Here is a 56,285-nt window from a genome sequence, read left to right on the forward strand (position 1 = left end):
CTGCCTCCCTACGACCTCCTCGACGAGGTGCTCGACGCCTACATCGAGCACGCCGAGGGCCGCGCCGAGCTGCTCGCGCGCGGGTTCGACCCGGAGGTCGTGGACAAGGTCGTCACGCTCGTCGACCGCGCCGAGTGGAAGCGGCGCCAGTACCCGCCGGGCCCCAAGGTCACCGCCCTCGCGTTCGGCCGCGACCGTCGTCTGCCCATCACCAACCGCTGGCGCGAACCGCTCGACTGACGGCCCCGGTCACCCCGCGCGCCGTCCGCCCCGTACCCGCACCCAGGAAAGGCCGTCATGTCTGCTCACACCGCCCCCGAGCCCGCCGCCACCGGCGGCACGGGACCGCGCCGCGTCCGCGTGCACCACCTCGCCGAGGCGAAGGCGCGCGGCGAGAAGATCACGATGCTCACGGCGTACGACGCGGTGACCGCGCGCATCTTCGACGGCGCCGGGATCGACATGCTGCTGGTCGGCGACTCGATCGGGAACACGATGCACGGGCACGCGACGACGCTGCCCGTCACGGTCGACGACCTGATCCCCCCGGCCCGCGCGGTCGCACGCGCCGCTCGGCGAGCGTTCACGGTCGTCGACCTGCCGTTCGGGTCCTACGAGGCCGGCCCGGAACAGGCGCTCGCCACGGGCGTGCGCTTCCTCAAGGAGACCGGCGTCAACGCGGTCAAGCTCGAGGGCGGGCGCCGCGTCGCCGCGCAGATCCGCGCGCTCACCGACGCCGGCATCCCCGTCGTCGGCCACCTGGGCTTCACGCCGCAGTCCGAGAACGCGCTCGGCGGGCCGCGCGTCCAGGGTCGGGGCGACGACGCCGCCGAGCGGCTCAGCGAGGACGCCCTCGCCGTGGCCGAGGCGGGCGCCGTCGCCGTCGTGCTCGAGATGGTCCCGGTCGAGGTCGCCGCGCGGATCACCGAGATCCTGCGCATCCCCACGATCGGCATCGGCGCGGGCGCCGCGTGCGACGGCCAGGTGCTCGTCTGGACGGACATGGCGGGCATGACCGACTGGTCGCCGCGCTTCGCCAAGCGGTACGCGGAGATCGGCGCCGCGCTCGGCCAGGCCGCCGCCGACTACGCCGCGGACGTCCGGGGGGGCACGTTCCCCGACGACGAGCACAGCTTCGCGCGCTGACCTCGCGGGCTGCCGGGCGCCGAGGCGGCGGCGGTCAGCCGGCGTCCGCGCCGACGTCGGCCACCCAGGCCGTGAGCCCCGCGGCGAGGGCGTCCGCGTAGCGCTGGCGGCCCTCCTCGGACTCCATGACCGCGGCCTCCTCGGGGTTGCGCATCTCCCCCAGCTCCAGCATGACCGCGGGGCGCTCGGCGTGGTTGAGCGTCGCGAGGTCGGCGCGCCGCTGGATCGGGCCGTCGTCCGCGGCGACCGAGGACGACGGCGCGAACCCCGCCGTGGTCAGCGCCGCCACGAGCTCGTGGGCGAGCGCGACGCTGGGCTCGCCCTGGGCCTCGACGACGGGCGGGTCGGAGACGATCGCGAAGAACCCGTGCGCGCTCCGGTCCTCCGTGCCGTTGGCATGGATCGAGACGAGGACGTCCGCGTCGTTCTCCTGGGGGAAGCGACCCCGCGCGTCGACGCACGGCCCCACGCCCGCGTCGTCGGGGCGCGTGAGCACGACGACCGCACCGAGCTCGGTGAGCCCTTGCGCGAGGCGGCTGCTCACGTCCCACGCGAAAGCGTGCTCCGGGTAGCCCGCGTCCGTCGACGCCCCCACCGTGTTGCACGCCTTGGTGTCGCCCCGCCCGTCGGGGACGGGCGCGTTGACCGTGAGCGGGTTCGCCCCGTTGCCGCCGTTGTGACCGGGGTCGACGGCGACCGTGAGGCCCGCGAGCGGGGCCGGTGGGCTGGTCTTCGTGACCGTCGGGTCCGGGGACGCGGTCGTCGGCCCGGGTGCGGGGGCCGACGCGACGGCGTCGCTGGACGGGGCGAGCGTCGTCGGGTCTCCCCCGGACCCGGCGCGGACCTGCAGTGCGACGAGGAACGTCAGCGCGCCGACGGCCAGCCCCGCGAGGAGCAGGCCGAGGCGCCCCGACCATGCGCGCCGCGGACCGGGTGGTGGGCCGTGGGTCACTCGCCGCGCTCGCGGCGCTCTTCCTCGTCCCAGGCGTCGGACCGCTCACGGGCGGTCTCGAGGGCCTTCTCCGCAGCCTCGCGCGTCGGGTACGGCCCCATGCGGTGCGTCCACGAGCCGCTCGGTCCGCGGTGCACCTCACCCGTGCGGGTGTCGAAGTAGAACTGGTCCTCGGTCGCGGGCTCGCCGTCGTCGGTGAAGCGTGATCCGGTGCTCATGGTCCGATCCTCCCCCATCCCAGGCCGCCTGTCCGTCCGCGCCCCGCGCGCCTTCGTAGACTGGCCGCCATGAGCCCCACCCCGTCCCCCACCTCGCCCGACGCCGTCGCGCCCCCCGGTCCGGACCGGCGCGGACCGCTCGTCCCGGGCGTCGTCGGACCGCTGCGCGCGGTGCCCGCCTCGATCGAACGGCCCGAGTACGTCGGGCGGCCGGGACCGCGGCCGTTCACGGGCAGCGAGGTCAACGACCCCGAGACGGTCGACCGCATCCGCGTGGCGTCGCGGATCGCCGCCCAGGCTCTCGTCGAGGTGGGACGCCATGTCGCCCCGGGCGTGACGACCGACGAGCTCGACCGCGTCGGGCACGAGTTCGTCCTGGACCACGGCGCCTACCCGTCGACCCTGGGGTACCGCGGGTTCCCCAAGTCGCTGTGCACGTCGCTCAACGAGGTCGTGTGCCACGGCATCCCCGACTCGACGGAGCTCGTCGAGGGCGACATCGTCAACGTCGACATCACCGCGTACGTCGGCGGCGTGCACGGCGACACGAACGCGACCTTCACCGTCGGCGCGGTCGACGAGGACTCTGCGCTGCTCGTCGAGCGCACGCGCGAGGCGCTGGCCCGCGGCATCAAGGCCGTCGCACCGGGACGCCAGATCAACGTGGTCGGGCGCGTCATCGAGCGGTACGCGGCCCGGTTCGGGTACGGGGTCGTGCGCGAGTACACGGGGCACGGGGTCGGGCGCGCGTTCCACTCGGGCCTCGTCGTGCCGCACTACGACGCCGCGCCGGACCACGCGACCGTCATCGAGCCCGGGATGGTCTTCACGATCGAGCCGATGCTCACGCTCGGGACGTCCGAGTGGCGGATGTGGGACGACGGGTGGACGGTAGTCACCGCGGACGCCTCGCGGACCGCGCAGTTCGAGCACACGCTGCTGGTGACCGACGACGGAGCGGAGATCCTCACACTGCCATGAACGCCCACCAGGACTCTCACGCCGCGCCTCCGGCGCAGACCGACCGCCCCCGTACCGCGTTCGGCATCGACGTCGGCGGCAGCGGCATCAAGGGCGCGCCGGTCGACCTCACCACCGGCGAGTTCGCGCAGGAGCGCCACCGCATCCCGACGCCGCAGCCTTCGACCCCGCAGGCCGTCGCCGAGGTGATCGCCGAGCTCGTCGGCGAGTACGACCTCCCGCAGGACGTGCCGATCGGCGTCGCGTTCCCTGCGCCGCTGCAGCACGGCGTCGTGCGCTTCATCGCGAACCTCGACCAGTCGTGGACCGGCGTCGACCTGCCCGCGCTCGTCGCACGCGAGACCGGGCGCCACGTCGTCGCGGTCAACGACGCCGACGCCGCCGGGGTCGGCGAGGTCCGGTACGGCGCCGCGCGCGAGGCGGACGGGGTCGTGCTCGTCGCGACGCTCGGCACCGGGATCGGCAGCGCGATCGTCGTCGACGGCCACCTGCTCCCGAACACCGAGCTCGGGCATCTCGAGATCGACGGGTACGACGCCGAGACACGCGCGTCCGACGCCGCCCGGGACCGCGAGGACCTGGACTGGGCACAGTGGGCCGAGCGCCTGCAGCGCTACTTCGGCGTCGTGGAGGACCTGTTCTCGCCCGACCTCATCGTCGTCGGCGGCGGCGTGAGCAAGAAGCACGAGCATTTCCTGCCGCTGCTGCACCTGCGGGCCCCGATCGTGCCGGCCCGACTTCGCAACGCGGCCGGCATCGTGGGCGCGGCGTCGCTCGCTGCGGACGCCCGCTGACGGGCGCGGGCGTGCCTGGTGGCCGCCCCGCCGTCGGACCTCGACCGGAGGTCAGCTCGTGGTGACCTCGTGCCGCTCGGTGCCGAAGATGTCGATGACGCCGAGCATCTCGAGGACGTCGGTGACGACCGTGGGCGGGTTGCGCAGCGTGACGGACAGCCCCTCCTCGGAGCCGATCGTGTAGAACTGCACGAGGAACGCGATGCCCGTGGAGTCCATGAACGTCACCTTGGACGTGTCGATCACCACGGGGACGTCCCGTTCGAGCGCGTTCGCGAGCGCGGCGCTCGCCTCGCTGCGGAGGGCGACGTCGATCTCGCCCCACATGTCCACGACGCTCGCCTCGGGCTCCTCGAGCAGCCGGATGCCGCCCGTTCCCGCCTCGACGTCGCTCCGCTCCAGCTCCTGCACCAACACTGCCCCGCCCTTCGTCCTGCCCCTGCCTCGCCCACCCCGACGAGTACGCGCCACCTGCCTGACGCTGTCGATCGGTCGATGCCTGCTGTCGTACGTCATCGGGCGACGAGAAGGCTCCGGCGTGATCGGACGTCGCCAGCGTACCCCACGGATGCCGCTGGCTGGTAGGCCTCTGGCGAAGACTTTACCCAGAGCCGTTTCGACATCGTTCCCCGGAGCAATCGTTGAGGATTCATTCAACAGTTGGACGGGTGTCCAGACGACGACGGCCGCCACGGACCCGGTGCGGGGTCGACGTGGCGGCCGTCGTGACGGGGACGCGGGGCGTCAGCCCGTGTTCTGCAGGCCGGCTGCGACGCCGTTCACGGTGAGCAGCAGGAGGTGCTGGAGCTCGTCCTTGACCGGACCCTCCGCGCCGGAGCGCAGGCCGCGCAGGGCGCGGACCTGGAGCAGCGAGAGCGCGTCGACGTACGGGCTGCGGAGCTGGACCGCGCGACCCAGGACGCGGCGCCCGGCGAGGGGCCACGCGTTCTCCGTGACGGCGAGGACCTGCTCGCGCGTGAGCCGCAGCTCGTCGAGGATCGCCTGCGCGAGGTCGTCGCGCTCGCCGAGCGCGAGGTACCGCTCCGCGATGCGCTCGTCCGTCTTGGCGAGCGACATCTCGACGTTGTCGAGGAGCGTCGCAAAGAGCGGCCACTCGCGGTGCGCCTCGCGCAGCAGCTCGAGGTCACCGAACTCCTTGAGCGCCGTCCCGAGCCCGTACCACCCGGCGAGGTTGATGCGGGCCTGCGACCACGAGAACACCCACGGGATGGCCCGCAGGTCGTCGAGCGAGGAGACGGACAGGCCGCGGCGTGCCGGACGCGAGCCGATGGGCAGCAGGCCCACCTCCTCGAGCGGCGTCACCTCGGCGAACCACTGCGGGAAGCCGTCCGCGCGCACGAGCTCGTGGAACCGGCGGCGCGACGACACGTCGAGCGCCGCGGCCAGGTCGCGGTACCGCTCGGTCGCCTCGGCGTTGCGCTTCTCCGTCGACGGCGCCGACGCCAGCAGGGTCGCCGCGGCGACCTGCTCGATGTGGCGCGACGCGATGGTCGGGTCGCCGTAGCGCGCGAGGATGACCTCGCCCTGCTCCGTGAGCTTGAACCGGCCGTCGACCGAGCCCGGCGGCTGGGCGAGCACCGCACGGTTCGCCGGGCCGCCTCCGCGACCGAGCGCACCGCCACGGCCGTGGAACAGCGTGAGCGTGATGTCGTGCCGCTCGGCCCACTGCGCGATGCGGCTCTGCGCGTCGTGCAGCGCGAGCGTCGCCGAGACCGGACCGACGTCCTTCGACGAGTCCGAGTAGCCGAGCATGACCTCGACGCGGCGCCCGTTCTCGGCGAGCCGGCGCTGCACCTGGGGCAGCGTGAGCATCGACTCGAGGATGTCGACGCTCGCCCGGAGGTCCGCGAAGGTCTCGAACAGCGGGATCGCGTCGACGACCGGCACCTCGTCGGCGCCCTCGAACGCGAGCTCCGCGAGCTGGTACACCGCCGCGAGGTGCTCGGGCTTCTGCGTGAAGGACACGATGTAGCGGCGCGCGGCGCGGACGCCGTAGCGCTCCTGGACCGCGCCGAGCGCGCGGAAGGTGTCGAGCACCTCGCGCGTGCGGTCGGACAGGTCGCCGCGCAGGCCCTTCTCCGCGATCTCCGCGAGCGCCGCCTCGTGGACCTGCGAGTGCTGACGCACCTCGAGCTCCGCGAGGTGGAAGCCGAACGTCTCCACCTGCCAGACGAGCTGCTGCAGGTCACCGTAGGCCGCGCGGGGCGCGCCCGCCGCGACGAGCGACTCCTGGACGACGCGCAGGTCGGACTCGAGCTGCTCCGCGGTCGCGTACGCGAGGTCCGCGTTGCGGGCGCGCGTCGCGGCGATCCGGTCCGCCACGACGAGCAGGACCGCACGGTGCGGCTCGCCCGGGGACGCCGCCGACGCGGCGGCCGTCACGGCCTCCGAGAGGCGGCGCTGCCGCTCCCAGAGCGCCCGCAGCCCGTCCGACGGCGGCGTGCCGTCCTGGTCGAGCGTGAGCTTGCGCCCGACGAGGCGCGTCTGCTGCTCGAGCGCGGCGAACGCGTGGTCCGCCGCGATCGCCGCCGCCTGGCGCGTGACCTCGGCCGTGACGTTCGGGTTGCCGTCACGGTCGCCGCCGATCCACGTGCCGAGGCTGACGAACGGCCGCACGAGCGGCTCCTCGCGCCCCGCCTCGTCGCCGAGGAGCCAGTCGTCCAGGCGCCGGTAGACCGTGGGGAACGTGTCGAACATCGTCGCGTCGAACACGCCGAGCGCCGTCTTCACCTCGTCGAGGACGGACGGCTTGTGCTCGCGGATCGGCGCGGTGCGCCACATCGTGTCGATCTCGGCGAGCAGACGGCGCTCGTTCTCCGCGAGCGACGTGCCGCCGAGGCGCTGCGCGTCCCGCTCGTCGAGAAGGGTCGCGATGCGGCGCACCGCGCCGGACACCGCGCGACGGCGGGCCTCGGTCGGGTGCGCCGTGAGCACCGGGCGGAACTCGAGGCGACGCAGCCGGCGCAGCGCCTCCTCACGGCCCACCTCGCCGACGAGCTGCTCGAACGCCTCCGGGAGGGAGTCGTCGGGCGTCGTCGCGCGGGTCGCGAACTCGGCCTCGCGCTCGCGCAGGACGCGCACGCGGTGGTACTCCTCCGCGAGGTTCGCGAGGTGGAAGTAGCACGTGAAGGCCCGGGCGACCTGCTCGGCGCGCGCCATGGAGAGGCCCTCGACGAGGGTCTCCGCCTCGGCGAGCACCGTGCCGGACGGGTCGTCGTACGCGCGGATGGACAGCTCGCGCAGGCGCTCGACGTCGTCGAGCAGGTCCTGGCCGCCCGTCTCGCGGAGCACGGTGCCGAGCAGACCGCCGAGCAGGCGGACGTCGTCGCGCAGCGGGGCGGGCACGTCGTGGCGGGCGAGGCCGCGCCCTGCGTGCCCGGTGTCGTCGGAGACGTCGGCGGCGGCCCGGTCAGGGCCGTCGGCAGCACCCGGCGACGGGGACAGTTCCGAAGGGGAGAGGTCGTTCACGGTGACGAGAGTATTCCTTGACCGTCAGGGGACGTGAAGGCGTCCGAGGGGTGATCGTCGGTCGAGCACCGGTCGACAGGGGGTCGCAGCCCGCGACCCTCGGACCGGTCGCCGTCAGCGGCGCGCGCCGACGCGCACCGCGTCGAACGGCGCGTTCGACGCCACGCGGTCCTCGATCGAGGCGGTGACGACGTCCTTGGCGACGCGCGCGGCGTCGAGCACCGAGGCGCCCTTGGCCAGCTCCGCGGTGATCGCGGCGGCGAACGTGCAGCCCGCCCCGCTCACGCGCTCCTCGCCGATCTTCGGGGTGCGCAGCACGTGCACCTCGTCGCCGTCCACCAGCACGTCGACCGCGTCGGGCCCGGGCAGCTCGACGCCGCCCTTCGCGACGACGGCCCGCGGGCCGAGCGCCTGGACCGTGCGCGCCGCCTCGACGAGCTCCTCGACGGTCTCGATCGACTCGACGCCCGCGAGCGTGCGCGTCTCGAAGAGGTTGGGCGTCACGACGGTCGCGAGCGGGAGGACCTGCGCGCGCAGCGCGGTGTCCGTGTCGAGGGCGGCGCCCGGCTCCTGGCCCTTGCAGATGAGCACCGGGTCGAGCACGACGTGCTCCCACGCGCGCGAGCGCAGCGACTCGGCGACGACGTCGATCGTCGCGGGCGTGCCGAGCATGCCGATCTTCACGACCGACGGCTCGTGCGTGACCGTCGCCGCCTCGAACTGGTCGGCGATCACCTGGGGGTCGACCGGGACGAACCGGTGGCCCCAGTCGTTCCTCGGGTCGAACGAGACGATGCACGTCAGCGTGCCGACGCCGTACGCGCCCAGCTCCTGGAACGTCTTGAGGTCGGCCTGGATGCCGGCGCCACCGGTCGCCTCCGACCCGGCGATGACGTAGGCGAGCGGGGGCGTGTGCGCGTCGTGGTGGGACATGGTGCTCCTCGGCACGAGTAGGACGAAGTGCCGTCGTCCCGGTCGTGCCGGGAGGCGGGCGGACGAGCCGGTCTGTACGCCGGGTTCTGTTCCCGCGCGAGGTCACCCTCGCGCGGGCGACGGTCATCCATCTAGGCCCTGCGTCGCCGCAGGGCTCGAGCGGTCTACCCGACTGTGCTTCTCCGTGGAGAATCGGGCGGGCAGCCCTCAGACACAGTCTGTCTGACCTTGCTCCAGGTGGGGTTTACCGAGCCGGGCCGGTCACCCGGCCCGCTGGTGGTCTCTTACACCACCGTTTCACCCTTACCGCGCCGGGCGGAGCCGGAGCCCTGCCTGACGTGGCGGTCTGTTCTCTGTGGCACTGTCCCGCGGGTCACCCCGGGTGGGCGTTACCCACCACCTTGCCCTTCGGAGCCCGGACGTTCCTCGGCGAGGAGCACGAGGCCCCTCGACGCGACCGTCCGACCGACTCGTCCGCACCGGCAAGATTACCGGTCCCGGGAGGATCGTCGAACCAGCGACCGGCCCACCTGAGGGGGCGGCGGCCCCGTAGGATGGCCCGCCCCCCTCACACCCGGATCCCGGAGGTCTGACGTGCCCGCCCCCGCCGTACCGTCCGGCCCCGACGCACCGACCGGCGCACCTGCCGGGGACGCGTCGGGCGAGCTCGCGCGGGAGCAGGAGTTCCTGGCCGCCGCCCGCAGGCAGCTCGCCCGCATGCGCGAGCAGGCCGGGTCGCTCCACGCCCTCGCCGGGGACCGGGTCAGCGCCGAGTACCTCGAGGCGGCGCTCGCCCGCCGGCTCGCCCAGCTCGCCGACGACCCGGAGGTCCCGCTCTTCTTCGGACGCATCGACCTCGACGCCGTGGACCACGAGCCCGCCGAGGTCTTCCACATCGGGCGTCGTCACGTCTCCGACCCCGAGGGCGACCCGCTCGTCGTCGACTGGCGCGCCCCGGTGAGCACGCCCTTCTACCGCGCCACCCGCACCGAGCCGATGGGTGTCGCCGCCCGCCGCCGCTACGGCTTCCAGCGCGGTGCCCTCACCGGCTTCGAGGACGAGTCGCTCACCGCCCCGGGTCCCGGTGCGGAGTCCTCCGCGATCCTCGAGGCCGAGATCGAGCGGCCTCGTACCGGGCCGATGCGCGACATCGTCGCCACCATCCAGCCCGAGCAGGACGTCATCGTGCGCGGCGGGCTCGACCGGACCGTCGTCGTGCAGGGCGCGCCCGGCACCGGCAAGACCGCCGTCGGGCTGCACCGCGCCGCGTACCTGCTGTACTCCCACCGGGAGCGGGTGAGCCGTGCCGGCATGACCGTCGTGGGGCCCAACGCGAGCTTCCTGCGGTACATCCGCGACGTCCTGCCCGCCCTCGGCGAGGTCGACGCGACCCAGACCACCGTCGAGGAGATCGTCACGGCGCACGGTCGCCTGCGCGGGACGGAGCCCGCGGACATCGCCAGGCTCAAGGGCGACGGCCGCATGGCCGAGGTGCTCCGACGCGCCGTGTGGTCGCACCTCGTCGAGCCGTCCGAGGCCCTGGTGCTGCCGCGCGGTGCGCGCCGCTGGCGCGTCGCCGCGCACGAGGCACGGGAGTCCATGGCGCAGGTGGTCGGCCGGGAGCCGCGCTTCGACGCCGGCCGCGACCACCTGCGCCACGCACTCGCGCACCGGATCCTCGTGCAGATCGAGGAGTCCGGCGAGGCGCTCGACGAGCGGGCCTGGGACGCGCTCGCACGCACCCGCCCGGTCCGGGACTACACCGCCGCGGTGTGGCCGAAGGTCACGCCGCCGGCGCTGCTGCACCGGCTCCTCGTCGACCCCGCGTTCCTCGCCGCGAGCGCCGACGGCGTCCTCACCGCCGCCGAGCAGGAGCTGCTGCGCCCGGAGCGACCCGCCCGGACGCCGGGCACGGCCCGCTGGACGCTGGCCGACCTCGTGCTGCTCGACGAGGTCGCGGACCTGCTGGCCCGCGGCGCGTCGGTCGCGCACGTCGTGGTGGACGAGGCGCAGGACCTGTCGCCCATGATGCTGCGTGCTCTGGGGCGCCGGGCTCGCACGGGCTCGCTGACGGTGCTGGGCGACCTGGCCCAGGCGACGACGCCGTGGGGAGTCTCCTCGTGGCCCGACGCGCTGACGCACCTCGGCAAGCCCGACGGCCACGTGGAGCAGCTCACCGCCGGCTTCCGCGTCCCCGGCGACGTCATCGAGTACGCGGCCCGCCTGCTGCCCTCGATCGCGCCGGACCTCGACCCGCCGGTCGCCGTCCGTCGCGCCCGGGGCGAGCTGGTCCTCACCACGGACCCGCTCGTGGGCCTGGTCCGCACGGCGCTCGGCCGGGAAGGGTCGGTCGGGCTCATCGTGCCCGACGGCGGCGCGGAGGCCGCGCGCAGGGCGCTCACCCAGGCCGGCCTCCCCTTCGCGGTCGTCGGCGAGGCGTCGGACGACGCGGGCACGGTCGAGTTCGACGCGCGCCTCGACCTCGTGCCCGCGTCGCTCGCGAAGGGGCTGGAGTTCGACCACGTCGTGCTGGACGACCCGGAGGGCGTCGTCCGGGGCGAGCCCGACCGGGTCACGGGCCTGCGGCGGCTGTACGTCTGCCTGACCCGCGCGGTGACGTCGCTCGCCGTCCGCCACCGGGACGACCTGCCCGCCGAGCTCCGCCGTCCCTGACGGGCGCCCCGGCGCGCGGGACGCGGTCGCGCCGGGACCGTCGTGTCGGTCCTCGTCGGTAGGGTGCCCTGGTGGCCACAGCGACTGCGACCGACCCCGCGCTCGACGTGCTCCGGCGGGTCTTCGGGTACGACGCGTTCCGGGGCGAGCAGGCCGCCATCATCGACACCGTCGTCGGCGGCGGCGACGCCCTGGTCCTCATGCCGACCGGCGGGGGCAAGTCGCTGTGCTACCAGATCCCGGCCCTGGTCCGCGCGGGGACCGGCGTCGTGGTGTCACCGCTCATCGCCCTCATGCAGGACCAGGTGGACGCCCTCGCGGCGCTCGGCGTCCGCGCGGCGTTCCTCAACTCCACGTTGTCCGTCGAGGACCGCCGCGCCGTGGAGCGCGCGCTCGTGGCGGGTGAGCTCGACCTGCTCTACGTGGCACCGGAGGGCCTCCGGAGCCGCGCCACCCTCGACCTGCTCGACAGGACGCAGATCGCGCTCTTCGCGATCGACGAGGCGCACTGCGTGTCCCAGTGGGGCCACGACTTCCGGCCGGACTACCTCGAGCTGTCGGTGCTGCACCAGCGCTGGCCGTCCGTCCCGCGCATCGCGCTGACGGCGACGGCGACGGCCGCGACGCGGACCGAGATCGCCCAGCGCCTCGACCTGGAGGGCGCGCGGCACTTCGTCTCCAGCTTCGACCGGCCCAACATCACCTACCGGATCGTGCCCAAGGACCGGCCGGAGAAGCAGCTGCTCGACCTGCTGCGCACCGAGCACGCCGGCGAGGCGGGGATCGTCTACTGCCTCTCGCGCGCGTCGGTGGAGAAGACCGCCGCGACGCTCGTCGAGAACGGGATCCAGGCGCTGCCCTACCACGCGGGGCTCCCCGCGTCGGTGCGCGCCGCGAACCAGTCCCGGTTCCTGCGCGAGGACGGCCTGGTCATGGTGGCGACGATCGCCTTCGGCATGGGCATCGACAAGCCCGACGTCCGGTTCGTCGCACACCTCGACCTGCCCAAGTCCGTCGAGGGGTACTACCAGGAGACGGGGCGCGCCGGGCGTGACGGGCTGCCGTCCACCGCCTGGCTGGCCTACGGCCTCGCCGACGTCGTGCAGCAGCGCAAGCTGATCGCGACGTCCGACGGTGATGCCGCGCACCGGCGCAACCTGGGCCAGCACCTGAACGCGATGCTCGCCCTCTGCGAGACCGTCGAGTGCCGCCGCGCCCAGCTCCTCGCCTACTTCGGCCAGGACCACCCCGGGGGCTGCGGGTCGTGCGACACGTGTCAGGCCCCGCCCGAGGCCTGGGACGGGACGGTCGCCGCGCAGAAGGTGCTCTCGACGGTGTTCCGTCTGGACCGCGAGCGCGGGCAGAGCTTCGGCGTCGGGCAGGTCGTCGACATCCTCCTCGGCCGGGACACGGAGAAGGTCCGACGGTTCCGGCACGAGGAGCTGTCGGTGTTCGGGGTCGGGAAGGACCTGTCCGAGCACGAGTGGCGGGCCGTGGTGCGTCAGCTGCTCGCCCAGGGGCTGCTCACGGTCGAGGGCGTGCACGGGACGCTCGTGCTCACCGCGGGGAGCGGGGAGGTCCTGGCCCAGCGGCGCGAGGTCCGGATGCGGCACGAGCCGGCGCGTCCGGTGCGCGCGGCGAAGGCACGGAAGGCGGCCGGCGGCGCCGAGCTCGCCGAGGCCGACGTCCCGCTCTTCGAGGCGCTGCGCGCCTGGCGGGCGGGCGAGGCGAAGACCCAGGGCGTGCCCGCGTACATCGTGTTCGGGGACGCGACGCTCCGCGGGATCGCGACCGCTCGGCCCGCCTCGCTCGACGGGCTCGCGCTGGTGAGCGGCGTCGGCGAGAACAAGCTGGCCCGGTACGGCGACGCGGTGCTGGCGGTCGTCGCCGAGGCGGGATGAGCCGGCGCACACCGGGCTCGGGGCCGTCCCCCGTCGCCTGCGGCGGGGGAAGACCCGGGATCGGCGTCAGACGTCGACGCGGTACGACAGCGCGAGCTCGTCGCCGCTGACCCCGCGGATGCCCCAGTTCTCGCGCGGGCTCTCCAGGATCACGAGCTCCACGTCGTCCGAGGTCAGGCCGAGGGCGGGCACGACGTCGTCGTACAGCGCCGCGATCAGCGCGCGCTTGGCCTCGCGCGTGCGGCCCGTGAAGCACACGACCTCGACGACGAGGTACGCGTCCGAGCGGGGGGCGACCAGGTCGTCGTCGTCCAGGAGCAGGAAGCGGTGGAACCGCTTGTCCGGCGGGAGCTGCCACGTGCGCACGAGCGCGTCGTGCAGTGCGTCGGACACCTCCGCCCGCCGCTCGCCCCACACGCTGCGCCGTCCGTAGATCTTCACCTGGGCCACCGGGAGAGCGTAGCCGTGACGCACCCCACGCCGTCGTCCCTGGTCACCCGCCGCGACGACGCGGCGTCCGCTCGTAGAGTGGCCGCGTGCTCGTGCTGCTCCCCCCGTCCGAGGGCAAGACCCCCGCGCCCGACGGCGCCGCGCCGGTCGACCTCGGCGCGCTCACCTCTCCCGCCCTCACCGCGCACCGCGCGCAGGTCCTCGACGCGCTCGCCGCGGCGAGCGCGCGCCCGGACGCGCACGAGGTCCTGGGCACGACGCCGGGGCTGTCCGACGAGGTGCGACGCAACACGGTCCTGCGGACGGCGCCGGCGGGTACCGCCGCCGACGTCTACACGGGCGTGCTCTACGGCGCGGCCGACCTCGCGGGCGCCCTCGCGTCGGGCGGTGAGGCGTCGCGCCGTGCCCGTGAGGACGTCCGCGTCGTGTCGGCGCTGTGGGGCGCCCTCTCCCCCGCCGACCGGGTCCCCGCCTACCGGCTCTCCATGGCGGTCGACCTGCCCGGCGTCGGGAAGCTCGCGACCGCGTGGCGCCCGCACCTCGCCCCGGTGCTCGACGAGCGCGCGGCCGGGGACGTCGTCGTCGACGGCCGGTCGGCGACGTACGTCGGCGCGTGGAAGCCCGCCGTGACGGGGTCGCGCGCGGCCGACTGGGTCGCCGTACGCGTGGTGCGCGAGCACGCGGGGAAGCGCACCGTCGTCTCGCACAACGCGAAGCACACGCGTGGCGTGCTCGCCGGCCACCTGCTGCGCCGGGAGGCAGCGCCGCCGTCGTCGGCCGCCGGGCTGCTGGACGCCGCAGGCGAGCTCGTCGACACGGTGATCGGCACCGAGGTCGGCACCGGGCTCAGCTACCGGCTGATCGAGGCCACGCTGCACGACGCCACGACCCGCAGCGGCCCGCGCACGCTCGAGCTCGTCATCGCCTGAGCGATCCGCCGGCGCCTGGCAGCGTGGTGGTGGCGGCACAGCGGCTGCGGTGCCGCGGGACACGGTCCACAGTGGACCCATGGTCTACAGCGAGGATCTCGCGGAGCGGATCCGCGCCGCCCTGGGGCCGCGCGCCGCGTTCGACGAGCGGAAGATGTTCGGCGGCATCGCGTTCCTCGTCAACACGCACATGGCGCTCGGCGTCACCCGCGACGACCTCATGGTGCGGGTCGGCAAGGACGGCACGGGTGCCGCGCTCGAACGTGGCGGCGCGGTTACGGAGATGGGTGGTCGCACGATGACGGGGATGATCCTCGTCGACGGCGCGCGGGTCGCCGACCCGGACGAGCTCGACGCGTGGGTCGCGACGGCCGTCGAGCACGCCCTCACGGAGCCCGCCAAGGCGAAGAAGCCCCGGAAAGTGTGAACCGACCCGAGCGACTTCGGACTCCGACGGCGAGGTAGAACCCGCTGCCTCGAGGTAGAACGCACGGCGCTCTACCTCGCGACCGGAGGTTCTGTCTCGCGGAGGACGGACGTCAGAGGTCGCTCGGGACGCCCTGGGCGGTGAGCTCGCTCGTGCCGTCGGCCCACAGGCGCAGGATGCTCACCGACGCCGGGGGCACGCGCACGCGCGACCACTGCGACGGCGGCGCGCCGAGCGCGGTGCCGATCGCGGCGCGCACCTGCACCGCGTGGCCCACCACGACCGCCGTCCGGCCCGCCGGTCCCGCACCCGGCAGGAGCGTGTCGACGAGGTCCTGGAGCCCGTGCCAGACGCGCGCGCCGACGTCGGCGTAGGACTCGCCGCCCGGGGCCGCGGTCGTGCCGGTCGTGTGCCAGGCGTGCAGGCGGCCCGGCCACGCGGCGTCGACCTCCGCGGCGGTGAGCCCCTCCCACTCCCCGAAGTCGACCTCGGCGAACCGGTCGTCCGTCGTGACGTGGACGCCGAGCCGGCGGCCGACCGCCCGCGCGGTCTCCTGCGCGCGCACCAGGGGCGAGGCGACGATCGCGGACGGTCGCGGCAGGTCGGGCCACGCCTGGCGGCCGATCCGGAACACCAGGTCGGCCGCCTGCGCGGCCTGCGTGCGGCCGCGCGCCGTGAGCGACGGGCCGGGGACCGACGACCCGCTGAACGCACCCGCGACCGTGAGCGGCGTCTGCCCGTGGCGCACCAGCACGACCGTGAGCGCGGGCGCGTCGTCGAACCGGACCGCGGCGCCGGAGGGGCGGGCGGGGGTGTCGAACGCGGCCGACTCCCCCGGGACCTCGGCGGGCGGGTCGTCCGTGGCGGGGTCGGGTTCGTCGTCGCCGGAACCCGGCGCGGGGCCGTCGGGCGGGTAGTCGCGCGCGATCGTCCCCGCCGTGTCCATCGCCTCGTTCGCGAGGGCGTCCGCGGCGGAGTTCTGCGCGCGCGGCACCCACTCGTATGCGACCTGGCCCGCCGGCAGCACCGCGGCGGCCTCGGCGGCGAGGCGGCGCATGTCGTCGTGCTTGATCTGCCACCGCCCGGACATCTGCTCGACGACGAGCCGCGAGTCCATCCGCACGGTCACCCGCGCGTCCGGGTCGATCTCCGCGGCGGCGCGCAGCCCCGCGACGAGGCCGGAGTACTCGGCGACGTTGTTCGTCGTCGTCCCGAGGAACGCAGCGCGCTCGGCGAGGACGTGCCCGCTCGCGCCGTCGCGCACGAGCGCGCCGAAGCCCGCGGGCCCGGGGTTCCCCCGGGACCCGCCGTCGGCCTCGACGACGAGGTGCCGTCGACCGTCCGCGCTCACGCGCCGGCGCCCTCCGGCCGCACGACGATGTGGCCGTAGTCCTCGAGGCGCACCACCTGGTCGGGCGCGGCGGACGTGATCGCCGCGAGCTCGGCCGGGCTCAGGGAGACGTTGAGCCCGGCGACGTGCTGGCCGCGCAGGGCGACGACGCCCCGGCCGCCGTTCTGGTCGCGCACGCGCTCGTAGAGGGCGAGGAGCCCGGCGTCGAGGCCCGCGACGGCGTCGGTGCGCTTGCCCGCGACCTGGCCGGCCTCGGCGTCGAGCTCGGCGTAGCGCGCGTCCCGCGCGGCCACGACCTCGGCCTTCGCGGCCTCCAGCTCGGCGTTCGCGGACTCCAACTTGGCGAGCGCCTCCTCGTGCGCCTCGAGCCGCTCCATGACGTCCAGCTCGACCTCCTCCAGCACGCCCTGGCGCCGCGCGAGCGACTCGAGCTCCGCGACGAGCGCCTGCGCGTCCTTGGCCCCGACCTGCCCCGAGTCGAGCCGCGACTGGTCGCGCGTCGCGCGCGAGCGCACCTGCTCGACGTCGGTCTCGGCCTTGGTGAGCTCGCGCTTGAGGTCGCTCACCGCGGTGCGCGACTCGACGAGTTTGCCCCGCAGGTCCGCCATCTGGGCGTCGAGCTCGGCGATGCGCGCGTGCTCGGGCAGGTTCTTGCGCTGGTGCGCGAGCTGCTGCGCCCGCGTGTCGAGCTCCTGGACGTCGAGCAGGCGGAGCTGGTCGGCGGGCGGTGCGGTGGCCACAGGTGGTTCCTTTCGTGGGCCCCGTGCGGGGCCGGCGTGCGGGGTCGGGGAGTCAGGCGTGCGGATCGGCGGGCGGGTCGGCCGGCACGGACGCGATCCGTGCGGTCCACGGGTCCGTGACGAGCGTGCTCACGCGCGTCTCGACGACCGTCCCGGGCTGCGTGCGCGCGAGGACGCGAGCCAGGTCCTCGGCAGCGTAACGGAGCCACGGCCACTCGGAGGCGTAGTGCGGCACGTCGACGAGGAACGGCGTCCCCGCCTCGCCGTCGCCCTCGAGCCGCGCGCGCTCGCGCAGCTCGGAGACCGGGTGGTGCCGCAGGTCCGACGTGAGGTAGACGTCGGCGCCGCTCGCACGGACGGCGTCGAACAGCGAGTCGCCCGACCCGCCGACGACGGCGACGGACTCCACGGGGGCGTCGAGGTCGCCCGCGACGCGCACGCCCTGGACCGTGGGCGGGAGCACCTCGGCGACGCGCTGCGCGAAGCCGCGCAGCGTCGTCGGCTCCGCGAGGCGCCCGACCCGGCCCGTCCCGGTCGACGCCGCCTCGTGCGGCGACGGCGCCGGGTGCGCGACGAGGGGCACGCGGTGCAGCAGGTCGAGGGCGTCCGCGAGCGCGTCGGCGACACCGCGCTCCGCCGCGTCGGCGTTGGTGTGCGCGACGTACAGGCCGCAGCCGCCCCGGATGAGCCGGTGCACGAGCGAGCCCTTGAACGTCGTCGCGGCGACCGAGTGCACGGGCCGCAGGAACAGGGGGTGGTGCGTGACCAGCAGGTCCGCGCCCCAGGCGAGCGCCTCGTCCGCGACCTCCTCGACCGGGTCGACGGCGAACAGCACCTTGCGCACGGGCGCGCCCGGGTCCCCGGCCACGAGCCCGACGGCGTCCCACGCCTCGGCCGTCGACGGCGGGTACAGCCCGTCCAGCGTCCGCACGACGCGGCCGAGCGTCGGGTGCGCGGCGTCGCCGGCCGCGGGGGCGGCGGACGAGGGGTCGGCGCTCGTCGTCGCGGTGCTCGTCTCGGTGCTCGGGTCGGGCGCGACGGTCATGGCGGCAGGCTATCCCGCGCGGGGCGACGGGGTGCCGCCGGACATGGTTTGATGGATTGCGCAATCCATCATTCCGTTGCCCCGGAGGACCCGTGCCCCGCACACCTCGCCCCGACCGACCCGACGACGGCGCCCGCGGCGACGGCGTCCGCGGCACCGACGAGGCCGCTCCCCTCTACCGCATCAAGGCCGAGCTCTTCCGGTGCCTCGCGCACCCCACCCGCATCCAGGTGCTCGAGGTCCTCGCGGCCGACGCCGACCACACGGCACCCGTGTCCGACCTGCTGGACGTCACCGGGTGCGAGCCGTCCCAGCTCTCGCAGCATCTCGCCGTGCTGCGCCGGGCCGGGGTCGTCACCTCGACCCGCAGCGGCAACGCGGTCGAGTACCGCCTCGCCGAGCCCCTCGTCGCCGAGCTCCTCGTCGTCGCGCGCGCGTTCCTCCTCTCGAGCCTCGCGGGCGCGTCCGACCAGCTCGAGGCGGCGCGACGACTCCCCGCCCTGCCGGGCGCGTCGGCGCGGGCCGTGCTCGACGCGACCACGTCGACCGCCTCCGCATGAGCCGCCTCGCCGCCGTCCGTGACCTGCTCCCACGGCGCTCCGACTACGACCTGCGCCCCCGGACCCTGCGCGCCGACCTGCTCGCGGGCGTCACCGTGGGGGTCGTCGCCCTCCCGCTCGCGCTCGCGTTCGGCGTCAGCTCCGGCGTCGGGGCGGCGGCCGGGCTCGTCACCGCGGTGATCGCGGGGATCGTCGCCGCCGTGCTCGGCGGGTCGAACCACCAGGTCTCCGGACCGACCGGGGCCATGGCCGTCGTGCTCGCGCCGATCGTCGTCACCCACGGCCTGGGCTCGGTCGCGCTCGTCACCGTCCTCGGCGGGCTCGTCGTCCTCGTCGCGGGCCTCGCCCGGCTCGGGCGGGTCGTCACGTTCATCCCCTGGCCGGTCGTCGAGGGCTTCACGCTCGGGATCGCGTGCATCATCTTCCTCCAGCAGGTCCCGGCCGCGGTCGGGGTGGACGCGGCCCCCGGTCACAACACGTTCGTGACCGCCGTCGGGGCCGTGGGCGCCGCCGTGACCGACGTCCCGCCCGCCCCGGTCCTGTGGACGCTCGGGTGCGTCGCACTCGTCGCCGCGACCATGCTGCTGCTCCCGCGCCTTCACGCGGCGATCCCCGCGTCGCTCGTCGCGGTCGTGCTGGCCACCGTCCTCGTCGAGGTGCTCGGCGCCCCCGTCCCCCGCATCGGCGCCCTGCCGTCGTCCCTGCCCGCGCCCGTCCTGCCGACGTTCACGCCCGGCGCGCTGCGCGACCTCGGCGGGGCCGCGCTCGTCATCGCCGCGCTCGCGGCCATCGAGTCGCTGCTGTCCGCCCGCGTCGCCGCCTCCATGGTGCAGACCGGGTCGCCCGGGGGCTCCGTCTACCAGCCCGACCGCGAGCTCGTCGGGCAGGGCCTCGCGTCCGTGGCCAGCGGCCTCTTCGGCGGCATGCCCGCCACGGGGGCCATCGCCCGCACCGCCGTCAACGTGCGCTCCGGTGCCCGCACGCGGCTCGCGGCCGTCGTGCACGCCGTCGTGATCCTCGCCGTCATCTACCTCGCCACCGGCCCGGTCTCCCGGATCCCGCTCGCCGCGCTCGCCGGCGTCCTCATGGTGACGAGCTTCCGGATGATCGGCGCCCGGACGATCCGCTCGGTGGTCGGCGCCGGGCGATCCAGCGCAGTGACCTTCGTCGTCACCGCCGTCGTGACCGTCGCGTTCGACCTCGTGCAGGCCATCGAGATCGGCATCCTCGTCGCCGCGTTCTTCGCGCTGCGGACCGTCGCGCGCGCCTCGGCCGTGCACCGCGACCCCCTCCCCGGGCCCGCCCAGCCGGGCGACGAGCACGTCGCGCTCTTCCGTCTCGAGGGCTCCATGTTCTTCGGCGCCGCGGACCGCGTGCTCACCGAGGTGACCGACGCCTCGACGCACGACGACGTCGCGGTCGTGGTCCTGCGGCTCTCCCAGCTCCGCATGGTCGACGCGACCGGTGCCAGGGCGCTCGGCGAGCTCGTCGAAGGGCTCGAGGCGCGCGGCGTGACCGTGCTCGTCAAGGGCGTCCAGGAACGGCACCGTTCGCTCCTCACGAACGTCGGGGCGCTCGCGGAGCTCCGCCACGAGAACCACCTTTTCGACACGCTCGACGACGCGATCGAGCACGCGCGCTCCCACGTGCGTCGCGCCGCCCGGGGCACGGACGTCCCCCAGGTACGCGGGCTGCGCCCGTCGACCTGACCCGCTCGGTACGATGCGCCGATGCAGCGCAGGGTGGGCCGTCGTGCCGGGTTCGCCGGTGCGGCCGTCGGACTGGTCCTCCTGGTCGGGTGGCTGGTCGGTCCCGTCCTCTGGGTCGAGCTCGACGAGGCGGGCACACCCCCGGTCCCGACGTTCCCGGACGGCGCCCAGGTCGTCGACGAGGGGATGGGCTGCGGCTCGGGCGGCTGCTGGCGCGAGCTGACGCTCTCGTGGCCCGGGCACGACCGCGACGCCGTCCGTGCACGGGTCGGCCTCGACGACACGGGGCGGCGGTGCGACGCGATGTCGGTCCTCGACCGGAGGGTCCGGTGCGTGTGGGAGGTCGACGGCGAGGCGTCCGGCACCACGCTCCGCGTCGACGTCGGGTGGAGGCGTCCGCTCGGGCTGTGAGCAGTGCCCGCGCCGTCTAGCGTGGTCGGATGCACGAGTTCGTGCGAGCCCCCTCCGACGTGCTGCCTCCCGGCGTCGTGTCGATGGTCGGCTACCGGCTCCGGACCCCGCCCACCGAGGGCGCGCCGTCCGTCCACCGTGGGCTGCCCTCGCCGTGGCTCACGCTCGTCGTGAGCACCGCAGGCGTCGTCCCGACGTCGCCCGGGCCGGACGCCGTTCCGGTGCGCTACGAGTCGCTCGTCGGCGGTCTGCACACCCGCCCGGCACTGATCCACCAGCCGCAGGAGCAGGCGGGCGTGCAGCTCGCGCTCGACCCGCTGGCCTGCCGGGGGCTGCTGGGCGTACGTGCGGGCGACCTCGGCCTCGTCGAGGACGGCGACGCCGTCCTCGGCCCCGCCGCCGCCCGCCTGCGCGAGCAGGCCGCCGAGGCGGGCTCGTGGGCCGCCGCGTTCGAGGCCGTGCGCGCTGCCTTCGCCGCCCCGGGAGACCCGCCTGGCAGCCCCGGAGCCGTGCCCGTCCGCGCAGAGGTGCGCGTCGAGGTCGCGGAAGCCTGGCGCATGCTCGTCCGGACCCGGGGCCGGGCGCGGGTGCGTGACGTCGCGCGTCACGTGGCCCTCGGCGAGCGTCAGCTCGAGACGCTGTTCCGGGCCGAGCTCGGCGTCACGCCCCGGGCCGCGCGCGGCCTCGTGCGGTTCGACGCCGCGCGCCACCAGGTGCAGCGACTCGCCCTCGGCCGGGGCGCCCGGACGCTGGCCGACGTCGCCGCGCAGACCGGGTACGCCGACCACTCCCACCTGGTGCGCGACTTCCGCCGGTTCGCCGGCACGAGCCCGACCGCCTGGGTGCGCGAAGAGCTCGGGAACATCCAAGCCGGGGGCCACACCGACGGGCCAGGGTGGGGGCATGAGCATCCACGAGAGCACCCGCACCCCGCCTGACAACTCCGGCACCACCGCGTCGCCGCCCCCGGTGCCCGACGCGCCGCCGACACCGTGGGTCTGGCCCACCCTCCAGGCGCACGACGCCCGCGGCCTCGTCGCGTTCCTCACCGACGTCGTCGGGTTCGTCGCGACGGCCGTGATGGCGGGCGACGACCGCGACGTCGCCCACGCCCAGCTCGACTGGCCGCACGGCGGCGGGGTCATGCTCGGCAGCCACTCCCCCGAGCGGGAGTGGTCGCGCGAGCCCGGGACCTGCGGCACGTACGTCGTCGTCCCCGACGAGGAGATCGAGGCGCTCGACACGCGCCTCCGCGAGCGAGCGCCGGGAGCCGGGGGGCGCGTCGTCGTCCCGCTCCGGGACACCGACTACGGGAGCCGCGAGCTCGTGCTCCAGGACCCCGAGGGCAACCTGTGGTCGTTCGGCACCTACCGCGGCGAGCCGCGGCGCTGACGCCGCCGGGCGACGGCACTACCGGGCAACAGGTCCGCCGCGGCCCGCCGCTCGTCCCTCACTTCGCCTCGGCGTAGTGGTCGACGACGGCGACGGTGAGCGGGAAGTCGACCGGGAACTCCCCGAACAGGAGGCGTCCCGCCTCCGCCGCGGCCGCGCGCACCTCGTCGGCGACCGCCTCGGCGAGCTCGGCCGGCGCGTGCACGACGACCTCGTCGTGGAGGAAGAACACGAGGTGCGCGCGGTCGGCGAACGGCGGGGGCGCGGCCCCCGGGGTCGCGGCGAGGGGCAGCTCCCACAGCCGCCGCCGGATCGAGGCGAGCCAGCACAGCGCCCACTCGGCGGCCGTGCCCTGCACGACGAAGTTCCGGGTGAAGCGACCCCACGCGCGGGTGTACGACCGGGCGCGGGCCTGCGCGTCCGCGCCCGTCCGGCCGCCCTCGACGTCGTCCGCGCCGTCCTCGACCGCGTACGCGCCCTCCTGGGCGGCCTGCCACGACTCGCCGGGGCGCGGCGAGCTCCGCCCGAGGAGGGTCGACACGACCTCGCCGCGCTCGCCCGCCTGCGCGGCGCGCTCCACGAGGCCGATCGCGTCGGGGAACGCCTTCGCGAGCCGCGGCAGGACGAGCGCGCTGTCGCCGGTCGTGCCCCCGTACATCGCCCCGAGCATCCCGACCTTCGCGTGGTCGCGCGTCGCGACCGCCCCCGACGCGACGATGCCCGCGTACATGTCGCCCCCGCGCCCGGCCGCCGCCATGCGCTCGTCGTGCGCGAGACCGGCCAGCACGCGCGGCTCGAGCTGCGCGGCGTCCGCGACGACGAGCCTCCAGCCCGGGTCGGCGACGACCGCGCGCCGCACCTGCTGGGGGAGCTGCAGCGCCCCGCCGCCGCTGGACGCCCACCGGCCCGTGACGACGCCGCCCACGACGTACTCGGTGCGGAACCGCCCGTCGTGGACCCACGTGTCGAGCCAGGACCAGCCGTTCGCGGTGAAGAGGCGTGAGAGCTTCTTGTACTCGAGCAGCGGCTCGACGACCGGGTGGTCGGCGCGCTCGAGCTCCCACTTGCGCAGCGACCGCACGCCGACGCCCGCGTACTGCAGGGCCTTGAGCAGGTCCGGGTGCGAGTCCGGGTTGAGGGTCGGTGGTGCGTCGAGGGCGACGCGGATGCGCGCGACGAGGTCCTCCATGAGGGCGGGCCGCTCGCCCGGTCGCGGACGCGGGCCCAGCGCGTCCGTGAGGATCGCGTCGTGCACGTCGGCGCGCCACGGGACGCCCGCGTGGTGCATCTCCGCGGCGACCAGCGCACCCGCCGACTCGGCGGCGAGCAGCATCCGCAGGCGCCCCGGTCCGCCCGGGCCGTCGGCGCCCGCGACCGCGGCGAGCTGGTCGCGCAGCTCCGCCACCGTGTCGAGCTCGACGCGCGGTGCGTCCTGCGGCCCGAGCTCGAACAGGCCGACGGGACGCGGCACCGCCGTCGGCTCGCGGCCTGCGGGCACCGCGGCGAGCGCGTCCCACCGCCCCGGGTCGCGCCGCGCGAGCACCGACCCCGCCGCGAGCTGTGAACGACGCAGCAGGACGTGGGACAGGCGCAGGTCGTGCGAGCGCTCCACGCGCCGGCCCTCCGCGAGAAGCCGCGGGTACCACCGGTTCGTGTCGTCCCACGTCTCGCGGACCGGGTCCGCCGGGCCGTCGACGACGTGCTCGACCCGGGCCCGGTCCGGCGGCCCCATGTGGACGGCGTAGGTGCTCATGCCCGCGCCGCCCGGTCGGCCGTGCCACTCGGGGAAGTCACGGCGCGCGCGAGGGCGCGACCGCGCGACGCGACGAGCGCCGCGCGCAGGAGCCGCGCGGCGTCGGGCTCGCGGGCGACGAGCGCGACCGCGCCAGAGAGCGTCGGCGCTCCCACGTCGTCCGCGGTCCGCGCCGCGCGCGCGAGCGCGGCCTCCTGCTGGGGGCTCAGGTGCCGCCGGCCGGTCGCGGCGAGCGCCACGGCGGCGTCGAGCACGGTGGCGCAGACGTCCTCGACGGGGGCCGGTGCCGTGACCTCGCGCACCTGGGTCGTGGCGCGCCCGCGCAGCGCCCGGACGCGTGCGCGCAGCCGGGTCCACGTGCTCGACCAGGCGCGATGGTCGTAGGCGGGCGTGAGCGTGGGCACGACGAGCCCGAGCCCGCCGCCGGGTCGCTCGACGAACAGGCCGACGGCCTCGACCCCGCCGGAGTCGAGGTCGTGCTCGACCGCGACGGCGACGAGGCGACGGTTCCCCGCCGCGACCCCGAGCAGGGTGTCGCAGGCCGCCTCGTCCGCGGCGTCGACGCGCACGACGGTCGGGGTGCCGTCCGCGGCCACGAGGTGCCATGTGAGCTCTTGCGCGACCTCGTCGACGCCGATGCGGCCCGCGTCCCGGACCATGACGACGCGGACCACAGCAGGTCTCCGCCCGAACCCGACCTCGGCCCGCGCGTCGAGCGACGCCGTCCGCTCCGCCACGTCCCGCAGCGCGTCGGCGTCGAGCGTCCCCAGCGGCTCGACGCCGGGCCCCTCGCCCGCGCGCAGCGTCCCCGCGCGCTCGGTCGCGCCGCGCAGGGCGAACGGGCCGCGGCACAGCGACTCCACCGAGCGGCCCCACACGAGCGGGAGGTCCCAGGAGCGGCGGAACGTGGGGTCGGCGCCGGGTGGCCGACCGGTGGTGACCGCCCTCGTCCGGCCCTCGACGACGTCCCACAGGTGCACGGTCACCCCGCGCGCCCCCGAGGCCGCGACCCACCAGCGCGCCCCGAGCGGGAGCAGGTGCGGGAGGTCCGTCACGCGCTCGTCCGGTGCCGCGGCGTCCGGCGCGGGCTCGGCCCGCACGAACGCCCAGAGCTCGGCCAGCGCGAGCAGGCACCCCTCCTCGTCGACGGCGTCCCGGCGGTCCGCGAGCGCCTCGAGCCGCCCGACCGCCGACGTGACGAGCCGTTGCACCGCGGGCCGGCGCCCCAGCCGCGCGAGCACACCGGCGCCGCGCAGCTCCTCCAGGTCGTCGCGGCCGAGGTGCGAGAGACCGACGTCGAGCACCCGCTCGACGGCGCGCCCGACCTCGTCCGCGACCGTGCGGGCGTCGGGGACCCCCGTCGCGCGCGGCGCGGCGGCGGCCGCCTCCTCCGGCCACGGCCACACGCGGTCGTGCGCGCCCCAGACCCGCGCCAGTGCCTCGAGCCGCCACCGACGGTCGTCCGCCCTGGCCGCCGAGGGCGAAGCGCCGGGACGTTCGCGCTCCACGAGCATCCCCGCGAACCCGGCGCCCGCGACGTAGGTGACGCGCGGGGCGCCGGGCCAGGCGATCATCACGCGGGGACCGTCCACGGTCACGTCCGTCGAGCCGCGCGTCGGCGTGTCCGCGCGTTCCCGCAGCTCCTGGGCGACCACGCGCACCACGACGGCCCCGGCCGCCCGGTGCACCGCCCGTGGGTCGAGCGCGAGGATCTCGCCCAGCGGGTCGGCCCCCGACGCGGCACGAGGACCGGCGTCTGGCTCCGGGGGCGCGTCTGCCTCGATGCGCTGCGCCGTCGGACCCGCCGAACCGGCGTCGGCTCGACCGAGACGCGCGCGGACGGCTGCGGGATCGGGGCGGGCATCGGGGCGGGCATCGGGGCCGGCGTCCGCGTCGGCATCGGGGTCGGCGCCGGCATCGGCATCGGCATCGGCATCGGCGGGAGCGTCGGCCGTCGGCCGCACCACCGCCGCGTCGTCACGGGCCGCCGCGACGGGCTCCAGGTGCTCGGTCGCCGCATCGGCCACCGGCTCGGCGGCTGCGTCGCGCGCCCACAGGCACGCGGCCACGACGTGCTGGCACGCGCCCGGCGTCGGGCACGCGCACCGCGCACCCGCGGGACCGCGCGCGTCGAGCTCGACGCGCGCGCCCCCGACCGACAGCGCGGCCCCGTCCCCGCGCAGCTCGAGCACCTCCACCTTCCCCGCGGCGACGTCCTTGCGGGCGCGGCGCACCAGGCCCGCGTTGGCGAGGGTGGCGAGCGCGGCGTCGTCGTACCCGGCGTACACCGCCGCCCACGGGACGGGACCGGTGGTGCCGCTCACGGGAGCACCTCGCCCAGCCACTCGGCGAACCGCTCCGGGGTGAGCGCCGCGATCTCCATGCCCTGCTCCGCGAGCCGCCGGGCGACGCCGCGGTCGTACGCGGGGTTCGCCTGGCCGTCGAGCGCGGCCAGGCCGAGCAGCCGCACGCCGGACGCGTGCAGCCGCCCGACGCTCGCCACGAGCTGCGACACGGAGCCGCCCTCCTCGAAGTCGGTGACGAGCGCCACCACGGTCCGGCGAGCGTCGCGCACGTGCTGCTCCGCGTAGCGCACCGCGCGCGCGATGTCCGTACCGCCGCCGAGCTGCGCCGTGAGGAGCACCGTCACCGGGTCGTGCGCGAGGTGCGACATGTCGACGACGGACGTGTCGAACAGCACGAGCCGCACCGTGATGCCGGGCAGCCCGGCGAGGATGCCCGCGCTCACCGCGCTGTACAGCACGGACGCGGCCATCGAGCCGGACTGGTCGACGAGCAGCACCACGTCGTACGACAGCGCGCGACGGCGCCGCGCCGAGAAGCGCAGGTCCGTGACGAGCAGGCGTCGCCGCTCCGGGTCCCAGCGCCCGAGGTTCGCGCGCACGGTCGCCACCGCGTCGAACGTGCGGCTCGACCGCACGAACGAGCGGCGCGAGCGGTCGCGCCGACCGTCCACCGCGGTCTCGAAGCGCGGCCGCAGGCGCTGCACGACGTCCTCCACCACGCGCGCGACGAGCCGCTTCAGTCCGTCCTGCACCCCGGGCCCGAGCCGTCCCCGGGCGCGCAGCAACGCGGACGCGAGCTCCGTGCTGGGCTCCACCGCGTCGACGGCGCGCGGGTCGGCGAGCAGCTCTGTCATCCCGTACCGGCCCACGGCCTCGACCTGCATGCGCTCGAACGTCTCGCGCGGGAACAGCTCGCGCGCGGACTCGAGCCAGTCCAGCCCCGCGACGACGGAGCCGCCACGCCCGCCCGCGCCCCGCCCGTCGCCTCGCCTGTCACCGGGCCCGTCGCCGCTGCCGTGCCGGTGCCCGCGGGCCGTGTACTCGCGGTCGTACAGGTGGCCGAGCGTCCGGTCGAGGCCCTGGTCCGCCGCCGGGACGGACAGCACGTCGCCCGCGTACCGGCCCAGCACGAGCCGCCACCGGCGCGCGGCCTCGTGGTCGTCCGAGCGGCCCTCGGCGCGCCCTCCCGCCACGGGACCGGGGCCGTCCGGCGAGGTCCCGGTCGACGTCGCCCCGGGCACGTCCGCCGTGCCCGGACCCGCGGCCGTCACTGCGCACCCCCGGCGACCCAGGCGGCGAGGCCGTCGCGCTCCAGGACCGCGACGAGCTCGCGCTCGACGAGCAGCCCCGCGCGCAGGTCGTCCTCCGTCACGTCGACGTGCCGGTCCAGCGCGGCGGCGCTCGTCCCGGTCCGCGCCGCGACGCGCTCCGCGAGTCGGTGCGTCTCGGTGGGCCGCAGCCAGGTGAACGCACGGCGCAGGTCCGGCAGCACCGCCCGGAACGCGTCCTCGTCGAGGCCGCGCAGCCCCTCGTCGACCGCGTCGAACATCTCCGGCGTGTGGAGCAGGAGGTCGGGAGCGGCGCGCATCACGCCGCCGAGGAACGCCGTCGCCGCCACCGGGTCCGCGCCGGGCGCGAGCTGCGCCCGGACACGCGTGACGAGGCCGTCGCCGCCCGGCCCGTCGTCCAGCTCGTCGTCGACGGCAGCGAACGCCGTGAGCGCACCGCGCACCGCGGGCGACGCGTCGTCGTCCTCGCGCACGTGCACGAGGGCTCGCGCCACGGACTCCGCCGCCGAGCCCGTGCCGTCGCGGCCGGCGTCGCGCAGGTCCCGGACCAGGGAACGCAGCGCGACGAGGTTCGTCAGCGCGTCGTCCTGCGTCGCCTCGTCCGCGGCCGCGAGGTCCGGGACGAGGTAGGCGGCCGTGGCGAGCCCCTGCTCCGCGAGGTCGAGCAGCGCCTCGGCGTGCTCGCCGAGCTCCAGCTCCGTGCGCGCGCGCCACAGCCCCACGAGGCGCCGCATGCCGGCCACCACCGAGGCGAGGGCCGGGTCGACGTCGAGCGTGGAGCGGACGAGCGCCACGAGCGGAGGCAGCCGTTCCGGCAGGCCCACCACGACGCACTGCGCGACGAGCCTCGCCACCGCGTCGCTCGACCGCTCCTCGCGGGCTCGGTCGCGTGCGTCGTCAAGCAGCGCCACGGCGACGGCCTCGAGCGTCGACCCGCGGTGGGAGAGCTCGACGAGCCGCGCCTCCACGAGCGGCGTCCACGCGTACTCCCACTCCTCGAGCACGAGGCCGAGGCCTCGCCCGGCGACGTGGTCGGGGCCGGAGACGCGGCGGGCGAAACCCAGGTCGAGGAACGCGCACAGCGCGAGGAACCGGCGCCGGTCGCGGTGCGCGGCCTTCCGTCGCGCGTCGAGCCGCACGGTGCGCGGCACGGAGTCGGACACGTCCAGGCGCAGCGCCTGCGCGCGCGAGCGCGCCTCCTCCACGAGCGGCGGCGACGCGCCCCCGGGCGGCACGTCGCCGAGCGCGCGCCCGGCGAACACCTCCGCGACAGCGAGCCCGAGCGGTCGGTCGCCCGCGGCGTCGAGGTCGTCGGCGTCCTTGACGTAGCAGGACGTGATCGCGTCGAGCAGGTCGGTGCGGCACGGCCACGGCCGCTCGCGCAGCGCGGCGAGCCGGTGCGCGTGCTCGACGGCGGCCTGGGACTGCGCGACGCTCACGAGCGCGCCGCGCGCGCTCGCCCCGCGCCCGACGTCGACGAGGACGCCGTTCGCCGCGCCAGCGGGACCGCCAGCGTCGTGGTGCGCGGCCCAGAGCCGGTCGTAGTACCCGGGCGTCGGCATGCCGGCGCCGTACCCGCGCAGAGCGTCGAGCCGCTCGTCGTCGTACCGCACGAGCCACGCGGGCGCGTCGGCCAGGTCGCCGTACCCGCCCGCCGGGCGGCGCGCGACGACGGCCTCGCCGTGCGTGCTCCCCGACAGCGCCTCGACGAGGGCGAGCGTGTGGAACGCACCCGTCACGACGACGACCGGTCCGTCCGCTCGCGCCGCGTGCTCGGCGACGCGCGCCGACATCCGCGCCTCCCGGCCGAGCGACCCGTCGGCCACGAGTGCCTCGTCCTCGTAGTCGAGGCGCGCGAGGGCCGCCCAGGCGAACACGTCGTCGGCGAGCTCGCGCCAGTCGCGCAGCCGCGCGGTGTCGCGCGCCTCGAACAGGTGGTCCCAGAGCTCGTCGTGGTCGCGGCACCCGAGGCGCTCCGCGAGCCGCGCGACGGTGCGCGAGTGCGCGAGGTGCCGCTCCGCGAGGACGGTGCGGGCCGACGGGCCCTCGTCGTCGTCCTCCGCCTGCCGTGCACCCCACGGGGAGTCGACGAACGCGAGCCGCGCGTCGAGGGCGTGCCCCGCCCGGAGCGCGACCCACTCGGGCGAGTACCGTGCGAGCGGGTAGAACCCCGCGCCGCGCGCGCCGCCTTCCGCCGCGCCCGCAGGGTCGCCGGCGAGGCTGAGGACCGCGACGGGCGGGACCGTCCGCTCGTCGAGCAGCGCGGGCAGGAGCCGCGTGTACTCCTCCGGGCCCTCGACGAGCACGACCGACGGGCGCACCTCCTCGACCAGCGCGGCGACGGCGACCGCGCACGCCGGGCTGTGATGCCGCACGCCGAACAGGTGCACGCCGTCGCGCTCGCGCAGCGTCGTCAGGTCGTGGGCCGCCTGCCGCAGCCGGGTCGGCGCGGCGTCCCACGCCGCGCGCAGGGCTACCGCCACAGGTCGCCCGCCGCGGTGAGGAAGTCCTTCCAGCGCGCGTCGGACCGCGCGCGCTCGCGCACCACGTTGTCGACGTAGTGCCGCAGGCGGCGCGCGTCCTCCTCGTCGCCCTTGAGCGCGACGCCGCCCACCTGGCGCGCGACCTGGGCCGCGGTCACCGTGCCGTCACCGAGGTACCGGGCCTCGAGCGACGCCGCGATCGCGACGTTCACGGCCTCGGCCGTCGACATCACGGTCTCGGGCCGCTTCACCGGGGCGCCGCTCGCCGTCGTGCCCGTGCGCAGGTCCTGGAAGACCGTGACGAGCACCTCGAGCACGTCGCGGTCGAGCCGCGGGCGCTCGGGAGCCGGGCCGAGCTCGGCCGTGAGCCGGCTCTCGACGAGCTCCATCTCGAACGCGCGGTCCCGGATGGGCGCGACTGTCTCGAAGTTGAAGCGCCGCTTGAGCGCCGCGGACATCTCGTGGACGCCGCGGTCGCGCAGGTTCGCCGTCGCGAGGACGTTGAAGCCGGGACGCGCCGCGACGCGCGCGTCGGCGCCGAGCTCGGGGACCATGAGCTGCTTCTCCGAGAGCACGGACACGAGCGTGTCCTGGATCTCGGGGGCGCAGCGGGTGATCTCCTCGAAGCGCGCGACGCGACCGCTCTCCATCGCCCGGAAGACCGGCGACGGGACGAGCGAGCGCTCGCTCGGTCCCTCCGCGATGAGCAGGGCGTAGTTCCACGAGTAGCGCACGTGGTCCTCGCTGGTTCCCGCCGTGCCCTGGACCGTGAGCGTCGACGTGCCGCTCGCGGCGGCGGCCAGCAGCTCGGACAGGAGCGACTTCGCGGTGCCCGGCTCGCCGACGAGCATGAGCCCCTGGCGGCCCAGCAGCGACACGACCGCGCGGTCGACGAGCGGGTCGTCGCCGAAGAACTTGCGACTCACGCCGAGCTCCGCGTCGCCCACGACGAACGCGCGTACCGCGCGGGGGCTCAGCCGCCACCCGGGCGGGACGTCGGCGCCGCGCCGCGCGTCCGCCTCGGCGAGCGCCGCGAGCTCGTCGGCGTACCGCACCTCGGCGGGCGGCCGCAGCTCGCCCGGTCCTCCGGCCGCGACCTGCGCGTCACCGGTCGTCGTGCTCGTCACCCGGGCTCCTCCTTCGTCGGGTCGCGGGCGCCGTGCCCGTGGTCCTGCAGGTCAGCGTAGGAGCCGCGTCCCACACGCCGGGCGGTGCGGCGCCGGGTCCCAGCACCGCACCGCTCCCGTGCCGCTCCGTGCCGGTCGGTCCTCGTGCGGACCGACGGGCACGGTCAGTACTGGCTCTTGCGCTCCCAGTCGGGGTCGAACGCGCCTGCCTCGGCGACGGCGACGTAGTCCCGGTACGCCTCGGCGACGAGCACGGGAGGCAGGTCCGCGATGCGCGCGGTCCCCCGGCCCGACACTCGACCTGTGCGCTCGAACGTCAGCGCCGTCACCGCGGCCGCGATGTTCTCCTCCGGGACGAACGACCCCGTGAACTCGATCTGCACCACGACCCCCGCACTCGCGAACGACTTGGTGTACGCGCTGAACCACCCGGCGTCCTCGGCCTGCGAGCGCGTGTAGCCGCGCTTGGTCGCGCGCCCGCGGATGGAGAAGCTGTCGGAGAACCAGCCCTTGTGGTCGTCGATCGCCGTCGCGCCGGCAGCGACGTCGGGCGTCGTGACGTCGAGCTGCGCGAAGAGCGGCGTGACCTCGTAGTCCGCGAGGTGCGCCGACCACGCGGCCGTGACGTCCGGGCCGAGCAGCACAGCGTGCGCGAGCGCGACCGTCGACTCCTCGCCGAGCTCGACGTCCTCGTCGTCCGCGTCGAGGAGCGCACCGCCGTCGGGACGGAACGGGCGGGCGTCGTCCGTCCCGGGGTTCTCGACCCAGACGAGCCGCTCGACGAGCCGGGACATCACGGGGTGGCCGAGCAGGTACTCCTGCCACTCCTGCGCCGTCCAGGTGCGGCCCACGCACATCGCCTCGTAGAGCCGCTGCGTCTGGAGCGCGACGACGGCCTTGAGCTCCTTGCGGCTCGCCGTGAGCTGCTTCTTCGCGGCCGAGACGAGCTCCGGGTCGTCCTGCGCCCGCGCGGCCGGGAGCGCCTTGACGACCTTGCCCGCGTCGCTCGTGAGCTCGAGCGTGAACGCGGGCGTGATGCGCCCGACGTACTCGCGCGACCCGAGGTCGAGGTGGAGCAGGCCGTCGTCCTCGAAGCCCGCCGTCTGGACCGTCCGGTCCGCGAGCTGGTCTGCCGTCCAGCCGCGCCGGTCCGCGAGCTCGGCGGCGAGCCGCTGCGCGGTCTCCTGCACGGTCGCCTGCCGGAAGCGTCGCGAGACCGCGAGCAGCTCCTGGATCGCGGCCGACTGACCGTTCGCCGCGAGCGCCTGGACGAGCGCCTCGGTCTGCGCCCGGCGGCCGATGTGCGCCTTGGCGTAGCGCTGGAACGTCGCGGCGAGCTCGCCGCCCGGCATCGCGACCGTGAGCGCAAGCATCCCCTTGTCCTTGACCGCCGAGCCGAGGTAGGTCGACTGGTGCTCGCGGTACAGGTCGCGGTGGTGATCCTCGACCGACTTGGACGCCTCGACCGAGTAGTACTCGGGCGAGCGCTTGGCCCACGCCTGGTACTGGTCGTACCGCTGCTGCGCGCCCGCCGTCGCGTGCGCGTCGCTCTCCTGCGCCGACGGGTTGCGCGTGTCCTGCGCGACCCACGCGGCCAGCACGTGGCTGCCGAGACGCGCACGGTCCTCCTCCCGGAGGAGGGAGAGGTAGCGGTCGAGCAGCCCCGCGCCGCTCGGGTCCTTGAGCTTGACCGCGAGCACGACCCACCAGCGCAGGATCGTCGGGTCCACCGGCGAGCCGTCTGCCGCCCAGCGCGCGGCCGGCAGGGCACCCAGGTCGAACCAGGCCATGCTCACCGGGGCCTTGGCGCGCAGGCCCTTGGTCGCCTCGGCAAGCAGCGCCGCAGGAGCGAGGTCGACCGAGATGTCCTCGCCGAGGCTCTCGAGCGACGTGAGGAGCGCCGCACGGACGACCTCGTTGCGCTCCTTCGCGAGCGCGGCCCGCAGGGCAGGCACCGCGTCGGCGTCGCCGAGCCGGGCCAGCCACTCCGCGGCGGTGCGGCGCACCTCGGACCGGCCGTTGCCGAGCCCCTGCTCGGCCAGGCCCCGCACGCCCGGGTGCGTGCTCAGTGCCGCCTGCGCCGTCGCGCGGTAGGTGCGGCCCTCGCCGAGCGCGAGCTCGGTCAGCCGCGGCAGGAACCGGCGCGGTACGTGCGGGAGCTGCGCGAGCACCGCGAGCGCCCGTGCGGGCTTCGTCGTGCCGTAGGTGCGCTCGCGGTCGTCGAGCGCCGCGGCGAGCCGGTCGAGCCGCCCCGCGTAGTACGGCCACGCGTTCTCGGGCGTCACCGTGTCCATGGCCCACCACGTGGAGAAGTACAGCTCGTCGATCAGCGCCTCGGCGTCGTCGCGATCGATGCGCCGCAACGCCTCGTCGAGGACACGCAGGTCGACGTCGAGCATGTCGCCGTCGTTCAGCCGGTACCAGCCGAACCGCTCGCTGTGGCCGCGCGCCTCGTTGGCCTGCAGCCGCAGCCGGTGCAGGAGGGAGATGCCGGGCAGACGCGAGAAGAGCCCGGGTGCGGACAGCCGGCGCATCGCGACGCCGCCGGGACGGCGCGTGCTCGTCCCGGACAGGAACGCGGCGAAGACCCGGAGGTCCTCGTCGGAGATGCCCGGCAGCTCCTTGAGGTCCTGCTCGACAGCCTGGCGACGCCACCGCGGCCACCCGTCGTCGTCCTTCTTGCCGGGGTGCGCCGCCAGCTCCGCGCGGGCGCGCTCGAGGGCGGTGTCGATCGCGGCCCGCGCGGCCTGCACGAACTCGTCGCCGAGCACCGTCTCCGGCAACGGCTCGAACGGCGGGACGTCGATCTCGGGCTCGTCGTCCCGCGCGGCGTCGAGCACGCGCGCACGCTCGACGGTGTCGCGCAGGAGCGTCGCGCGCGCCCCGGTCGACTGCTCGGCGGCCTGCTCGAGGTCGGCCAGCCCGCCGTCGACCTGCGCGAGGCGCGCCACGACCGTCCCGAGCCGGGACGGCGCGAGGGTTGTGAGGAGCGGGGTGAGGATCTCGCGCTGGCGCTCCCCCGAGAGCTGCGCGACGGCGGCCACCGCCGCCTCGCGCACGCCCTTGCTCGTGTCCGCCGCGAGCCGAGCCAGGAGCGGGGCGAGCGCGGCCGTCGCCGCAGCGTCGGACGCCACGAGCTCGACCAGCTCCGTCCGGCCGGCCGCGCTCACGCCCGGCAGCGCCTCGGTCGCGACGTCGACGTGCGCGACCACGAAGTCGCGCGCCGGGGAGCCGAGGAGCGCCGGGCCGAGGTGCCGCGAGGCCCAGCCTGACGACGTCGGACGCTCGAAGAGCTCGCGCAGCACGACCGCCGTCGCGTCGGCCTCCGGCACGCCACCCTCGACCGCGAGCGCCACCAGCAGGTCCGGCGTCCAGCGGTCGGGCGTCTGCTTGCCGTTCTTGCCCTTGCGGCGCTCGTTCGCGCGCCGCGACATGTCGTTGACCAGCACCGTGAGCCAGCGCGGGTCGGTGGGGCGCTCGCGGTCGACCTCCGACGACACCGCGCTGAGCACCCGGCCGAGCCGCACGAGCTCGGGGATCGTCACCGAGTCGCTCAGCGTGTAGAGGTTGGACCGGGCAGTGACGGCCTTCGCGGAGGTCCAGCCCGGCACGGCGGCCTTCAGCCGGTCGTCCTGCGCAGGCGTCGTCCACGAGTAGATCCCCGACTGGCCCGGCCGCCCCAGCAGCACCTCCACGTCACCGCCTCGCAGCGCCTCGAGCTCCAGCAGCACCTCGGGGCCCTCGCCCCGGTGCACGTACGCGACCGCGCGGTCCGCGAGCCCCGACGACTCGACCGCGAGAACCTTCAGCGCGTCGACGAGCCGAGCGCTCGGACGGCCACCTCCCGCCGGCTCCTCGTCGCGCCGGAACAGACCCTTGACCTTCTCGAGCACCCTCTACCTCACCGTCACGTCGTCGCTGCTGGTGCGGCCGATGCTAGAGGCGGGCGCCGACACGGGGCCGGGCCGGCGCGAGGCCCGACACCGAGGGGTCGCCGACCGGCGTCGGGAGGAAGCCTTGGCATCGGGGAACGCCGGGCTGCGCGGGTCGGCGATACGGGCCGTCGAAGAACACCGCGAAGGGTCAGGACAGCTTCACGCGCCAGAATTCCGAGCCGGTGCTAGCGTCACCTGAGGGGGGTGGTATCCATGGAACTGGTGTACCAGACCGACGGAAAGCGCGTCGTCGTCAATCCCGATCTTCTCGTGATCGCCTGCGATCCACGCGGTCTCGAGCCGGTCATGGACTTTACCCCTCAGGAGAAGCCGCTGCTGGACGCGCTCCGCAACTTTACTTTCTACACGACGTGCCTCCGTGTCTACCCGCGCACGACGCAAGACCGGGTCGTCATCCTCGCTCCCGACGTCGTCGAGTCGCAGTCGGGCCTCGTGCAGGGGTACCGCAACGAAACGGCGAAGCAGTGGGGCCTTCCGGCCGCGAACAGCGCCACGACCAACATCGTCACGACGTATCAGATGGTCGGGATCAACGGCACATCGGATCCTGGGGCGCTCGCCGCACAGCGCAGCGCATTCCTGGACGATCCGCCGTCGTGGTGGCCGTTCCAGCCTGGCCGGTACGAGATCGTGCAGGTCGAGGAGCATCAGGACGGCGCAGTCCACCCGGCCGTGAACCCGTTGTTCACGCCCTACTTCAACCAGTTCCCCGCCGCCGCGCTCGGCGCCGGGGCACCATGGCGATGGCTCAGCATCCAGGGCATGAACGACACCGTGTACGTCCACGCGTCGACGTGCTTCGAGTCGGTCCTGCACTGCTGGTCCTACCTGAACATGCTGCTCGCAGCGAGGCCCCAGCTGCTCGCGGCCCCCAAGGACAGCACCATCGTGGTCATCGGCGCGGGTGTGAGCGGTCTTCTCTTCGCGCAGCGTTTCATCGACGAGGGTTTCACCGACGTCTCGCTGCTGGAGTCCACGAACCGCTTCGCAGGCAAGACGCACTCGCTGCAGGTGCCGGACCAGGGCGGCACGTCCATCGCGGAGCTCGGCACGTGCTATCTGTCACCGGCGTACGACGAGATGGCACAAGCGCTCTCGGAGTTCACTGTCGGCAACGCGCGCGTACCCGTAGCCCATGGGTCCGAACGCGGCATCGTCGTCGGCGCGCCGCCGAACGAGAAGGTCATGGCTTTCAGCGACTACGGGCTCATGGTCGCTTGTCAGTCGCTGGGGTTCGGGTGGCCGTGCAGCACGGCGAAGCAAGATGCCGCGTACCTCAAGCTCCTCGAAGCCGCCTTGTTCTACGTGGGCCTGCGCCTCGAGATCTTCGGCACGATCGACGGTGTCATGCCGACCTCGAGGCCGGCCGGCGACCCCTACGGAGTCTTCTCGAAGACCTTTGCGCAGTTCCTCGACGACAACGGCATGGGCGTGCTGAAGGGGTATCTGATGTACGCCTACCAGGTGCAGGGATATGGCGATCTCGACAAGATCCCCGCGTACTACGGTCTCGTGTGGATCACGCCGGACATCGCACAACCGTTCGGCTGCACGAGCGGCGTCACGGCCTGGCAGAACGGCTGGGAGGACGTCTGGGACCAGATGGTCACGAAGCGCGCCATGAACATCACCCTGAACACTCGCGTGATGAGCATCCGCCGCTGACCACGGCGCGGTGGCCGACAGCCCCGTCCGTCTCACAAGCGACGTCAACGGTTCCGCTCCATGGCCGAGTACGTTCGACATCGAAGGCGCTGTCGCTCGCGAGGACCGTGGCGTGACGCGCACACCTCACGAGCGTCGATGTCGGACCGTCCCGGACGCCGACGGCCACGAGCATGCGGCCAGGCGCGACTCCTGGTGGTGGGCCCGGAGGGACTCGAACCCCCGACATCCACGGTGTAAGCGTGGCGCTCTAACCAACTGAGCTACAGGCCCCGGAACAGCGGAGCACAGCCTACCGGGTGCGCACCCCACCACCGGCCACGCCGGGTCGTGACGGCGCACGCGAAGACCGCCGTCGGCCACTCCGCCTCGGTCATCGCAGCGGCGCACCGCGTCAGAGCTGTTCCAGCGCTCGCCGGTAGCCGTCGAGGTCGCGACGCTGCCCGCGCGGGTTGACGACGGACCAGCGCACGATCCCGTCGGCGTCGAGCAGGAACGAGCCGCGCAGCGCGAGGCCGTTCTCCTCGTCCAGCACGCCGTAGGCCCGGGCGACGTCGCCGTGGGGCCAGAAGTCGGAGAGGAGGTCGAACTCGAAGCCCTCTTGGGCCGCCCACGCCTTCTGCGTGAAGACCGAGTCGCACGAGATGCCCAGCAGCGTGACGCCGGCGGCCTCGAAGTCCTCGAGGTTGTCGCGCAGCTCGCAGAGCTCGCCCGTGCAGATCCCGGAGAACGCGAACGGGTAGAACACGAGGAGCACCGGCCCGCCGCGCAGGTCGGCGAGGTGGACGGGGGTGCCGTGCGTGTCGGGCAGCGTGAAGTCGGGTGCGGGGTCGCCCGGCCCGGGCGGCGCGGCCCGGACTGCCGTCACACCCTCGTCAGCGACCGCGGCCACGGGTCCCGAGCTTCGTCGCGGACCAGTCGGGCGCGATGGCGAACGTGCTCGTCGCGTGCAGCCCGGCCGTGGTCGCGGCCTCCTGGATGTCGTTGTGGCCCACGTGCCCCGACCGGCCCGGCTTGGGCGTGAGCACCCAGATGAGGCCGCCGTCGTCGAGCACGGTCTGGACGTCCACGAGCAGGTCGGTGAGGTCGCCGTCGTCCTCGCGGTACCAGACGATCACGCCGTCGGTGACGTCGTCGTAGTCCTCGTCCACGAGCTCGCCGCCGACGAGCTGCTCGAGCTCACCGCGCAGGTCGTCGTCGACGTCCTCCGACCAGCCGAACTCCTGCACCACGTTGCCGGGCGCGAACCCCAGGCGGTCCGCCCCGATGGGTCCTGCGGTCTCGGTCACTGTCGTGTCGTTCCTTTCCTCGTCCTGTGCGTCCGTGCGGCGGGCCCTGCGCACGGGCGGACGCCCACGCGCACGACGACCTGCCGTGTCTGGCAAAGGTAGCCCACCGGAGGATCCGTTGCTTGGCAAGGTCCCGCCACGGACGCCCGGTCCGGTACGTGGCACCCGGCCCGTCGTCGGGCACCGTACCCGCACGACGCCGGGAAGCCTCCCTGCGAGGCCGTGTCGCCGAAATCACGCCCTCTTGACCACCCGATGGTGTGACTTACGCGCGCGTTGTGAACACAATGGGTAGACCACCCTGGTCTCGTGAAGAGGCGCGGTCGCCACCAGCGGCCGCGGCCGCGTGCCCGGAGTGGCCCCAAGACGGGTGTCGGCCGTGTACCGCGCGGCCGTGCGCCCGGCATCCGACGAGATATGAGGTTGCTGGTGGCTTCGTACGACGAGACCGGACCGCTGATCAACGGTCTGCTCAGCCAGGTTCCGGACTTCGACCCCGCCGAGACCGGCGAGTGGGTCGAGGCCCTCGACGGCCTGATCGACGACCGCGGGGGCCCGCGCGCCCGCTACGTCCTGCTGAACCTGCTCAAGAGGGCCCGGGAGCGCAACGTCGCCGTCCCGACCTCCTTCACCACGCCCTACGTGAACACGATCGGTGTGCACGAGGAGCCCTACTTCCCCGGCGACGAGGCGCTCGAGCGCCGCTACCGCTCGTGGATCCGCTGGAACGCGGCCGTCATGGTGACGCGCGCGCAGCGCCCCGGCATCGGCGTCGGCGGCCACATCTCCTCCTACGCGTCGGTGGCGACGCTGTACGAGGTGGGCCTCAACCACTTCTTCCGCGGCAAGGACCACCCCGGCGGCGGCGACCAGGTCTACTTCCAGGGCCACGCCTCCCCCGGCGTGTACGCGCGCGCGTTCCTCGAGGGCCGCCTCTCGGCGGACCAGCTCGACGGGTTCCGCCAGGAGAAGTCGCACGCGGGCGGCGGCCTGCCGTCGTACCCGCACCCGCGCCTCATGCCCGACTTCTGGGAGTACCCCACGGTCTCCATGGGCCTCGGCCCGGCGAGCGCGATCTACCAGGCGTGGACAGACAAGTACCTGCACAACCGCGGGATCCGTGACACGGAGCAGCAGGACGTGTGGGCGTTCCTCGGCGACGGCGAGATGGACGAGCCCGAGTCGCGCGGCATGCTCCAGCTCGCGGCGCAGCAGCAGCTCGACAACCTGACGTTCGTCGTGAACTGCAACCTGCAGCGCCTCGACGGCCCGGTGCGCGGCAACGGCAAGATCATCCAGGAGCTCGAGGCGCAGTTCCGGGGTGCGGGCTGGAACGTCATCAAGGTCATCTGGGGCCGTGAGTGGGACGTCCTGCTCAACGCGGACAAGGACCGCGCCCTGGTCAACCTCATGAACGTCACGCCCGACGGCGACTACCAGACGTACCGTGCGGAGTCCGGCGCGTTCATCCGCGAGCACTTCTTCGGCCGCGACCCGCGGACCAAGCAGCTCGTCGAGAACATGACCGACGACGACATCTGGAACCTCAAGCGCGGCGGCCACGACTACCGCAAGATCTACGCGGCGTACGCGGCGGCACGCGCCCACACGGGCCAGCCGACCGTGATCCTCGCGCACACGGTCAAGGGCTACGGCCTCGGCTCGACGTTCGCCGGGCGCAACGCGACCCACCAGATGAAGAAGGTCGGCCTCGCCGACCTCAAGACGCTGCGCGACTCGCTGCGCATCCCGATCACGGACGAGGAGCTCGACGCCAACCCGTACGAGCCCCCGTACTACCACCCGGGCCCCGACGCGCCGGAGATCCAGTACCTCCTCGGCCGTCGTCAGCAGCTCGGCGGGTTCGTCCCCGAGCGCCGCTCGTCGCCCAAGCCGATCACGCTGCCGGGCGACAAGTCCTACGAGATCCTCAAGAAGGGCTCGGGCCAGCAGGAGATCGCCACCACGATGGCGTTCGTCCGGCTCCTCAAGGACCTCATCAAGGACAAGGAGTTCGGCAAGCGCATCGTGCCGATCATCCCCGACGAGGCGCGCACGTTCGGCCTGGACTCGATCTTCCCGTCGGCGAAGATCTTCAACACCCAGGGCCAGCACTACCTCGCCGTGGACCGCGAGCTCATGCTGAGCTACAAGGAGTCCGAGGCCGGCCAGATCATGCACACCGGCATCAACGAGGCCGGTTCCGCGTCCGCGTTCCAGGCGGTCGGCACGTCCTACGCCACGCAGGGCGAGATCATGGTGCCGTTCTACATCTTCTACTCGATGTTCGGCTTCCAGCGCACGGGCGACCAGTTCTGGGCGGCGGGCGACCAGCTCACCCGCGGGTTCATCGTCGGGGCGACCGCGGGCCGCACGACGCTGACCGGCGAGGGCCTGCAGCACGCCGACGGCCACTCGCCGCTCATCGCGGGCACGAACACGGCCATGGTCCAGTACGACCCGGCCTACGGGTACGAGATCCGCCACATCGTGCGCGACGGCATCGAGCGCATGTTCGGCCCCGGCGAGCACGGCGTCGGCGCGGACGGGCGCGACCAGAACGTCATGTACTACCTCACGGTGTACAACGAGCCGATGGTCCAGCCGGCCGAGCCGGACGACGTGGACGTCGAGGGCATCCTCAAGGGCATCCACCGCATCTCCGTCGGCGAGGGCGACGGGCCGCGCGCCCAGATCCTCGCCTCGGGCGTGGGCGTGCCGTGGGCGCTGGAGGCGCAGCAGCTCCTCCACGACGACTGGGGCGTGGCGGCCGACGTGTGGAGCGTGACGAGCTGGAACGAGCTGCGCCGCGACGGCCTCGCCGCCGACCAGGCCGCGTTCCTCGACCCGGCCGCCGAGCCGCGCGTCGCGTACGTGACCGAGAAGCTGTCCGGGGCCGAGGGCCCGTTCGTCGCGACGAGCGACTACGACCACCTCGTCCCCGACCAGATCCGCAAGTGGGTCCCGGGCGACTACGAGGTGCTCGGCGCCGACGGCTTCGGGTTCTCGGACACGCGCGCGGCGGCCCGCCGGCACTTCAAGATCGACGGCCCGTCCGTCGTCGTGCGCACGCTGCAGGCGCTCGCCAAGCAGGGCAAGGTCCCCGCGGACGCGTCCGCCCAGGCGATCGAGAAGTACCGCCTCATGGACGTCACCGCCGGCACGTCCGGCAACGCCGGCGGCGAGGCCTGACGGCCCCCGCTCGGTAGCACGACGACGGCCGGTCACCCCGCGGGGTGGCCGGCCGTCGTCGTACGGGAAGGTGGGCGGCCCGGCGGCGGGCGGCGGTCGCGCCCCCGTCCCCGCCCGGGCGTCGGTCAGGTCCCGGCGCGGTGCTGCTCGGCCTGCGCGACGGTGCGCTCGAGGTCCGCGCGCAAGGACGCCACGCCCTGGGGGTCGCCGTACTCGACGAGCGACTCGAGATGGTGCCGCGCCTCGAGGGGACGGTCGGCGTCGATCGCCGCGAGGACGAGCTGGCGCCCGACCTCGGGCTCGTGCTCGCGCGCGCGCCAGTGCCCGACGCCCAGGCCCAGCGCCTCGACCGGCAGGCCCGCCGTGCGCAGCACCTCCATCGACTGCGCGAGCGCACGCCCCGACGGGTCGCGCTCGGCGGCCGTCGCGAACCGGCGCAGCGCGGCCTCCTGGTCGTCCTCGAGGGACAGGCGCCCGAGCTCGACCAGGGGGTACCACCCCTTGGGGTGCCCGGCGAGCTCCTCCGCGAGCGCCCAGACCGCGAGGTCGGCGGCGCGCTGCTTCTCCGTGTCGTCCACGGGCGCGGCGAGCGGGTCGTCGGTGGCCGGGCCCTCGGCGGCGCGGCGCCGGACCAGCTCGGCGAGCGCCCGGAACGCGCGCTCGTCGTTGGGGTCGTCGACGAGCATCGCCCGCAGCGCGTCCTCGTGGACCGTGTCCCCGCGCTTCTCCCCGGACCGCGGGCGGCGCGTGCCGACGGTCGACGCGGACGTCGGCCGACGCATGAGCTGTCGGAGTCGGGGCATGAGGGCCATGTCCCGACCCTAGCGGGTCGTCCGGACGCTCACCCAGCGGCCCGGGTCGGGCGCCGTCGGGCCTCGTGCGCACGAGCGCATTTGTGGACTGTCCACAAGCACGGACCGTATGCTCGGCGCGTGACGGCCACCCCCAGGACGCCCGCGAGCGCGTCCGCCCCGAGCGGCCCGACGGGCAACGCGGACAACCTCCAGCGCCTGCGCGACGGGAGCGGCCTGCTCATGTCGGCCGCGCTGCGACGCCTGGACGACGAGATCCCGTGGTACCGCGAGCTGCCGGCCGAGGACCGCTCGTACGTGGGGCTCGTGGCGCAGTCCGGCATCACGGCGTTCGTCACCTGGTACGCGGACCCGCTGGCGCCGCCGCACGGCGTGAGCGACATCTTCGCGGCGGCGCCGCCGGAGCTGACGCGCTCGATCTCGCTGCAGAACACGCTCCAGCTCGTCCGCATCGTCGTCGAGGTCGTGGAGGCGTACTCCGACCAGCTCGCGGCCCCCGGGGGCGAGCGCGACCTGCGGGAGGCGGTCCTGCGCTACTCGCGCGAGGTCGCGTTCTCCGCCGCCGAGGTCTACGCGCGCGCCGCGGAGGTGCGCGGCGCGTGGGACGCGCGCCTCGAGGCCCTCGTCGTCGACGCGCTGATCCGCGGCGACGGCGACGACTCGCTCCGCTCGCGCGTCTCGGCTCTCGGCTGGGGCGGCCACGGCCCGACCCTGGTCATGGCCGGGACGATCGCCTCGACGCTCGACGAGGTGCGCACGGCCGAGCTGCGGCGCGCGACGCGCCGCGCGGCGGGCGACGCGCTCGTGGGCATCCACGGCGACCGCCTCGTCCTCGTGCTCGGCGGCGAGGGCGACCTGCAGGCCGCGGCGGCCTCGCTCCTGCCCCGGTTCGGGCCCGGTCCCGTCGTCATCGGCCCGACCGTCCCGGGCCTGGAGGAGGCGGCGCGCTCGGCCCAGGCCGCGCTCGCGGGCCTGCGGGCCGCGCCGGCGTGGCCCCAGGCGCCGCGCCCGGTCCTCGCCGACGACCTGCTGCCGGAGCGCGTGCTCACGGGCGACACGACCGCGCGCCGCACGCTCGTCGCGCAGGCGTACCGGCCCCTGGCGGAGGCGACGGGGTCCGTGCTCGAGACGTTGTCGGCCTACCTGGGGACGGGCCGGTCGCTCGAGGCAGCCGCACGCTCGCTGTACGTGCACCCCAACACGGTGCGCTACCGCCTGCGCAAGGTCTCCGAGATCACCGGGTGGGACCCGCTCGACGCGCGCGAGTCGTTCGTCCTGCAGGTCGCGCTCGCGCTCGGGCAGCTCTCCACGACGCGCTGAGCCCGCTCGTGCGCGGAGACCGGCGGACGCGCCCGCTCTCGGCGCGCTTGTAGGTTCGACACAATCACCCTCCGCAAGGTTGGTGCGGGTCGTGACGTGGCACGCGAGCCCCGGGACGGCACAGTTGACGGGTGCTCGCCGTCTTGTGCCCTGGACAGGGCTCCCAGTCCCCCGGAATGCTCGCCCCCTGGCTCGAGCTGCCCGGCGTCGCCGACCAGGTCGGCGCGTTCGGCGAGGCCGCGAGCCTCGACCTGCGCGCGCACGGGACGGAGTCCGACGCCGACACGATCCGTGACACCGCGGTCGCCCAGCCGCTCATCGTCGCGTCGTCGCTCGTCGCGCTGCGGTCGATCCTCGACGGCCGGGACACCGCGGACGTCGTCGACGTCACCGCGGGCCACTCGGTGGGCGAGCTCGCCGCCGCGGCGGTCGCGGGCGCGCTGACCGACGTCGGCGCGGTCGGGCTCGTCGCGCACCGCGCGCGTGCCATGGCCGCGGCCGCCGCCGCGACGCCGACCGGCATGAGCGCGGTCGTCGGGGGCGACCCCGAGGAGGTCCTCGCCGCGATCGAGGCCGCGCACCTGTGGCCCGCGAACGTCAACGGCGGCGGCCAGGTCGTCGCCGCCGGCGCGCTCGACCACCTCGCGGCCCTCGCCGAGAACCCGCCCGCCAAGGCGCGCGTCATCCCGCTCCAGGTCGCCGGCGCGTTCCACACGCCGTTCATGCAGCCCGCGCTCGAGGCGTTCGAGCCCGTGGCCGCGTCGTGGGACGTCGCCGACCCGCGCCTGCCGTTCCTCTCGAACGCCGACGGCGAGTCGTACGCGACCATCGACATCGAGGGCAGCACGTCCGGCAAGGCGCGCGACGTCGTCCGGCGCCTCACCGCGCAGATCGCCGCGCCCGTGCGCTGGGACCTGTGCCAGGAGACGCTCGCGGAGCTCGGCGTCACCGCGATCCTCGAGCTCGCGCCCGGCGGAGTCCTCACGGGCCTCGCGCGCCGCACGCTCAAGGGCGTGGAGTCCGTGGCCGTGAAGTCGCCCGACGACGTCGAGGCTGCCCGCGACCTGATCGCCCGCCACTCCGTCGTGGGCGGCGCGCCCGCCCCGGGCGACGACGCGTGAGCGGCGTGACGCTGCGCCAGGCCACCGGCCCGGCGTTCTCGCGGATCCTCGCGATCGGGGGCGTGCGGGGCGAGAACGTCGTCACGAACGACGACATCGCCGGGCCGATCGACTCGTCCGACGAGTGGATCCGCCAGCGCACCGGGATCGTGACGCGCCGTCGCGCCGGGGCCGACGTCGACGTGCTCGACCTGTCCGAGGCGGCGGCGCGCGACGCGCTCACCCGGGCGGGGCTCCAGGGATCGGACATCGACGCCGTCATCGTCTCCACGGTCACGTACTTCCACCAGACGCCCGCGGCCGCCGCGGTGCTCGCCGAGCGTCTGGGCGCCACGCCCGCCGCCGCGTTCGACGTCTCCGCCGCGTGCGCCGGGTACGCGTACGCGATCGCGCAGGCCGACGCGCTCGTGCGCGCCGGCACCGCGACGCACGTTCTCGTCGTCGGCGCCGAGAAGATGAGCGACTTCATCGACCCGACGGACCGGTCGATCTCGTTCCTCCTCGGCGACGGTGCGGGCGCCGCGATCGTCGGCCCCTCGGACACCCCGGGCATCGGCCCCACGGTGTGGGGGTCCGACGGCGGCAAGGCCCAGGCGATCCGCCAGACGCACGCCTGGTCGGACCTGCGCGAGGACCCCTCGCTCGGCTGGCCCACGCTGCGCCAGGACGGGCAGAGCGTGTTCAAGTGGGCCGCGTTCCAGATGGCGCCCGTCGCGGCCAAGGCCATGGCCGAGGCCGGGGTCGCCCCCGGCGACATCGGCGCGTTCGTCCCGCACCAGGCGAACATGCGCATCATCGACCAGATGATCAAGCAGCTCCAGCTCCCCGACACCGTCGCGGTGGCCCGCGACATCGCGGAGACCGGCAACACGTCGGCCGCCTCGATCCCGCTCGCCACGCGGCGTCTGCTCGACGAGGGCCAGGTCCGCTCCGGCGACCTCGCGCTCCAGATCGGGTTCGGCGCCGGGCTGGTCTACGCGGCGCAGGTGGTCGTCCTGCCGTAAGGGAGAATCACCCTGGACGGACGGCCGCCCTCCCCCGCGGGAGGACCCACGCCGTCGGCGGACCCGTCCGTCGCACGCACCGTCTACCGCTGTACCGCCCGGCACACCCACCGGGCAACACCACCGGGACCGGTCGCCGCCGGCCCCACGACAAGGAGAAACCATGGCTTACACCGAGCAGGAAGTCCTCGCCGGCCTCGCGGAGATCGTCGCCGAGGAGACGGGTCTGCCGACCGACGCCGTCGCGCTCGAGAAGTCCTTTACCGACGACCTCGACATCGACTCGCTGTCGATGATGACGATCGTCACGCACGCCGAGGACAAGTTCGGAGTCCGCATCCCGGACGACGAGGTCAAGAACCTCACCACGGTCGGCGACGCCGTGTCCTTCATCACGGGCGCCCAGGCCTGAGCACGCCCCGCCTGCCCCGCAGGCCTGCGGGCGGGTCGGCGTCACCCACGCCGGCCCGCCCGTCCTCCCGCCCCAGAACCCCACCCGAGGAGCACCATGTCCGCCGCTACTGAAGTCGTCGTCACCGGCCTCGGCGCCACCACGCCGCTCGGCGGCGACGTGCCCTCGACCTGGGCCGCGGCGCTCGCCGGCGAGTCCGGCGCCCGCACCCTCGACAACGACTGGGCGGAGCGCTACGAGATCCCGGTGACGTTCGCCGCGACCCTCAAGGTGGACCCCGCCGAGGTCCTCGCGCGACCCGAGATCAAGCGCATGGACCCGTCCACGCAGTACGCCATCATCGCCGCGCGCGAGGCGTGGGCCGACGCGGGCAGCCCCGAGGTCGACGGCGACCGGCTCGGCACCGTCGTGTCGTCCGGGATCGGCGGCATCTGGACCACGCTGGACGGCTGGGACACGCTGCGCGAGCGCGGCGCGCGCCGCATGCTCCCCATGACCGTGCCCATGCTCATGCCCAACTCCCCCACCGCCTACGTGTCGCTCGAGCTCGGCGCCCGCGCGGGCGCCCACGCGCTCGTCTCGGCGTGCGCGTCCGGCGCCGAGGCGATCGGCTACGGCGTCGACATGATCCGCGCGGGCCGCGCGGACATCGTCGTCGCGGGCGGCACCGAGGCGACGATCCACCCCATGCCGATCGCGGCCTTCGCCGCCTCGCGCACGCTCTCGCTGCGCAACGACGACCCGCAGGGCGCGTCGCGCCCCTACGACGTCGACCGCGACGGCTTCGTCATCGGCGAGGGCTCGGGCGTCGTCGTCCTGGAGAGCGCGGAGCACGCCGCCGCGCGCGGCGCCCGCGTGTACGCGCGGCTCGCCGGCGTCGGCCTGTCCTCCGACGCGTACCACATCACGTCTCCCGACCCGGACGGTCGCGGCCAGGTCGCCGCGATGCGCCGTGCGATCGAGGAGGCCGGGGTGACCGGGCGCGACGTCGTGCACGTCAACGCGCACGCGACCTCGACCAAGGTGGGCGACCTCACGGAGACCCGGTCGATCCGCTCGCTCCTGGGCCCCGACACGGACCACGTGCTGCTGTCGGCGACCAAGTCCATGACCGGCCACCTCCTCGGTGGCGCAGGCGCGCTGGAGTCGATCTTCACCATCAAGGCGGTCGCCGAGCGCCTCGCTCCCCCGACGATCAACGTCGCGAACCCCGACCCGGAGCTCCAGGTGCCGCTCGTGCGCGACACCCCGGCTCCGCTGCCGTCCGGCGACATCGTCGCGGTGAACAACTCGTTCGGGTTCGGCGGCCACAACGTCGCGCTCGCGGTCGCGAGCGTCTGACCAGCCTGTCCGAGAGCCCCGGGCGACGGCCGAGCAGCCGTCGCTCCGGGGCTCTCGTGCGTCCAGGCCGGACGATCCGAACGCTGAGGTCTCGACTCCTGAGATGGACGATCGTCCAGATCGTTGCGATTTCACCCATCCCTTTTGTCCGGACAAGGAGCGCCAAATCCGGACGCAGCACCCCGGCCTGCCGCGGCGCGTCGGGTTTCACCCCGCGCCCCCTGTCACCCGTCGAGCACGCCTCCGTCCCATCGCCGAGCCTGTGGGCGTGATGTGGCGCCTGCCACATCACGACCTCGAGGCAGGCGAGCGGAAGGACAGGGCACGTGACCCGAACGGCGAGACATCTCTCCACCCAGGCACCACCTCCCCTCTGGAGGCGAGCGGCGGCGCTCGCGGCCGTAGGGGGCGTCGTCGGCGCCCTGACCTTCGCGGGAGGGATCGCCGCGACCGCCGCACCGACGGACGACTCGGAGGGCAGTGGGCAGTTCCTCAGCGGCACCGTCGCCGGGCTCGACCTCGCGACGATCGCGGCGCTCGAAGGCGCCGTGGCCGAGAACCCGTCCGGGGCGAACCCGGTCGTCACGAACCCCCTGGCCGCCACGGTCTTCCAGGCGCTCGGGATCGACCTGACGGGCACGCTGCAGCTGCTGGGTCCGAACGGGATCCTGCAGCTCGGTGCGGTCAACCAGTACGGCGAGGCGAACGACGACGGCTCCGCACGGGCCGCGTCGGGTGCGGTCTCGGACCAGGGCGCGATCTCGGTCGGCGGCAGCGAGGAGTTCCCGTCCGACGCGCAGCTCAACCTCACGCAGCTCCTCGGCCCCGGCTTCGAGTCGGTCGTCGCGGACCTCGACCTGTCGCTCGGCGCGCTGTCTGCGACGGCGGAGGCGACAGGCGGCGCGGCACCGACCGGTGACTACCAGATCGCCGGTGCGACGCTCACGCTCGACAGCCCGGCCGTCTCGGGGATCGCCACGACGGTCGACGACGAGGTCGTCCCGCTCGTGGACGGCGCCGTCGGACAGCTCGTCGGGACCGACGGACTGCTGGCCCAGGCGCTGAACGGGATCGGAGCGCTCGCCCAGGTTCTGACCGTCCTCGGCGGGGACCTCGAGCCTACGGTCGCGATCGACGTCGACCTCGACGGCGCCCTGGCGCCCGTGCTCGACCAGGACTTCGGCGACGAAGGCGTCGTGATCAACGTCGGCGACGGGACCGTGACGGTCGACCTCGACACGATCCTCGGCGGCACCGGGTCGCTGAACGGGTTCGACCCCAACACCGAGGTCCTCGACGACGCCGCGATCAACGCGATCCTTGACGGGCTCAGCGCGGCCCTCGACGACCTCACGACAGCGCTCGTCGGAGCGGTCGACACGGCCTTGCACGCCGCGAGCCTGACACTGTCGGTCGAGGCCGTCGTCGACAACCCGATCCCCCTCGCACCGGACCTCCTCAACCTGACCATCGACCTCGACACGACCGTCGGCGACGTGGTCGACGGGACCGTCGACCCCGCTGACGCCACCATCACCATCGCGCTCACCGGCGTGCCGCTCACGCTCCCGCTGGGCGACCTCGTCAGCGCTCTGGCCGGTCCGCTCAACACCGTGCTGTTCGCCGACGGGACCGGACTGGTGAGCACGCTCGCCGGGACGATCACGTCGGAGGTCACCGGTCCCGTGCTCACCGCGCTCTCGCCGGTCTTCGAGATCCTCACGGAGGTCGTGAGCCTCGTCGTCAACGTCCAGGAGCCCGAGCCGTCCGTCGCCGACGCCACGTTCACGCAGCGGGCGCTGACGCTGTCGATCCTGGAGGTCGGGACGGGCACCGGGCTCGCGGAGCTTCACCTCGCCTCCGCGACCGTCCGTGGCTCGACGGTCGCGGCGATCACCCCCGCGGTGACCGTCGACCCGACCACCGTCCCGGCGGGCACGCCGACGACCGTCACCGGCACCGGCTACACGCCGGACTCCACGGTCACGGTCGAGATCCGCGACGGCGAGGGCACCGTCATCACCACCCTGACCGACGTCCCCACCGACGCCGACGGCGGTTTCACCACTCCCCTCACCGTCCCCGTGGACACCGTCCCGGGCGACTACGCCGTCGTCGGCATCGACGACACCACCTCCACCGAGGCCGAGACGGCTCTCGCCGTGACGGCGGCTGCGCTCACGCCCGCCGTGACGGTCGACCCGACCACCGCCAACCCCGGTAACGCGGTCACCGTCGACGGCACGGGCTACACCCCCGACTCGACCGTGACCGTCGAGATCCGCGACGGCTCCGGCACCGTGATCGCCACCGTCGAGAACGTCCCCACCGACGGCGACGGCGGGTTCACCACGCCCGTCACCGTCCCCGCGGGCACCACCCCCGGCGACTACACCGTCGTCGGCATCGACGACACCACCTCCACCGAGGCGGAGACCCCGCTCACCATCGAGGCAGCCGCCATCACCCCGGCGGTGACGGTCGACCCCACGACGGTGCCCGCGGGCACGCCGACGACCGTGACGGGCACGGGGTACACGCCCGACTCGACGGTCACGGTCGAGGCGCGAGACACGACCGGCACGGTCATCGCGACGCTGACCGACGTCCCCACCGACGCCGAAGGCGGTTTCACCACCCCCATCACCATCCCCGCGGACACCGTCCCGGGCGACTACACCGTCGTCGGCATCGACGACACCACCTCCACTGAGGCCGAGACGGCTCTCGCCGTGACGGCGGCTGCGCTCACGCCCGCCGTGACGGTCGACCCGACCACCGCCAACCCCGGTAACGCGGTCACCGTCGACGGCACGGGCTACACCCCCGACTCGACCGTCACCGTCGAGATCCGCGACGAGAGCGGAGCGGTTGTCGCCACCCTGGGCGACGTCCCCACCGACGGCGACGGGAACTTCACCACCCCGATCACCGTCCCCGCGGGCACCATCCCCGGCGACTACACCGTCGTCGGCATCGACGACACCACCTCCACCGAGGCCGAGACCCCGCTCACCATCGAGGCAGCCGCCATCACCCCGGCGGTGACGGTCGACCCCACGACGGTGCCCGCGGGCACGCCGACGACCGTGACGGGCACGGGGTACACGCCCGACTCGACGGTCACGGTCGAGGTCCGGGACACGAGCGGCACCGTCGTCGCCACGCTCACCGACGTCCCGACCGACGGCGACGGCGGCTTCACGACGCCCATCACCGTCCCCGCGGACACCACCCCCGGCGACTACACCGTCGTCGGCATCGACGACACCACGACCACCGAAGCGGAGACCCCGCTCACCGTCGAGGCAGCTGCCATCGAGCCGACCATCACCGTCGACCCGACCACCGCGAACCCCGGCGACGCGGTCACCGTCGACGGGACCGGCTACACCCCCGACTCGACCGTGACCGTCGAGATCCGCGACGGCTCCGGCACCGTGATCGCCACCGTCGAGAACGTCCCGACGGACGGCGACGGCGGGTTCATCACGCCGATCACCGTCCCCGAGGACACCACACCCGGCGACTACACCGTCGTCGGCATCGACGACACCACCTCCACCGAGGCGGAGACCCCGCTCACCGTCGAGGCAGCCGCCCTCACCCCGGCCGTCACGGTTGACCCGACGACCGTCCCGGCGGGCACGCCGACGACCGTCACGGGCACCGGCTACACGCCCGACTCGACGGTCACGGTCGAGGTCCGGGACACGAGCGGCACCGTCGTCGCCACGCTCACCGACGTCCCCACCGACGGCGACGGCCGCTTCACCAGCCCCATCACCGTCCCCGTCGATACGACACCGGGCGACTACACCGTCGTCGGCATCGACGACACCACCTCCACCGAAGCCGAGACGCCCTTGACGGTGGAGGCAGCCGCGATCGAGCCGACGATCACTGTCGACCCGACGACCGCCAACCCCGGTGACGAGGTCACCGTCGACGGCACGGGCTACACCCCGGACGCCACGGTCACCGTCGAGATCCGCGACGGCTCGGGCACCGTCATCGCCACCGTCGAGGACGTCCCGACCGACGGCGACGGGTCGTTCACGACACCGATCACCGTCCCCGAGGGCACCACCCCCGGCGACTACACCGTCGTCGGCATCGACGACACCACCTCCACCGAAGCGGAAGCCCCGCTCGCCGTCGGGGGCGTCGGGGTGTCCGAGCCGACCGTCACGGTCGACCCGACCACGGCGAGCCCCGGCGACGAGGTCACGGTGACGGGTGAGGGCTGGCCGCCGAGCACCACGGTCACGGTCGAGCTCGTGGACGAGGACGGCGACATCGTCGCCACGGTCGACGTCGAGACCGACGAGGAGGGGAGCTTCGCCACCCCGATCACGGTCCCCGAGGACGCGACGCCGGGTGACTACACCGTGCACGCGTCCGACGACGCCGGGAACGAGGCGGAGGCGCCGCTCGCGGTCGTCGACGCTGGTGACCGCGCCCTGGTCTCGTCGTTCGTCACGCCGCGCGTGCTGCGCGGCGCGGAGCAGACGTTCGTCGCGTCGGGCTTCGAGCCGGGCGAGTCGGTCCAGGCCGTCATCAACTCGGAGCCGCTGATCCTGCCGGTGGCGACCGCCGACGCGAGCGGCCAGGTGAGCTGGACGTTCGTCGTCCCGGCCGACTTCGAGGTCGGCCCGCACACGGGCACGGCGACGAGCGTCGACGTCGGCGACTCCACGGTCGCGTCGTTCGAGGTCTACCTCACGCCCACGGGCGGCGACGGACCGGGCAGCTCCGGCTCCGGCTCTGGCTCCGGTTCCACCAACGCGGGCAACGGGAGCGGGTCGGACTACCTCGCCCGGACCGGCACCGACGACCTGGGCCTGTTCCTGGTCGCGGCGCTGCTGCTCGTGGCCACCGGTGCCGTCGTCCGCCTGCGCGCGCACCGCGCACGCCGCGCGGGCTAGGCGCACCACGACCGAGGGCGCCTGCCGGGATCTCCCGGCAGGCGCCCTCGGTCGTGTCGTGGGGGGGCGGTGGACGCGCGGCGTCAGCCGACGCGGTGGAGCCAGCGCACCGGGGCGCCGGCACCGGCGTAGCGGAACGGCTCGAGCTCGTCGTCCCACGCCTTGCCGAGGGCGAGGTGGAGGGCGTCACGCATGGCCCAGGGCTCGCTCACCTGCTCCAGCGCGGCGCGGATCCGGTCCTCCGGGACCACGATGTTGCCGTGCACGTCGGTCTGGGCGTAGAAGATGCCGAGGTCGGGAGTGTGCGACCACCGGCCGCCGTCGACCCCGTGGCTGGGCTCCTCGGTGACCTCGTAGCGCAGGTGGGACCAGCCGCGCAGCGCGGAGGCGAGCTTGGCACCTGTGCCCTGCGGGCCCTGCCACGAGTACTCGGCCCGGTAGAGGCCGCGCGCGGCGGGCTGCTCGGTCCAGTCGAGCGACACGCGCACGCCGAGGACGTTGCCCGCGGCCCACTCCATGTGCGGGCACAGAGCACGCGGTGCTGAGTGCACGTAAAGAACACCGCGGGTGATGGCACCGGCCATGTCTGCCTCCCTAGGTCGAGGTTGCGTCTTCCCCAACGTCCTCACCGAGGGTGGTTCCACAGCACGTCACGGGTACGTCGCGGCGTGTCTCGTGCCCATCTTGCACGATCCTGCGCGTTCGCGCGACAGATTCACCGGGCGAGCCCGGAGGTCGTCAGGCGCCGTGCGTCGTCACAGGTGCTCGCGCAGCTCCCGCATCGCCTTCTTGCGCACGGACCGGTCGAGCCGGTCCAGGTACAGCATCCCGTCGAGGTGGTCGCACTCGTGCTGCAGGCAGCGCGCCATGAGCTCCGTGCCCTCGACGACGACCTCGTTGCCGTCGAGGTCCGTCCCCACGACCCGCGCGTACCAGGCGCGCCGCGTCGGGTACCAGAGGTTGGGGACGGAGAGGCAGCCCTCGTCGCCGTCCTGGTAGTCGTCGGAGAGCTCGACGATGCGCGGGTTGAGCACGTACCCGATCTCGTCGTCGATGTTCCACGAGAACGCCCGGAGGTTCACGCCGATCTGGTTGGCGGCGAGTCCCGCGCGGCCCTCGTGGTCGACGGTCTCGACGAGATCCGCGACGAGCGAGCGCACACGGTCGTCGATGGTGGTGATCTCGTCGCAGGGGGTGCGGAGCACGGGGTCCGGGATGGTCCGGATCTCTCTCATCGCCATGGACGCCATTCTTCCATGCGCACGACGACGGACCGCCGGGTCCACGACCCGCGAGCCTGGGGCCCGCGTCACATGCGGGCGTACCGGGCGCGAGCGAAGGAGTAGAGCCCGTACGCGGCGAAGCCGAGCCCGACGGCGACGAGCAGCACCGCGCCGAACGGCTGGGCCGCGAGCGTCGCGAACGCGGCGTCGAGACCTCCTGCCTGCTCGGGGTCGTGCTGCACGGCTGCCACGACGAAGAGCGCACCGAGCACGCCGAGCGCGACCCCCTTGGCGACGTAGCCCACCCGGCCGAGCGTCACGACGGCGCGACCGACGTTCCCGCCCGTGCCGCCCTCGAGGTCCTCGAGGAACTTCTTCCGCCAGCCCTTGACCACGTGATACACGCCTGCTGCGACGATCCCGACGCCGACGGCACCCACGAGGAGCACGCCGCCCGGCTTCTGCATGAGCGTCGCCGTCATGCTCTCCTCCTGGCCGGAGCCGCCCGCGGACCCGTTCACGACCTGCACGGCGAGCACGCCGAGCGCCAGGTAGAGCACCGCCTTGCCGGCGGCCTTGAGCCGGTCGGACGTCTCGGCGGCGCCGCTGATCGCCACGGTGACCTGCCACAGCGCCAGCGCGGCGAACGCCACGACGGCGAACCAGAGCAGGACGGTCCCGCCCGGCGTCTGCGCGATGGCGGTGAGCGCGCCGGTCTGGTCCGCCTGCTCGCTCGACGTCGAACCGGTCGCCACCTGCACGGCGAGCACCCCGACCACGAGGTGGAGCAGGCCACTCACGGCGTACCCGGCACGGGCGAGGATCTCGAGCAGCCTGCTGCCCCGCGCGCCGCGTGCCGCCGCCTTGCCCGTCGAGCTGATGCTCGGTGCCACTGGACCTCCTCGGTCGTCGGGACGCCGCCCCCAGCGCGCCGCCGGGTTCTCCGGCCCGGACACAGTGCCAGCACCGCGCCCCGCACGCACGCCGAGCGCCGACCCCGGGAAGCTCAGATCACGGTTTGGTAACGTGCCTCGAATGCCCACGACGAACCCGCGCCTCGCCGTGCTCGACGGACTCCGGTTCACCGCCGCTGCGGCAGTGCTCGTCTACCACTTCGTCGCCGTCAACCACCACGCGTGGGGCGAGCGGACGAGCGACTCCCTGCCGGGCGTGCAGGGCGTCGCCGCGTACGGCTCGTTCGGCGTCCAGCTCTTCTTCGTGGTCAGCGGCTTCGTCATCCTCACGACGGCCTGGGGCCGCGACGTCCGCGGCTTCGTCGCCTCGCGAGCCGGCCGGCTGTTCCCCGCGTACTGGGCCGCCGTGCTCCTCACGCTCGCCCTGCTCGTCCTCGTGATCCCTGGCCGGCGCGACGTCGACCTCCCGCAGGCGGCCGCCAACCTCACCATGGTCCAGCGCGCGTTCGGGATCCCCGACCTCGAGGCGGTCTACTGGACGCTCTGGTCGGAGCTGCGGTTCTACGTCCTCGTCGGCCTGCTCGTCGCCGTCGGCCTCACCCGGGCACGGGTGCTCGCGTTCGTCGTGCTATGGCCCGTCGCGGGGGCGATCGCCACGCAGACGGGCTCCGACCTCGTCGCGACCGTCCTCGTCGCGCCCGACGCCCCGCTCTTCGCCGGCGGGATGGTGCTCTACCTGCTCACGCGGGAGCGCCGGTCACCGGTCCTCTGGCTCGCGCTCACCCTCGACGTCGTCCTCGCGGCCGCCGTGTCGGGCCGGATCCAGGCGGCCCGCATCGAGAACAGCACCGACGTCGTCGTGTCCCCCGCCGTCGGGTGGGTCGCCATCGTCCTGTGCTTCGCCGTCGTCGCCGTCGCGACGCTGACCCCGCTCGCGCGAGTCTCGTGGGGCTGGCTCACCGCGCTGGGCGCGCTCACCTACCCGCTCTACCTCGTGCACGCGTCGTGGGGGCGGTGGGTGATCGAGTCGGTGCACCCGTACCTGCCCCGGGCCGCGACGCTCGCCGTCGCGGTCACCGCGTGCCTCGCGCTCGCCTGGGTTGTCCACCGCGCCGTCGAGCGTCCGCTCGGCCCGCGGCTGCGCCGCGCCCTCGACCGCAACCTCCGGCGCGACCGCGCCCGCCCGAGCGGGCACGTCCCCGCCCGTCAGGACGAGCCGGTCGCGGCCAGGTAGTCCCGCAGCACGACGGCCTGGTTGTGCTCCTCGTCGCGCGCCCCGTACACGAGCGTCACCACAGGGTGCTGCCCGACGACGTCCCGCAGCTCACCCACCGCGTCGCCGTTCGCGTCGAGCTCGGCCCGGTACCGCTCGGCGAACTCGTCGAACAGCGGCTCCTCGTGGTGGAACCACCGCCGCAGCTCGGTGGACGGCGCGACCTCCTTGAGCCAGAGACCCACGTGCGCCTTCTCTTTGCTCTCGCCGCGCGGCCACAACCGGTCGACGAGCACGCGGAACCCGTCGCCGTCCTCAGCCGGCTCGTACACGCGCTTGATCCGGATCGTCATGACGCCATGACACCCCTGGGCCGGGCGCACCGCATCCGCAGGACGGACCGTCACCCCGATGGTGCCCCGTGCAGGACTTGAACCCGCGACCGAGAGATTCCGGAGCCACATGTTCCGTCACGTTCGCGTTGAGTCCCGATCGATCTCTTTGCGCAGGCCAAAAGGCAAGTCTGTCCGACGGCTCCATGCCATCTGTCACACCTGCCTGCCGTCCATTTCGCTGGGTAAGCGTTGACCTTGGAGGGCGATACTTGGATGCCCTCACGACTCTCCCTCCGCGGACTAGAGTCGCTGCGTGGCAGACGAACTCCTGACCCCCACCGGGGTCGCCGAGTGGCTTCGGCGCTCACCCGCCTGGGTGACTGGCCAAGCGCGCGCGTCGGAGAGTTGCCCGGCATCAAGGTCGGGGACTGCTGCAGGAACGGTTGACACTCCATCTGCGGGACGAGGTCCTGCTGGAAGGATGTCGTTGTGCCTAAGAAG

The 56,285-nt window shown here is 74.3% G+C and carries 44 protein-coding genes, 1 tRNA gene and 1 other RNA gene (1 of these 46 running past the window's edge); 22 read left to right on the plus strand and 24 right to left on the minus strand.

The annotated features are described in order from the left end of the window. Both NF338_RS19810 and panB read left to right on the plus strand, forming a co-directional pair. A protein-coding gene (locus NF338_RS19810) for an NAD+ synthase (protein WP_264032332.1) crosses the window boundary here: on the plus strand, nt 1–240 show its 3' end. Its footprint begins 1,467 nt before the window's first position; 240 of the gene's 1,707 nt are visible here — the last part of the coding sequence; the start codon falls outside the window, past its left edge; the stop codon is at nt 238–240. Nucleotides 241–297: 57 nt separating this feature from the next. Then, nucleotides 298–1,146 carry a 3-methyl-2-oxobutanoate hydroxymethyltransferase gene (gene panB, locus NF338_RS19815; RefSeq protein ID WP_264032333.1) on the plus strand — a complete coding sequence of 283 codons (849 nt, stop codon included), beginning with the start codon at nt 298–300 and terminating at the stop codon, nt 1,144–1,146. A 34-nt stretch (nt 1,147–1,180) separates the two neighbouring features. Here the strand turns inward: panB and NF338_RS19820 are convergent, their stop codons facing one another. Together NF338_RS19820 and NF338_RS19825 are read right to left on the minus strand one after the other, a co-directional pair. Further along, nucleotides 1,181–2,098, minus strand: a complete 918-nt coding sequence (locus tag NF338_RS19820; protein WP_264032334.1) for an N-acetylmuramoyl-L-alanine amidase — start codon at nt 2,096–2,098, stop codon at nt 1,181–1,183. After that, complete coding sequence (locus tag NF338_RS19825; RefSeq protein WP_264032335.1) at nt 2,095–2,316, minus strand: SPOR domain-containing protein; 222 nt, start codon at nt 2,314–2,316, stop codon at nt 2,095–2,097. The genes NF338_RS19820 and NF338_RS19825 overlap by 4 nt, the downstream gene beginning before the upstream one ends. Before the next feature lie 69 nt (nt 2,317–2,385). On the opposite strand from NF338_RS19825, the gene map reads away from it, so the two are divergent. Beyond that, nucleotides 2,386–3,297, plus strand: a complete 912-nt coding sequence (gene map, locus NF338_RS19830) for a type I methionyl aminopeptidase (protein WP_264032336.1) — start codon at nt 2,386–2,388, stop codon at nt 3,295–3,297. Continuing rightward, a complete protein-coding gene (ppgK, locus tag NF338_RS19835; RefSeq protein ID WP_264032337.1) occupies nt 3,294–4,091 on the plus strand; it encodes a polyphosphate--glucose phosphotransferase in 798 nt (265 codons plus the stop codon). Before map ends, ppgK begins: the two co-directional genes overlap by 4 nt. A gap of 51 nt (nt 4,092–4,142) precedes the next feature. Here ppgK and NF338_RS19840 read toward each other — a convergent pair whose 3' ends face one another. From NF338_RS19840 to rnpB, 4 genes are all read right to left on the minus strand, one after another. Continuing rightward, entirely contained in the window at nt 4,143–4,508 is a 366-nt protein-coding gene (locus NF338_RS19840) for an STAS domain-containing protein (protein WP_231581901.1), read from the minus strand. Nucleotides 4,509–4,835: 327 nt separating this feature from the next. Next, complete coding sequence (locus NF338_RS19845; protein WP_264032371.1) at nt 4,836–7,457, minus strand: phosphoenolpyruvate carboxylase; 2,622 nt, start codon at nt 7,455–7,457, stop codon at nt 4,836–4,838. A 237-nt stretch (nt 7,458–7,694) separates the two neighbouring features. Beyond that, entirely contained in the window at nt 7,695–8,513 is an 819-nt protein-coding gene (thiD, locus tag NF338_RS19850) for a bifunctional hydroxymethylpyrimidine kinase/phosphomethylpyrimidine kinase (RefSeq protein ID WP_264032338.1), read from the minus strand. Nucleotides 8,514–8,572: 59 nt separating this feature from the next. Next, nucleotides 8,573–8,986: RNase P RNA component class A (gene rnpB / locus NF338_RS19855), an RNA gene on the minus strand. 121 nt (nt 8,987–9,107) lie between these two features. On the opposite strand from rnpB, the gene NF338_RS19860 reads away from it, so the two are divergent. Together NF338_RS19860 and recQ are read left to right on the plus strand one after the other, a co-directional pair. Continuing rightward, nucleotides 9,108–11,186, plus strand: a complete 2,079-nt coding sequence (locus NF338_RS19860; protein ID WP_264032339.1) for a HelD family protein — start codon at nt 9,108–9,110, stop codon at nt 11,184–11,186. A gap of 71 nt (nt 11,187–11,257) precedes the next feature. Then, nucleotides 11,258–13,087, plus strand: a complete 1,830-nt coding sequence (gene recQ / locus NF338_RS19865; RefSeq protein ID WP_264032340.1) for a DNA helicase RecQ — start codon at nt 11,258–11,260, stop codon at nt 13,085–13,087. 66 nt (nt 13,088–13,153) lie between these two features. Here recQ and NF338_RS19870 read toward each other — a convergent pair whose 3' ends face one another. Then, complete coding sequence (locus tag NF338_RS19870) at nt 13,154–13,537, minus strand: tautomerase family protein (RefSeq protein WP_264032341.1); 384 nt, start codon at nt 13,535–13,537, stop codon at nt 13,154–13,156. An 86-nt stretch (nt 13,538–13,623) separates the two neighbouring features. Between NF338_RS19870 and NF338_RS19875 the strand changes: the two genes are divergently transcribed. Together NF338_RS19875 and NF338_RS19880 are read left to right on the plus strand one after the other, a co-directional pair. Continuing rightward, nucleotides 13,624–14,466 (plus strand): YaaA family protein, encoded by an 843-nt coding sequence (locus NF338_RS19875; protein ID WP_264032343.1) that lies wholly within the window; start codon nt 13,624–13,626, stop codon nt 14,464–14,466. 79 nt (nt 14,467–14,545) lie between these two features. Further along, complete coding sequence (locus NF338_RS19880) at nt 14,546–14,893, plus strand: TfoX/Sxy family protein (protein ID WP_264032344.1); 348 nt, start codon at nt 14,546–14,548, stop codon at nt 14,891–14,893. A 112-nt stretch (nt 14,894–15,005) separates the two neighbouring features. Here the strand turns inward: NF338_RS19880 and NF338_RS19885 are convergent, their stop codons facing one another. The 3 genes from NF338_RS19885 to NF338_RS19895 are packed head-to-tail and all read right to left on the minus strand — an operon-like array spanning nt 15,006 to nt 18,029. Then, nucleotides 15,006–16,244, minus strand: a complete 1,239-nt coding sequence (locus tag NF338_RS19885) for a bifunctional RNase H/acid phosphatase (protein WP_264032345.1) — start codon at nt 16,242–16,244, stop codon at nt 15,006–15,008. Continuing rightward, nucleotides 16,241–16,984, minus strand: a complete 744-nt coding sequence (locus NF338_RS19890) for a zinc ribbon domain-containing protein (RefSeq protein WP_264032346.1) — start codon at nt 16,982–16,984, stop codon at nt 16,241–16,243. Before NF338_RS19890 ends, NF338_RS19885 begins: the two co-directional genes overlap by 4 nt. Before the next feature lie 52 nt (nt 16,985–17,036). Continuing rightward, nucleotides 17,037–18,029 (minus strand): Nif3-like dinuclear metal center hexameric protein, encoded by a 993-nt coding sequence (locus NF338_RS19895; RefSeq protein ID WP_264032347.1) that lies wholly within the window; start codon nt 18,027–18,029, stop codon nt 17,037–17,039. A 92-nt stretch (nt 18,030–18,121) separates the two neighbouring features. Between NF338_RS19895 and NF338_RS19900 the strand changes: the two genes are divergently transcribed. The 5 genes from NF338_RS19900 to NF338_RS19920 are packed head-to-tail and all read left to right on the plus strand — an operon-like array spanning nt 18,122 to nt 22,101. Continuing rightward, entirely contained in the window at nt 18,122–18,589 is a 468-nt protein-coding gene (locus NF338_RS19900; protein ID WP_264032348.1) for an ArsR/SmtB family transcription factor, read from the plus strand. Further along, nucleotides 18,586–20,298 (plus strand): SulP family inorganic anion transporter, encoded by a 1,713-nt coding sequence (locus NF338_RS19905; RefSeq protein ID WP_264032349.1) that lies wholly within the window; start codon nt 18,586–18,588, stop codon nt 20,296–20,298. The genes NF338_RS19900 and NF338_RS19905 overlap by 4 nt, the downstream gene beginning before the upstream one ends. A 21-nt stretch (nt 20,299–20,319) precedes the next feature. After that, nucleotides 20,320–20,709, plus strand: a complete 390-nt coding sequence (locus NF338_RS19910; protein WP_264032350.1) for a hypothetical protein — start codon at nt 20,320–20,322, stop codon at nt 20,707–20,709. 29 nt (nt 20,710–20,738) lie between these two features. Beyond that, a complete protein-coding gene (locus tag NF338_RS19915; protein ID WP_264032351.1) occupies nt 20,739–21,647 on the plus strand; it encodes a helix-turn-helix domain-containing protein in 909 nt (302 codons plus the stop codon). Further along, nucleotides 21,613–22,101, plus strand: coding sequence for a VOC family protein (locus NF338_RS19920; protein ID WP_264032352.1), 489 nt, complete (start codon nt 21,613–21,615; stop codon nt 22,099–22,101). Before NF338_RS19915 ends, NF338_RS19920 begins: the two co-directional genes overlap by 35 nt. 58 nt (nt 22,102–22,159) lie before the next feature. On the opposite strand, the gene NF338_RS19925 is transcribed toward NF338_RS19920, so the two are convergent. The 6 genes from NF338_RS19925 to NF338_RS19950 all read right to left on the minus strand — a co-directional run bounded on the left by NF338_RS19925 (nt 22,160) and on the right by NF338_RS19950 (nt 34,952). Continuing rightward, nucleotides 22,160–23,854 (minus strand): bifunctional 3'-5' exonuclease/DNA polymerase, encoded by a 1,695-nt coding sequence (locus NF338_RS19925; RefSeq protein WP_412847338.1) that lies wholly within the window; start codon nt 23,852–23,854, stop codon nt 22,160–22,162. Then, nucleotides 23,851–26,178 (minus strand): hypothetical protein, encoded by a 2,328-nt coding sequence (locus NF338_RS19930; RefSeq protein ID WP_264032353.1) that lies wholly within the window; start codon nt 26,176–26,178, stop codon nt 23,851–23,853. Before NF338_RS19930 ends, NF338_RS19925 begins: the two co-directional genes overlap by 4 nt. Continuing rightward, the gene (locus NF338_RS19935; protein WP_264032354.1) at nt 26,175–27,431 is read right to left on the minus strand and encodes a VWA domain-containing protein; all 1,257 of its coding nucleotides are present in this window, start codon (nt 27,429–27,431) and stop codon (nt 26,175–26,177) included. The genes NF338_RS19930 and NF338_RS19935 overlap by 4 nt, the downstream gene beginning before the upstream one ends. Then, the gene (locus NF338_RS19940) at nt 27,428–29,932 is read right to left on the minus strand and encodes a DUF5682 family protein (RefSeq protein ID WP_264032355.1); all 2,505 of its coding nucleotides are present in this window, start codon (nt 29,930–29,932) and stop codon (nt 27,428–27,430) included. The genes NF338_RS19935 and NF338_RS19940 overlap by 4 nt, the downstream gene beginning before the upstream one ends. Next, on the minus strand, nt 29,923–31,059 hold the full coding sequence (locus tag NF338_RS19945; protein ID WP_264032356.1) for an ATP-binding protein: 1,137 nt from the start codon (nt 31,057–31,059) through the stop codon (nt 29,923–29,925). The genes NF338_RS19940 and NF338_RS19945 overlap by 10 nt, the downstream gene beginning before the upstream one ends. Before the next feature lie 164 nt (nt 31,060–31,223). Beyond that, nucleotides 31,224–34,952 carry a DUF4132 domain-containing protein gene (locus NF338_RS19950; protein WP_264032357.1) on the minus strand — a complete coding sequence of 1,243 codons (3,729 nt, stop codon included), beginning with the start codon at nt 34,950–34,952 and terminating at the stop codon, nt 31,224–31,226. Nucleotides 34,953–35,207: 255 nt separating this feature from the next. On the opposite strand from NF338_RS19950, the gene NF338_RS19955 reads away from it, so the two are divergent. Next, complete coding sequence (locus NF338_RS19955) at nt 35,208–36,680, plus strand: NAD(P)-binding protein (protein ID WP_264032358.1); 1,473 nt, start codon at nt 35,208–35,210, stop codon at nt 36,678–36,680. 196 nt (nt 36,681–36,876) lie between these two features. On the opposite strand, the gene NF338_RS19960 is transcribed toward NF338_RS19955, so the two are convergent. The 3 genes from NF338_RS19960 to NF338_RS19970 all read right to left on the minus strand — a co-directional run bounded on the left by NF338_RS19960 (nt 36,877) and on the right by NF338_RS19970 (nt 37,969). Further along, nucleotides 36,877–36,953 (minus strand) — tRNA-Val (locus NF338_RS19960). A 121-nt stretch (nt 36,954–37,074) separates the two neighbouring features. Continuing rightward, nucleotides 37,075–37,548, minus strand: a complete 474-nt coding sequence (locus tag NF338_RS19965) for a peroxiredoxin (protein ID WP_264032359.1) — start codon at nt 37,546–37,548, stop codon at nt 37,075–37,077. Nucleotides 37,549–37,555: 7 nt separating this feature from the next. Further along, nucleotides 37,556–37,969 carry a DUF3052 domain-containing protein gene (locus NF338_RS19970; protein ID WP_087472398.1) on the minus strand — a complete coding sequence of 138 codons (414 nt, stop codon included), beginning with the start codon at nt 37,967–37,969 and terminating at the stop codon, nt 37,556–37,558. 429 nt (nt 37,970–38,398) lie between these two features. Here NF338_RS19970 and aceE point away from each other — a divergent pair, with 429 nt between their 5' ends. After that, a complete protein-coding gene (gene aceE, locus NF338_RS19975) occupies nt 38,399–41,161 on the plus strand; it encodes a pyruvate dehydrogenase (acetyl-transferring), homodimeric type (protein ID WP_264032361.1) in 2,763 nt (920 codons plus the stop codon). A gap of 125 nt (nt 41,162–41,286) precedes the next feature. Here the strand turns inward: aceE and NF338_RS19980 are convergent, their stop codons facing one another. Next, nucleotides 41,287–41,973, minus strand: coding sequence for a hypothetical protein (locus tag NF338_RS19980; RefSeq protein WP_264032362.1), 687 nt, complete (start codon nt 41,971–41,973; stop codon nt 41,287–41,289). A 120-nt stretch (nt 41,974–42,093) separates the two neighbouring features. Between NF338_RS19980 and NF338_RS19985 the strand changes: the two genes are divergently transcribed. The 6 genes from NF338_RS19985 to NF338_RS20010 all read left to right on the plus strand — a co-directional run bounded on the left by NF338_RS19985 (nt 42,094) and on the right by NF338_RS20010 (nt 52,099). Continuing rightward, nucleotides 42,094–43,293 carry a PucR family transcriptional regulator gene (locus tag NF338_RS19985; protein ID WP_374059044.1) on the plus strand — a complete coding sequence of 400 codons (1,200 nt, stop codon included), beginning with the start codon at nt 42,094–42,096 and terminating at the stop codon, nt 43,291–43,293. A gap of 131 nt (nt 43,294–43,424) precedes the next feature. Next, nucleotides 43,425–44,414, plus strand: coding sequence for an ACP S-malonyltransferase (locus tag NF338_RS19990; RefSeq protein WP_264032363.1), 990 nt, complete (start codon nt 43,425–43,427; stop codon nt 44,412–44,414). Continuing rightward, a complete protein-coding gene (locus NF338_RS19995; RefSeq protein ID WP_264032364.1) occupies nt 44,411–45,418 on the plus strand; it encodes a beta-ketoacyl-ACP synthase III in 1,008 nt (335 codons plus the stop codon). Before NF338_RS19990 ends, NF338_RS19995 begins: the two co-directional genes overlap by 4 nt. A gap of 163 nt (nt 45,419–45,581) precedes the next feature. Then, nucleotides 45,582–45,830, plus strand: a complete 249-nt coding sequence (locus NF338_RS20000) for an acyl carrier protein (RefSeq protein WP_021482065.1) — start codon at nt 45,582–45,584, stop codon at nt 45,828–45,830. A 96-nt stretch (nt 45,831–45,926) separates the two neighbouring features. Then, nucleotides 45,927–47,171: a beta-ketoacyl-[acyl-carrier-protein] synthase family protein gene (locus NF338_RS20005; protein WP_264032365.1), complete on the plus strand. Its 1,245-nt coding sequence runs from the start codon at nt 45,927–45,929 to the stop codon at nt 47,169–47,171. 326 nt (nt 47,172–47,497) lie between these two features. Beyond that, nucleotides 47,498–52,099, plus strand: coding sequence for a choice-of-anchor G family protein (locus tag NF338_RS20010; RefSeq protein ID WP_264032366.1), 4,602 nt, complete (start codon nt 47,498–47,500; stop codon nt 52,097–52,099). 83 nt (nt 52,100–52,182) lie between these two features. Here NF338_RS20010 and NF338_RS20015 read toward each other — a convergent pair whose 3' ends face one another. The 3 genes from NF338_RS20015 to NF338_RS20025 all read right to left on the minus strand — a co-directional run bounded on the left by NF338_RS20015 (nt 52,183) and on the right by NF338_RS20025 (nt 54,215). After that, the gene (locus tag NF338_RS20015) at nt 52,183–52,683 is read right to left on the minus strand and encodes a DUF3145 domain-containing protein (protein ID WP_047233028.1); all 501 of its coding nucleotides are present in this window, start codon (nt 52,681–52,683) and stop codon (nt 52,183–52,185) included. A 171-nt stretch (nt 52,684–52,854) separates the two neighbouring features. Further along, nucleotides 52,855–53,340 (minus strand): peptide deformylase, encoded by a 486-nt coding sequence (gene def / locus NF338_RS20020; protein WP_087473029.1) that lies wholly within the window; start codon nt 53,338–53,340, stop codon nt 52,855–52,857. Between the two features lie 68 nt (nt 53,341–53,408). Continuing rightward, nucleotides 53,409–54,215, minus strand: a complete 807-nt coding sequence (locus NF338_RS20025) for a DUF1206 domain-containing protein (protein WP_264032367.1) — start codon at nt 54,213–54,215, stop codon at nt 53,409–53,411. Nucleotides 54,216–54,357: 142 nt separating this feature from the next. On the opposite strand from NF338_RS20025, the gene NF338_RS20030 reads away from it, so the two are divergent. Continuing rightward, nucleotides 54,358–55,470 (plus strand): acyltransferase family protein, encoded by a 1,113-nt coding sequence (locus NF338_RS20030; protein ID WP_264032368.1) that lies wholly within the window; start codon nt 54,358–54,360, stop codon nt 55,468–55,470. Here NF338_RS20030 and NF338_RS20035 read toward each other — a convergent pair. Beyond that, complete coding sequence (locus tag NF338_RS20035; RefSeq protein ID WP_264032369.1) at nt 55,443–55,802, minus strand: DUF488 domain-containing protein; 360 nt, start codon at nt 55,800–55,802, stop codon at nt 55,443–55,445. The genes NF338_RS20030 and NF338_RS20035 overlap by 28 nt on opposite strands. Nucleotides 55,803–56,285: the final 483 nt, after the last annotated feature.

Source organism: Cellulosimicrobium sp. SH8, assembly GCF_025818875.1.
Taxonomy (GTDB): Bacteria; Actinomycetota; Actinomycetes; order Actinomycetales; family Cellulomonadaceae; genus Cellulosimicrobium; species Cellulosimicrobium cellulans_D.

Bases quoted from the DNA above. Each gene is read 5' to 3' on its own strand.
- panB (WP_264032333.1), top strand. From the start codon at position 298: ATGTCTGCTCACACCGCCCCCGAGCCCGCCGCCACCGGCGGCACGGGA.
- NF338_RS19825 (WP_264032335.1), bottom strand. From the start codon at position 2,316: ATGAGCACCGGATCACGCTTCACCGACGACGGCGAGCCCGCGACCGAG.
- map (WP_264032336.1), top strand. From the start codon at position 2,386: ATGAGCCCCACCCCGTCCCCCACCTCGCCCGACGCCGTCGCGCCCCCC.
- ppgK (WP_264032337.1), top strand. From the start codon at position 3,294: ATGAACGCCCACCAGGACTCTCACGCCGCGCCTCCGGCGCAGACCGAC.
- thiD (WP_264032338.1), bottom strand. From the start codon at position 8,513: ATGTCCCACCACGACGCGCACACGCCCCCGCTCGCCTACGTCATCGCC.
- NF338_RS19880 (WP_264032344.1), top strand. From the start codon at position 14,546: ATGGTCTACAGCGAGGATCTCGCGGAGCGGATCCGCGCCGCCCTGGGG.
- NF338_RS19895 (WP_264032347.1), bottom strand. From the start codon at position 18,029: ATGACCGTCGCGCCCGACCCGAGCACCGAGACGAGCACCGCGACGACG.
- NF338_RS19905 (WP_264032349.1), top strand. From the start codon at position 18,586: ATGAGCCGCCTCGCCGCCGTCCGTGACCTGCTCCCACGGCGCTCCGAC.
- NF338_RS19910 (WP_264032350.1), top strand. From the start codon at position 20,320: ATGCAGCGCAGGGTGGGCCGTCGTGCCGGGTTCGCCGGTGCGGCCGTC.
- NF338_RS19915 (WP_264032351.1), top strand. From the start codon at position 20,739: ATGCACGAGTTCGTGCGAGCCCCCTCCGACGTGCTGCCTCCCGGCGTC.
- NF338_RS19920 (WP_264032352.1), top strand. From the start codon at position 21,613: ATGAGCATCCACGAGAGCACCCGCACCCCGCCTGACAACTCCGGCACC.
- NF338_RS19925 (WP_412847338.1), bottom strand. From the start codon at position 23,854: ATGAGCACCTACGCCGTCCACATGGGGCCGCCGGACCGGGCCCGGGTC.
- NF338_RS19955 (WP_264032358.1), top strand. From the start codon at position 35,208: ATGGAACTGGTGTACCAGACCGACGGAAAGCGCGTCGTCGTCAATCCC.
- NF338_RS19980 (WP_264032362.1), bottom strand. From the start codon at position 41,973: ATGGCCCTCATGCCCCGACTCCGACAGCTCATGCGTCGGCCGACGTCC.
- NF338_RS20000 (WP_021482065.1), top strand. From the start codon at position 45,582: ATGGCTTACACCGAGCAGGAAGTCCTCGCCGGCCTCGCGGAGATCGTC.
- NF338_RS20005 (WP_264032365.1), top strand. From the start codon at position 45,927: ATGTCCGCCGCTACTGAAGTCGTCGTCACCGGCCTCGGCGCCACCACG.
- NF338_RS20015 (WP_047233028.1), bottom strand. From the start codon at position 52,683: ATGGCCGGTGCCATCACCCGCGGTGTTCTTTACGTGCACTCAGCACCG.
- def (WP_087473029.1), bottom strand. From the start codon at position 53,340: ATGGCGATGAGAGAGATCCGGACCATCCCGGACCCCGTGCTCCGCACC.
- NF338_RS20030 (WP_264032368.1), top strand. From the start codon at position 54,358: ATGCCCACGACGAACCCGCGCCTCGCCGTGCTCGACGGACTCCGGTTC.
- NF338_RS20035 (WP_264032369.1), bottom strand. From the start codon at position 55,802: ATGACGATCCGGATCAAGCGCGTGTACGAGCCGGCTGAGGACGGCGAC.